At 56.9% G+C, this 55795-nt stretch carries 61 protein-coding genes and 4 tRNA genes (2 of these 65 only partly in view); 49 read left to right on the forward strand and 16 right to left on the reverse strand.

Features of this window, described 5'->3' with window-relative positions:
- On the forward strand, positions 1-55 hold the 3' end of the coding sequence (locus DT594_RS00540; protein WP_149330906.1) for an HIT family protein. It extends 377 nt beyond the left edge of the window; only the last 55 of its 432 coding nucleotides appear in the window; the start codon falls outside the window, past its left edge; it ends in the stop codon at positions 53-55.
- A complete protein-coding gene (locus tag DT594_RS00545; protein WP_410402926.1) occupies positions 52-264 on the forward strand; it encodes a SlyX family protein in 213 nt (70 codons plus the stop codon). Before DT594_RS00540 ends, DT594_RS00545 begins: the two co-directional genes overlap by 4 nt.
- 14 nt (positions 265-278) lie before the next feature.
- On the opposite strand, the gene DT594_RS19170 is transcribed toward DT594_RS00545, so the two are convergent.
- Positions 279-893 (reverse strand): cold-shock protein, encoded by a 615-nt coding sequence (locus DT594_RS19170; RefSeq protein ID WP_342780272.1) that lies wholly within the window; start codon positions 891-893, stop codon positions 279-281.
- 194 nt (positions 894-1087) lie between these two features.
- Entirely contained in the window at positions 1088-1558 is a 471-nt protein-coding gene (locus tag DT594_RS00555) for a Dps family protein (RefSeq protein WP_096346239.1), read from the reverse strand.
- A gap of 304 nt (positions 1559-1862) precedes the next feature.
- Between DT594_RS00555 and aspS the strand changes: the two genes are divergently transcribed.
- From aspS to DT594_RS00635, 16 genes are all read left to right on the forward strand, one after another.
- Entirely contained in the window at positions 1863-3638 is a 1776-nt protein-coding gene (aspS, locus tag DT594_RS00560) for an aspartate--tRNA ligase (RefSeq protein WP_149330907.1), read from the forward strand.
- A 28-nt stretch (positions 3639-3666) separates the two neighbouring features.
- The gene (locus DT594_RS00565; RefSeq protein WP_149330908.1) at positions 3667-4413 is read left to right on the forward strand and encodes a YebC/PmpR family DNA-binding transcriptional regulator; all 747 of its coding nucleotides are present in this window, start codon (positions 3667-3669) and stop codon (positions 4411-4413) included.
- A 129-nt stretch (positions 4414-4542) separates the two neighbouring features.
- Complete coding sequence (gene ruvC, locus DT594_RS00570; protein WP_096346236.1) at positions 4543-5070, forward strand: crossover junction endodeoxyribonuclease RuvC; 528 nt, start codon at positions 4543-4545, stop codon at positions 5068-5070.
- A gap of 31 nt (positions 5071-5101) precedes the next feature.
- A complete protein-coding gene (ruvA, locus tag DT594_RS00575; RefSeq protein ID WP_149330909.1) occupies positions 5102-5707 on the forward strand; it encodes a Holliday junction branch migration protein RuvA in 606 nt (201 codons plus the stop codon).
- A gap of 26 nt (positions 5708-5733) precedes the next feature.
- Complete coding sequence (ruvB, locus tag DT594_RS00580) at positions 5734-6792, forward strand: Holliday junction branch migration DNA helicase RuvB (RefSeq protein WP_149330910.1); 1059 nt, start codon at positions 5734-5736, stop codon at positions 6790-6792.
- 64 nt (positions 6793-6856) lie between these two features.
- Positions 6857-7321, forward strand: a complete 465-nt coding sequence (ybgC, locus tag DT594_RS00585; RefSeq protein ID WP_149330911.1) for a tol-pal system-associated acyl-CoA thioesterase — start codon at positions 6857-6859, stop codon at positions 7319-7321.
- A gap of 4 nt (positions 7322-7325) precedes the next feature.
- Positions 7326-8000 carry a protein TolQ gene (gene tolQ / locus DT594_RS00590; protein WP_149331894.1) on the forward strand — a complete coding sequence of 225 codons (675 nt, stop codon included), beginning with the start codon at positions 7326-7328 and terminating at the stop codon, positions 7998-8000.
- Between the two features lie 12 nt (positions 8001-8012).
- Entirely contained in the window at positions 8013-8462 is a 450-nt protein-coding gene (gene tolR / locus DT594_RS00595; protein WP_149330912.1) for a protein TolR, read from the forward strand.
- Positions 8459-9496 carry a cell envelope integrity protein TolA gene (gene tolA, locus DT594_RS00600; RefSeq protein WP_281290865.1) on the forward strand — a complete coding sequence of 346 codons (1038 nt, stop codon included), beginning with the start codon at positions 8459-8461 and terminating at the stop codon, positions 9494-9496. Before tolR ends, tolA begins: the two co-directional genes overlap by 4 nt.
- Positions 9497-9504: 8 nt before the next feature.
- Entirely contained in the window at positions 9505-10800 is a 1296-nt protein-coding gene (tolB, locus tag DT594_RS00605; protein ID WP_425460496.1) for a Tol-Pal system beta propeller repeat protein TolB, read from the forward strand.
- Between the two features lie 46 nt (positions 10801-10846).
- Positions 10847-11350: a peptidoglycan-associated lipoprotein Pal gene (gene pal, locus DT594_RS00610; RefSeq protein ID WP_096346230.1), complete on the forward strand. Its 504-nt coding sequence runs from the start codon at positions 10847-10849 to the stop codon at positions 11348-11350.
- A gap of 8 nt (positions 11351-11358) precedes the next feature.
- A complete protein-coding gene (gene ybgF, locus DT594_RS00615) occupies positions 11359-12180 on the forward strand; it encodes a tol-pal system protein YbgF (RefSeq protein WP_149330914.1) in 822 nt (273 codons plus the stop codon).
- 240 nt (positions 12181-12420) lie between these two features.
- On the forward strand, positions 12421-13068 hold the full coding sequence (gene queE / locus DT594_RS00620) for a 7-carboxy-7-deazaguanine synthase QueE (RefSeq protein WP_149331896.1): 648 nt from the start codon (positions 12421-12423) through the stop codon (positions 13066-13068).
- A gap of 1 nt (position 13069) precedes the next feature.
- On the forward strand, positions 13070-13771 hold the full coding sequence (queC, locus tag DT594_RS00625) for a 7-cyano-7-deazaguanine synthase QueC (RefSeq protein WP_246164518.1): 702 nt from the start codon (positions 13070-13072) through the stop codon (positions 13769-13771).
- A 58-nt stretch (positions 13772-13829) separates the two neighbouring features.
- Positions 13830-13905: transfer RNA gene (locus DT594_RS00630), tRNA-Lys, on the forward strand.
- A gap of 249 nt (positions 13906-14154) precedes the next feature.
- A complete protein-coding gene (locus DT594_RS00635) occupies positions 14155-14616 on the forward strand; it encodes a PA2169 family four-helix-bundle protein (protein ID WP_178091362.1) in 462 nt (153 codons plus the stop codon).
- A 160-nt stretch (positions 14617-14776) separates the two neighbouring features.
- Here DT594_RS00635 and DT594_RS00640 read toward each other — a convergent pair whose 3' ends face one another.
- A complete protein-coding gene (locus DT594_RS00640) occupies positions 14777-15403 on the reverse strand; it encodes a Yip1 family protein (protein ID WP_149330917.1) in 627 nt (208 codons plus the stop codon).
- A gap of 125 nt (positions 15404-15528) precedes the next feature.
- On the opposite strand from DT594_RS00640, the gene nadA reads away from it, so the two are divergent.
- Complete coding sequence (gene nadA, locus DT594_RS00645; RefSeq protein ID WP_149330918.1) at positions 15529-16587, forward strand: quinolinate synthase NadA; 1059 nt, start codon at positions 15529-15531, stop codon at positions 16585-16587.
- Here the strand turns inward: nadA and DT594_RS00650 are convergent, their stop codons facing one another.
- On the reverse strand, positions 16588-18054 hold the full coding sequence (locus DT594_RS00650; protein WP_425460497.1) for a M48 family metalloprotease: 1467 nt from the start codon (positions 18052-18054) through the stop codon (positions 16588-16590). It lies immediately after the preceding gene.
- A gap of 87 nt (positions 18055-18141) precedes the next feature.
- On the opposite strand from DT594_RS00650, the gene DT594_RS00655 reads away from it, so the two are divergent.
- Together DT594_RS00655 and DT594_RS00660 are read left to right on the forward strand one after the other, a co-directional pair.
- On the forward strand, positions 18142-18402 hold the full coding sequence (locus tag DT594_RS00655; RefSeq protein WP_149330919.1) for a sulfurtransferase TusA family protein: 261 nt from the start codon (positions 18142-18144) through the stop codon (positions 18400-18402).
- 11 nt (positions 18403-18413) lie between these two features.
- Positions 18414-19520, forward strand: a complete 1107-nt coding sequence (locus DT594_RS00660; protein ID WP_149330920.1) for an AI-2E family transporter — start codon at positions 18414-18416, stop codon at positions 19518-19520.
- Here the strand turns inward: DT594_RS00660 and DT594_RS00665 are convergent, their stop codons facing one another.
- Positions 19521-19991 carry a peroxiredoxin gene (locus DT594_RS00665; protein ID WP_149330921.1) on the reverse strand — a complete coding sequence of 157 codons (471 nt, stop codon included), beginning with the start codon at positions 19989-19991 and terminating at the stop codon, positions 19521-19523.
- Between the two features lie 27 nt (positions 19992-20018).
- The gene (locus DT594_RS00670; protein ID WP_149330922.1) at positions 20019-20576 is read right to left on the reverse strand and encodes a glycine cleavage system transcriptional repressor; all 558 of its coding nucleotides are present in this window, start codon (positions 20574-20576) and stop codon (positions 20019-20021) included.
- A gap of 246 nt (positions 20577-20822) precedes the next feature.
- Between DT594_RS00670 and dapA the strand changes: the two genes are divergently transcribed.
- The 8 genes from dapA to DT594_RS00710 all read left to right on the forward strand — a co-directional run bounded on the left by dapA (position 20823) and on the right by DT594_RS00710 (position 27514).
- Positions 20823-21698, forward strand: a complete 876-nt coding sequence (dapA, locus tag DT594_RS00675; RefSeq protein ID WP_096346219.1) for a 4-hydroxy-tetrahydrodipicolinate synthase — start codon at positions 20823-20825, stop codon at positions 21696-21698.
- A gap of 38 nt (positions 21699-21736) precedes the next feature.
- Positions 21737-22843, forward strand: coding sequence for an outer membrane protein assembly factor BamC (bamC, locus tag DT594_RS00680; protein WP_178091364.1), 1107 nt, complete (start codon positions 21737-21739; stop codon positions 22841-22843).
- 16 nt (positions 22844-22859) lie between these two features.
- Positions 22860-23642 (forward strand): MBL fold metallo-hydrolase, encoded by a 783-nt coding sequence (locus DT594_RS00685; RefSeq protein WP_149330924.1) that lies wholly within the window; start codon positions 22860-22862, stop codon positions 23640-23642.
- 12 nt (positions 23643-23654) lie between these two features.
- Positions 23655-24368, forward strand: a complete 714-nt coding sequence (purC, locus tag DT594_RS00690; RefSeq protein WP_149330925.1) for a phosphoribosylaminoimidazolesuccinocarboxamide synthase — start codon at positions 23655-23657, stop codon at positions 24366-24368.
- Positions 24369-24423: 55 nt separating this feature from the next.
- A tRNA-Ser gene (locus tag DT594_RS00695) sits at positions 24424-24513 on the forward strand.
- 347 nt (positions 24514-24860) lie between these two features.
- Positions 24861-26909, forward strand: a complete 2049-nt coding sequence (locus tag DT594_RS00700) for a PhoX family protein (protein WP_149330926.1) — start codon at positions 24861-24863, stop codon at positions 26907-26909.
- Between the two features lie 92 nt (positions 26910-27001).
- The gene (tatA, locus tag DT594_RS19120) at positions 27002-27229 is read left to right on the forward strand and encodes a twin-arginine translocase TatA/TatE family subunit (RefSeq protein WP_096346214.1); all 228 of its coding nucleotides are present in this window, start codon (positions 27002-27004) and stop codon (positions 27227-27229) included.
- 15 nt (positions 27230-27244) lie between these two features.
- A complete protein-coding gene (locus tag DT594_RS00710) occupies positions 27245-27514 on the forward strand; it encodes a twin-arginine translocase TatA/TatE family subunit (RefSeq protein ID WP_149330927.1) in 270 nt (89 codons plus the stop codon).
- Between the two features lie 51 nt (positions 27515-27565).
- On the opposite strand, the gene DT594_RS00715 is transcribed toward DT594_RS00710, so the two are convergent.
- On the reverse strand, positions 27566-29065 hold the full coding sequence (locus tag DT594_RS00715) for an alpha/beta hydrolase family protein (RefSeq protein WP_149330928.1): 1500 nt from the start codon (positions 29063-29065) through the stop codon (positions 27566-27568).
- Between the two features lie 454 nt (positions 29066-29519).
- Between DT594_RS00715 and gspC the strand changes: the two genes are divergently transcribed.
- From gspC to bamD, 13 genes are all read left to right on the forward strand, one after another.
- Positions 29520-30347, forward strand: a complete 828-nt coding sequence (gspC, locus tag DT594_RS00720) for a type II secretion system protein GspC (RefSeq protein ID WP_178091366.1) — start codon at positions 29520-29522, stop codon at positions 30345-30347.
- A gap of 66 nt (positions 30348-30413) precedes the next feature.
- Positions 30414-32399 carry a type II secretion system secretin GspD gene (gene gspD / locus DT594_RS00725; protein ID WP_218574455.1) on the forward strand — a complete coding sequence of 662 codons (1986 nt, stop codon included), beginning with the start codon at positions 30414-30416 and terminating at the stop codon, positions 32397-32399.
- A gap of 12 nt (positions 32400-32411) precedes the next feature.
- Positions 32412-33923 carry a type II secretion system ATPase GspE gene (gene gspE, locus DT594_RS00730; protein WP_149330930.1) on the forward strand — a complete coding sequence of 504 codons (1512 nt, stop codon included), beginning with the start codon at positions 32412-32414 and terminating at the stop codon, positions 33921-33923.
- A 2-nt stretch (positions 33924-33925) separates the two neighbouring features.
- Positions 33926-35137: a type II secretion system inner membrane protein GspF gene (gspF, locus tag DT594_RS00735; protein ID WP_149330931.1), complete on the forward strand. Its 1212-nt coding sequence runs from the start codon at positions 33926-33928 to the stop codon at positions 35135-35137.
- A 2-nt stretch (positions 35138-35139) separates the two neighbouring features.
- On the forward strand, positions 35140-35607 hold the full coding sequence (gene gspG / locus DT594_RS00740; RefSeq protein WP_149330932.1) for a type II secretion system major pseudopilin GspG: 468 nt from the start codon (positions 35140-35142) through the stop codon (positions 35605-35607).
- 2 nt (positions 35608-35609) lie between these two features.
- Positions 35610-36146 (forward strand): prepilin-type N-terminal cleavage/methylation domain-containing protein, encoded by a 537-nt coding sequence (locus DT594_RS00745; protein ID WP_149330933.1) that lies wholly within the window; start codon positions 35610-35612, stop codon positions 36144-36146.
- Positions 36130-36516 carry a type II secretion system minor pseudopilin GspI gene (gene gspI, locus DT594_RS00750; protein ID WP_096346206.1) on the forward strand — a complete coding sequence of 129 codons (387 nt, stop codon included), beginning with the start codon at positions 36130-36132 and terminating at the stop codon, positions 36514-36516. Before DT594_RS00745 ends, gspI begins: the two co-directional genes overlap by 17 nt.
- The gene (gene gspJ / locus DT594_RS00755) at positions 36513-37142 is read left to right on the forward strand and encodes a type II secretion system minor pseudopilin GspJ (protein WP_149330934.1); all 630 of its coding nucleotides are present in this window, start codon (positions 36513-36515) and stop codon (positions 37140-37142) included. The genes gspI and gspJ overlap by 4 nt, the downstream gene beginning before the upstream one ends.
- A complete protein-coding gene (locus DT594_RS00760; protein WP_218574457.1) occupies positions 37139-37942 on the forward strand; it encodes a type II secretion system protein GspK in 804 nt (267 codons plus the stop codon). The genes gspJ and DT594_RS00760 overlap by 4 nt, the downstream gene beginning before the upstream one ends.
- 17 nt (positions 37943-37959) lie before the next feature.
- On the forward strand, positions 37960-39198 hold the full coding sequence (gspL, locus tag DT594_RS00765; RefSeq protein WP_149330935.1) for a type II secretion system protein GspL: 1239 nt from the start codon (positions 37960-37962) through the stop codon (positions 39196-39198).
- Positions 39195-39680, forward strand: coding sequence for a type II secretion system protein GspM (gene gspM / locus DT594_RS00770; protein ID WP_149330936.1), 486 nt, complete (start codon positions 39195-39197; stop codon positions 39678-39680). The genes gspL and gspM overlap by 4 nt, the downstream gene beginning before the upstream one ends.
- Positions 39680-40432, forward strand: a complete 753-nt coding sequence (locus tag DT594_RS00775; RefSeq protein ID WP_149330937.1) for a type II secretion system protein N — start codon at positions 39680-39682, stop codon at positions 40430-40432. Before gspM ends, DT594_RS00775 begins: the two co-directional genes overlap by 1 nt.
- Entirely contained in the window at positions 40429-41094 is a 666-nt protein-coding gene (gene bamD, locus DT594_RS00780) for an outer membrane protein assembly factor BamD (protein ID WP_178091369.1), read from the forward strand. The genes DT594_RS00775 and bamD overlap by 4 nt, the downstream gene beginning before the upstream one ends.
- A gap of 316 nt (positions 41095-41410) precedes the next feature.
- Here bamD and rdgC read toward each other — a convergent pair whose 3' ends face one another.
- On the reverse strand, positions 41411-42328 hold the full coding sequence (gene rdgC / locus DT594_RS00785; RefSeq protein WP_149330939.1) for a recombination-associated protein RdgC: 918 nt from the start codon (positions 42326-42328) through the stop codon (positions 41411-41413).
- Positions 42329-42505: 177 nt separating this feature from the next.
- On the opposite strand from rdgC, the gene DT594_RS00790 reads away from it, so the two are divergent.
- Together DT594_RS00790 and DT594_RS00795 are read left to right on the forward strand one after the other, a co-directional pair.
- Positions 42506-42581, forward strand: a tRNA-Val gene (locus DT594_RS00790).
- A 13-nt stretch (positions 42582-42594) separates the two neighbouring features.
- A tRNA-Asp gene (locus tag DT594_RS00795) sits at positions 42595-42671 on the forward strand.
- 129 nt (positions 42672-42800) lie between these two features.
- On the opposite strand, the gene DT594_RS00800 is transcribed toward DT594_RS00795, so the two are convergent.
- The 3 genes from DT594_RS00800 to DT594_RS00810 form a co-directional block, all read right to left on the reverse strand.
- On the reverse strand, positions 42801-43160 hold the full coding sequence (locus tag DT594_RS00800; protein ID WP_149330940.1) for a hypothetical protein: 360 nt from the start codon (positions 43158-43160) through the stop codon (positions 42801-42803).
- Positions 43161-43367: 207 nt separating this feature from the next.
- A complete protein-coding gene (locus DT594_RS00805) occupies positions 43368-43865 on the reverse strand; it encodes a DUF4142 domain-containing protein (RefSeq protein ID WP_149331900.1) in 498 nt (165 codons plus the stop codon).
- Between the two features lie 179 nt (positions 43866-44044).
- Positions 44045-44368 carry a hypothetical protein gene (locus DT594_RS00810; protein WP_149330941.1) on the reverse strand — a complete coding sequence of 108 codons (324 nt, stop codon included), beginning with the start codon at positions 44366-44368 and terminating at the stop codon, positions 44045-44047.
- Positions 44369-44575: 207 nt separating this feature from the next.
- Here DT594_RS00810 and ku point away from each other — a divergent pair, with 207 nt between their 5' ends.
- Complete coding sequence (gene ku / locus DT594_RS00815) at positions 44576-45484, forward strand: non-homologous end joining protein Ku (protein ID WP_149330942.1); 909 nt, start codon at positions 44576-44578, stop codon at positions 45482-45484.
- Between the two features lie 27 nt (positions 45485-45511).
- On the forward strand, positions 45512-48151 hold the full coding sequence (gene ligD, locus DT594_RS00820; protein WP_149330943.1) for a DNA ligase D: 2640 nt from the start codon (positions 45512-45514) through the stop codon (positions 48149-48151).
- Positions 48152-48170: 19 nt separating this feature from the next.
- Here the strand turns inward: ligD and DT594_RS00825 are convergent, their stop codons facing one another.
- From DT594_RS00825 to DT594_RS00840, 4 genes are all read right to left on the reverse strand, one after another.
- Complete coding sequence (locus DT594_RS00825) at positions 48171-49274, reverse strand: mechanosensitive ion channel family protein (RefSeq protein ID WP_425460498.1); 1104 nt, start codon at positions 49272-49274, stop codon at positions 48171-48173.
- Between the two features lie 140 nt (positions 49275-49414).
- The gene (locus tag DT594_RS00830; RefSeq protein WP_149330944.1) at positions 49415-49744 is read right to left on the reverse strand and encodes a hypothetical protein; all 330 of its coding nucleotides are present in this window, start codon (positions 49742-49744) and stop codon (positions 49415-49417) included.
- A 141-nt stretch (positions 49745-49885) separates the two neighbouring features.
- Positions 49886-50863, reverse strand: a complete 978-nt coding sequence (locus tag DT594_RS00835) for a methyltransferase (protein ID WP_149330945.1) — start codon at positions 50861-50863, stop codon at positions 49886-49888.
- A 25-nt stretch (positions 50864-50888) separates the two neighbouring features.
- Positions 50889-52349, reverse strand: a complete 1461-nt coding sequence (locus DT594_RS00840; protein WP_246164520.1) for an iron-containing redox enzyme family protein — start codon at positions 52347-52349, stop codon at positions 50889-50891.
- A 335-nt stretch (positions 52350-52684) separates the two neighbouring features.
- Between DT594_RS00840 and DT594_RS00845 the strand changes: the two genes are divergently transcribed.
- Positions 52685-53860 carry a hypothetical protein gene (locus DT594_RS00845; RefSeq protein ID WP_149330946.1) on the forward strand — a complete coding sequence of 392 codons (1176 nt, stop codon included), beginning with the start codon at positions 52685-52687 and terminating at the stop codon, positions 53858-53860.
- 2 nt (positions 53861-53862) lie between these two features.
- On the forward strand, positions 53863-54582 hold the full coding sequence (locus tag DT594_RS00850) for a demethoxyubiquinone hydroxylase family protein (RefSeq protein WP_149330947.1): 720 nt from the start codon (positions 53863-53865) through the stop codon (positions 54580-54582).
- Between the two features lie 55 nt (positions 54583-54637).
- Here DT594_RS00850 and DT594_RS00855 read toward each other — a convergent pair whose 3' ends face one another.
- Complete coding sequence (locus DT594_RS00855) at positions 54638-54874, reverse strand: hypothetical protein (protein ID WP_149330948.1); 237 nt, start codon at positions 54872-54874, stop codon at positions 54638-54640.
- 214 nt (positions 54875-55088) lie between these two features.
- Between DT594_RS00855 and DT594_RS00860 the strand changes: the two genes are divergently transcribed.
- Positions 55089-55795, forward strand: partial view of an SDR family oxidoreductase gene (locus DT594_RS00860; protein WP_149330949.1) — the 5' portion only. Its footprint extends 151 nt past the window's final position; the window shows 707 of its 858 coding nt (coding positions 1-707); it begins with the start codon at positions 55089-55091; its stop codon lies beyond the right edge, outside the window.

Below are 55795 nucleotides of genomic sequence, written 5' to 3' on the forward strand. Positions count from 1 at the left end.
GAAGCTGAGGGCGGTCTTGACCGGTGGGTTTACCTTTGCGGAGTCATTTCGATGAGTGAATTGGAAAGCAGGATTGCTGATCTTGAGGTGCGTCTGGTGTTTCAGGACGATACCTTGCAGGCTTTAAACGACGTGGTAGCCGCTCAGCAGATGGAGCTTGAAAAGCTCAGGCGATCGCTGGAAGTGTTGGCGCGGAGGCAGGCCGATCTGGCTGCCTCCATGCCTGGAGAAGCCAGCGACGACGCGCCGCCTCCCCATTATTGACCCAAGCGCGGTGACTAGAGAATCACCACGTCTTCGGCCTGCAGGCCTTTGTCGCGGTTGGCTACCACGAACTCTACGCGTTGGCCTTCTGCCAATGCACGGTGGCCTTCGCCACGAATAGCACGAAAGTGGACAAAAACGTCATCGCCCTGGTCTCTGGAAATAAAACCAAAACCTTTATTCGTGTTGAACCATTTCACAGTGCCCGCTTCGCGGTCGGAGGATTTGTTCAGCATGGATTTGCCCGGCATGGACGGCATGCTGAACGACACCTTGGATAGCTTCCCGGTCAGGGTCAGAATAGTCAGTAGGCACACTCCGCCGATAGCGAGCCCGATAGCATGTATGCCGAAGGCTGCGAGCGCGGGACTGAACAGTGTCGCGAACAAGGGGATAAGGGCAGCTAGCAGGATCAATACCGACGCGACCATGCTGGCGGCGCGTTTTGGTGCTGAGTGGAACTCGCTGTTGCTATTGAACTGCTGGAGATTGAGCAGGCCGGTCAGCAGAAGCAGAATGCCCATGAGGTCGATAGGACCTTGCTGGGTAAAGAAGGGTAATGCGTTGACGAGTCCGATGATCAGGGCTGTCAGGCCGACAATAAAATGCAGGTAATGAAAGAGTTTCAAGTAGTTCACCTTGGATACATTAACAATGAGATTAGTGGCTGTCCGACTGTAAGGGTCATGGTCGGGGCGCGCACTGTAACCTGAATGTGCCAATGTCTCAAAGCGGCAAGCTTGAAGGAGTGGGGTATGAAGAGTGGAGCGGGGAGACCGCTCCACGGTAGATGCAGCTCAACTACGAGCGTGCTTCAGCCAGCTTAACTCTCCAGCAGGCTGCGTAGCATCCAGGCCGTTTTTTCATGGACCTGCATGCGTTGAGTCAACAGATCTGCAGTCGGCTCGTCGTGGGTTTCGTCGCAGATAGGGAAAACGGTACGCGCAGTGCGTACACAGGCTTCCTGACCTTCAACCAGCAGGCGAATCATCTCCTTGGCTTCAGGAACCCCTTCTTCTTCCTTAATACTGCTCAGCTCCACAAACTGCTTGTAGGTTCCTGGCGCAGGGAAACCCAGAGTGCGGATGCGCTCGGCAATATCGTCGACTGCCAAAGCCAGCTCGTTGTACTGGGTTTCAAACATCAGATGCAGTGTCTGGAACATCGGGCCTTTGACGTTCCAATGGAAATTGTGGGTTTTCAGATACAGGGTGTAGGTGTCGGCAAGCAAATGCGACAGGCCTTCAGCGATCTTTTCCCGATCCTTTTCTTTAATACCAATATCAATTTTCATCATCACTCCTGTTGAGTTATGTACGTCAAAAATGGCTGCACTGCTGTATTGACAGCATAGCATCGGGCTTGTTCAGAAATCGCCAGCTCAGGGCCAGGGATACCGATGCAAAATGTGTTTGTCACTTATCGGACTGTGAGTTTAGCAACGGTCTGCGTCGGGTTAGTGGCGACAATAGATCCGCCAGGTTCTCCCCGCGTGGACCAATTTTCGGGTATATTATGGCGCTTTTATCCGTGCGCCCTATGCCGCAGGCAGTATTTCACTGCGCAAGCGGCCCGACTCAATACAGGAACACCACACCATGATGCGTAGCCACTATTGCGGCCAGTTGAACGAGACACTGGCGGACCAGGAAATCACTCTCTGCGGCTGGGTCCACCGTCGCCGTGATCATGGCGGGGTGATTTTCCTGGATATCCGTGACCGTGAAGGTCTGGCGCAGGTAGTGTTTGATCCGGATCGCGAAGAGACCTTCGCGCTGGCCGATCGTGTGCGCAGCGAGTACGTAGTCAAAGTTACCGGCAAGGTGCGCCCGCGTCCGGCTGGTGCAGTGAATCCGAACATGGCTTCTGGCGCGATTGAAGTGCTGGGTTACGAGCTGGAAGTGCTGAACCAGGCCGAAACACCGCCGTTCCCGTTGGATGAGTATTCCGATGTAGGCGAAGAAACCCGCCTGCGTTATCGTTTCATTGACCTGCGTCGTCCGGAAATGGCCGCCAAGCTGAAGTTGCGTTCGCGCATTACCAGCAGCGTGCGCCGTTACCTGGACGAGAATGGTTTCCTGGACGTGGAGACGCCGATCCTGACTCGCGCCACACCTGAGGGTGCGCGAGATTATCTGGTGCCCAGCCGCACCCATCCCGGCACTTTCTTCGCGTTGCCGCAGTCGCCGCAGTTGTTCAAACAGCTGCTGATGGTGTCCGGCTTTGACCGCTACTACCAGATCGCCAAGTGCTTCCGTGACGAGGATTTGCGGGCTGACCGCCAGCCGGAATTCACCCAGATCGATATCGAAACCAGCTTTATGGAGGAGAAGGACATCATCGGTCTGACCGAAGGCATGATCCGCCAACTGTTCAAGGAAGTGCTGGACGTCGACCTGGGCGACTTCCCGCACATGACGTTCGAGGAAGCGATGCGTCGCTATGGCTCCGACAAGCCGGATCTGCGTAACCCGCTTGAGCTGGTAGACGTGGCTGACCAGTTGACCGAAGTCGATTTCAAGGTGTTCAGTGGTCCGGCCAATGATGCCAAGGGCCGTGTTGCTGCGCTGCGGGTGCCCGGCGGCGCAAGCATGCCGCGCAAACAGATCGACGATTACACCAAGTACGTGGGCATCTACGGTGCCAAGGGCCTGGCCTATATCAAGGTCAACGAGCGTGCCAAGGGTGTCGAAGGCCTGCAGTCGCCTATCGTTAAATTCATCCCCGAATCCAATCTGGAAGTGATTCTGGACCGGGTCGGTGCGGTAGATGGCGATCTGGTGTTCTTCGGCGCTGACCGCGCCAAGGTAGTGTCCGAGGCGCTGGGTGCACTGCGCATCAAGCTGGGTCATGACCTTGAGCTGCTGACCTGTGAATGGGCGCCGATGTGGGTAGTCGACTTCCCGATGTTCGAGGAAAGCGATGACGGTAGCCTGAGCGCGCTGCATCACCCGTTCACTGCGCCCAAATGCAGCCCGGAAGAGCTGGCAGCAAACCCGGCGACGGCTTTGTCCCGTGCCTATGACATGGTGCTGAACGGCACTGAGCTGGGTGGCGGCTCGATCCGTATCCACCGCAAGGAAATGCAGCAAGCAGTGTTCAACATCCTCGGCATCAGCGCCGAAGAGCAGCAGGAGAAGTTCGGCTTTCTGCTCGATGCGCTGAAATACGGTGCGCCGCCGCACGGTGGCCTGGCCTTTGGTCTGGACCGTCTGGTGATGCTGATTACCGGTGCCCAGTCGATCCGTGAAGTCATTGCCTTCCCGAAAACCCAGAGCGCTGCCTGTGTAATGACTCAGGCGCCGGGAGCGGTCGACAGTAAAGCCCTGCGCGAGCTGCATATTCGCCTGCGCGAGCAACCCAAGGCCGAGTAATTCAGTTTTCAGATAGACGGAGGCGATGATGGCCGGACATTCCAAATGGGCCAATATCAAGCACCGCAAGGCGGCTCAGGATGCCAAACGCGGCAAGGTATTCAACAAGCTGATCCGCGAGCTGACTGTGGCTGCCAAGTTGGGCGGTCCTGAGCCGGCAGATAATCCGCGGCTGCGCTCGGCGGTGGACAAGTCGCTGACCGCCAACATGACCCGCGATACCATTGACCGCGCCATCGCGCGCGGGGCTGGCAGTAACGACGCCGACAATATGGAAGAGCTGACCTATGAAGGTTATGGCGCTGGCGGTGTGGCGATTCTGGTCGAAGTGATGACCGATAATCGCAATCGCACTGTGAGTGAGGTGCGTCACGCGTTTAATAAATGCGGCGGCAATCTGGGTACGGATGGATCGGTTGCCTATCTGTTTACTCGCCGTGGTCAGATCAGCTACGCCCCAGGTGTGGATGAAGATGCATTGATGGAAGCATCGCTGGAAGCGGGTGCCGAAGACGTGTTGAGCAACGACGATGGCTCTATCGAGGTATTCACCACCTTCGAGGAATTCGGTGCGGTCAAAGACAGCCTTGATGCGGGTGGGTTCGAGGCAGATGCTGCGGACGTCAGCATGATCCCCGCGACCACGACCGAACTGGATCTGGATACCGCGGAGAAAGTCATCCGGCTGATCGATATGCTGGAAGATCTGGACGACGTGCAGAACGTTTACAGCAATGCGGAGATTCCCGATGCGGTGCTGGAGCAGATGAGCTAGTGATCCCGGTTAGTGAAAGAGGGAGGCGAATGCCTCCCTTTTTTATGCCCTGATCAGTTGAAGTTTTGATTCTGGCCCAAGCCAATGTGGCACACTGTGCCGCAGGTAAAATGAGAGTGGCAACAGCGTATGGCATTGATTCTGGGCATAGATCCCGGCTCGCGCACCACCGGCTACGGGATAGTCAGTGAGCGCGCGGGCAAGTGTGAATATGTGACCTCTGGCTGCATTCGCCTGGGCGGGGGACCCTTCCCGGAACGACTGAAGCTGATCTTTGAAGGCTTGACCGAGCTGATAGGCCAATACAAGCCAGAAATACTCAGTATTGAGCAGGTGTTTCTGGCGCGTAATCCGGATTCGGCGCTGAAGCTGGGGCAGGCCCGCGGCGCCGCCATAGTGGCCGCCGTTCATGCTGATATGCAGGTGCATGAGTATACTGCCAGGCAAATCAAGCAATCGGTGGTGGGTACCGGCGCGGCGGATAAATCGCAGGTGCAGCACATGGTCACTCAGTTGCTTGGCCTCTCTGGCACGCCCCAGGCCGATGCTGCCGATGCCTTGGCTGCCGCGCTCTGCCACGCCCACTCCGCCGCGTTGAACCTGCAGTTGGGTGGCGGTTTGCTTGGCTTGCGTAATGGCCGGGTGCGCAGGCGATGAGAAAAAACAATATTGAAAGAGGAGCCGCTGCGTGATTGGACGCCTGAAGGGCATTCTGCTGGAAAAACAACCGCCGCATATTCTGCTGGATGTGCAGGGGGTAGGCTATGAGCTGGACGCGCCCATGAGCACTTTTTACAAGCTCCCGACATTGGGTGAAACGGCCACCCTGCATACCCATATGGTAGTGCGTGAAGACGCGCAATTGCTTTATGCTTTCGCCGAGAAGCGCGAACGGGAATTGTTCCGTGAACTGATACGGCTCAACGGTGTGGGTCCTAAATTGGCGCTGGCGCTGATGTCTGGTCTGGAAGTGGACGAGTTGATTCGAGCGGTCCAGGCTCAGGATACCAGTGCGCTGGTGCGCGTGCCGGGTGTGGGCAAGAAGACCGCGGAGCGCTTGCTGATCGAATTGCGTGACCGCTTTAAAGCCTGGGAAACACTGCCTGGCTCGTTCAAGCCATTGGCGGCTGGAACCGCCGCTGCGGCGCCGGCGTCACACAGTGCTGATGCGGTGAGCGCCTTGATTTCGCTTGGCTACAAGCCGCAAGAGGCAAGCCGGGCGATAGCATCGGTGGAAGAAGACGGTTTGAGCAGTGAAGAGTTGATACGTCGCGCCCTCAAGGGCATCGTTTAAGCAGATTCAAAACGCACGGGTAAGTCATGCTGGAAGAAGATCGCCTGATTGCTGCGAGTCCGCGGCAACAGGAAGAAGTCATAGACCGGGCCATCCGCCCCTACCGCCTGGCTGATTACATTGGCCAGCCGACAGTGCGCGAGCAGATGGAGCTGTTTATCAAGGCGGCGAAGGGCCGAGGTGAGGCCCTGGATCATGTGCTGATCTTTGGCCCGCCCGGCCTGGGCAAAACCACGCTGGCGAATATCATTGCCCAGGAGATGGGCGTCAAGATCAAGAGTACCTCCGGTCCGGTATTGGAGCGTGCCGGGGATCTGGCGGCGATGCTGACCAATCTGGAAGCAGGCGATGTGCTCTTTGTTGACGAGATACATCGGCTATCGCCGGTAGTGGAAGAAATTCTGTATCCGGCAATGGAGGATTATCAGCTCGACATCATGATCGGCGAGGGGCCCGCCGCCCGTTCCATCAAGCTGGATCTGCCACCCTTCACGCTGGTGGGCGCAACTACTCGCGCCGGCATGCTGACCAATCCACTACGAGACCGCTTCGGTATCGTGCAGCGCCTGGAGTTCTATGGCGTGGATGACCTGGCTACCATCGTCCGACGCTCCGCCGGCATCCTGGGTCTGGATCTGGCAGCGGAGGGCGCGCTTGAAGTCGCCCGCCGCTCCCGTGGTACGCCGCGTATTGCCAATCGCCTGCTGCGACGTGTGCGCGACTTCGCCGAGGTGCGCAGCAGTGGCAGCATTACCCGAGAGGTAGCCGATCAGGCATTGAACTTGCTTGATATCGATGAGAAAGGTTTTGACCATATGGATCGGCGCCTGTTGCTGGCCATGATCGACAAATTCGATGGCGGACCAGTGGGGATCGATAGCCTGGCCGCTGCAATCAGCGAAGAACGCCACACCATAGAAGACGTGCTGGAGCCGTTTCTGATCCAGCAGGGGTTCATCACTCGTACACCTAGAGGGCGCATGCTGACGCGTCATGCCTATGCGCATTTTGGTCTCAATCTGCCGGCGCGCATGACGCAGCCGGTCGGGGACCTTTTTCTGGATGGTGGTGGTCTGAGCGAATAATAAAAAATATATTTTCGATTTTACCGGGGAAGCACTATGCAAAGGTTACCGTTGGCTCTACATTATGCGCGCTGACAATTCCGGGCCGCCATTCGCGCTGAGAGCCCGTGTCTACTTTGAAGATACCGATGCCGGCGGCATTGTCTATTACGTCAATTACCTCAAGTTCATGGAACGTGCGCGAACCGAGTTGGTGCGTTCTCTGGGGTTTGACCAAAGTGTCTTGCAAGTTGAAAACATTATTTTTGTGGTTCATTCGGTAGCGGCTCGTTATCACGCACCTGCGCGTCTGGATGATGAACTTGTGGTCGGTGTTGAGGTCTTGGAACTCAGGCGCGCGAGTATCCGCTTCCGTCAGCAGATAACCCATGTCGACGGAAAATTGTTATGTGAGGGTGAAGTGCTGGTCGCCTGTGTCAGTGCCGATCAATACAAACCAAGAGCCATTCCGGCGGCCCTGAGTGATGCATTCAGAGCTGCTCAAGCAATTAGTAGTCAGATCGAAGGAGATGCAACGCGTGCAAGCTGATCAAATGTCCATGTGGCACCTGATTTCCACCGCCAGTGTGCTGGTGCAACTGGTGATGTTGACCCTGGTGCTCGCATCGGTTGTGTCCTGGGTAATGATTTTCCAGCGCAGCAGCTTCTTGCGTTCGGCAAAGACGGCGCTGGACGACTTCGAAGACCGTTTCTGGTCAGGCATTGATCTGTCCAAGCTGTATCGCCAGATCACCGGTAGCCCGGACACCAATTCCGGCCTGGAGCAGATCTTTCGTGCGGGCTTCAAAGAGTTTTCACGCATGCGTCAGCAGCCGGGTGTGGATCCGGATGCGGTGATGGATGCGGTACAGCGCTCCATGCGCGTAGCGATTTCCAAGGAAGAGGAGCGTCTGGAACAACATTTGCCGTTCCTCGCCACAGTCGGTTCCACCAGCCCGTATATCGGTCTGTTCGGTACGGTGTGGGGCATCATGAACTCGTTTCGTGGCCTGGCCAGTGCGCAGCAGGCTACTCTGGCGACAGTTGCTCCGGGTATTGCCGAGGCGCTTATCGCGACGGCGATCGGCCTGTTTGCGGCGATCCCGGCGGTCATTGCCTACAACCGCTTCGCTGCTCGCTCGGAAATGCTCATCAGCCGCTATTACACGTTTGCGGATGAGTTCTCGAGCATCCTGCATCGCCGCGTTCACGCCAGCAACGACGAATAATCGGGAGTTTACATGCAGGTTCGCCACGGTAGACGGCAGAAACGCAAACCGGTCGCAGAGATGAACGTCGTTCCCTATATCGACGTGATGCTGGTGCTGCTGGTTATTTTCATGGTGACCGCGCCGATGCTGAATCAGGGCGTTAACGTTGATCTTCCGCAGGTTTCCAGTGACGTGCTGCCTTCGGACAGTAACCAGCAAGTGCTGACACTGTCAGTGTTGGCGGACGGTACCTATTACTGGAACCTCGGTGAAACCGTGGATACCGAAAACCAGACCGACAGCGCGATCAGCCTGGAACAAATGTCGGACGGTGTGACCAAGATAATCAGCGCTCGTCCCGATACCGTTGTGTATATACGTGGCGACCAGGAAGCCAATTATGGTCTGGTTGTTACTGCGATGGCCACGCTGCAGCAAGCTGGCGTTCCCAACGTCGGATTGATTACCGAGGCGCCGTGAATACTCGCGAAGATCAGCCGCAGGCGTCTTCAAATTCGCTTGCTGCGCCAGTTTTAAAAGCGCTTGCGGTGCATTTGGGCGTAGCTATGATGCTGTTCGTGTCATTCAGCAGTGCGCCGGAATTTGAGCCGGCCAAGCCCATTGTGCAAGCGACCTTGGTGCAGCTGAACTCGAAGAGTCCTGCGACCACGCAGACGGATCAGAGTATCGCAGGTGAAGCGCAGAAGACCGCGGCACCACAGCATGAAGCGGAAGAGTTGAAGCAGGAGCAGCAAAAGCAGGAAGAACAGGCTGCCGAAGCGCGCGAAGAGCGTGCTGCCGAGGCTGCCGCCGCTGCGGCCGCAGCGCGAGAGCAACAGCAGGAAGAGGCAGAGGCGCAGAAGCAGGAACAGGCAGAGGCGCAGAAAGAAGCGGAAGCTGAAAAAGCCGCGGAAGCTGCTGAAGCGCGTAAAGCCGATGCGGCGAAAAAGCTTGCTGCGGAAGAGGCGGCCAAGAAAAAAGCAGCGGATGAGGCAGCTAAGAAGCAGGCCGCCGCAGAAGCCGCGAAGAAGAAGGCCGCAGACGAGGCGAAGAAGAAAGCAGCTGCGGATGCGGCCAAGAAAGCCGAGGCCGACAAGGCCGCGCAGCAACGCCGTGACGCCGAAGAGGCCAAGGCCCGTGCTCTGGCAGAGCTGCTGGCTGACGAGACGCAATATCAGCAGGCGCAGGCTGATGAGATTGGCGACGAGGTCGCAGCCAGCTTTGACGATCTGATCCGCCGCTACGTCAGTGAACAATGGCGCCGCCCACCGACTGCGCGTAATGGTATGGTGGTAGAAGTGGTGGTCAGCATGTTGCCAACCGGTCAGATTACCGATGCGGTGGTAGCTCGCTCCAGTGGCGATGCTGGTTTTGATCAATCCGCCGTTCAGGCAGTAAGAAACGTCGGACGCATCCCCGAGATGCAACAGCTATCCCGTGACAACCCCGCGACTTTTGATCGCATGTATCGCAAGCGCACATTGCGTTTCAAACCAGAGGATCTGTCATTTTGATGAATGTCATGAAACGTTGGCTGGCCACCGCAGTTTTGCTGCTGATGGCGCAGAGCCTGGTTGCCCAGGAGGCAATCGAGATTACCCGTGGTACTGACAAGGCCACTCCGATTGCCGTAGTGCCCTTTGGCTGGCAGGGTGGCTCGCCTTTGCCGGAAGATTTGGCTCAGATCGCATCGAATAATTTGCGCAATACGGGCATGTTTGCGCCCTTTGATCGCAGCAATATGCTCAGCAACCCCACCCAGCCGAGTGAGATTTTTCCGCGCGACTGGACCATGCTGGGTGTGGAGTATGTCGTCGCTGGCAGGGTTACAAAAGATCCTGCCGGGGATCGCTTCGAGGTGACCTACAGCCTTTACAGTGTGGTGCGCGAAGAAGTGCTGATGTCGAAGACGGTGAGCGGTACGCAAGGTCAGCTGCGCGACATGGCTCACCATCTCAGTGACGAGGTGTTCGAGGAAATAACCGGCATTCGCGGCGCCTTCAATACCAAGCTACTCTACGTTTCGGCGGAACGTTTTTCCGCAGGGAATACTCGGTACACGTTGCAGCGTTCGGATTACGATGGTGCTCGCGCTACTACCTTATTGCAGTCTCGTGAACCGATTCTGACGCCCTCTTACGCGCCCGATGGTCAGCGTATTGCTTATGTGTCGTTTGAATCGCGTCGCCCGGAAATTTTTATTCATTACGTGCAAACCGGTCGCCGCGAGCGGATCACCAGTTTCGAAGGGCTTAACGGGGCGCCGGCCTGGTCGCCAGATGGGCAGAGACTGGCTTTCGTATTGTCACGTGACGGGAACCCGGAGATCTATGTAATGGAACTGGCTTCCAAACAGATGCGCCGGGTGACCAATCATTTCGGGATTGATACCGAGCCGACCTGGATGGACAACAGTACTATCGCGTTCACATCCGATAGGGGCGGGCGTCCACAGATTTACAAAACCAATATAAACTCGGGTAGTGCCGAGCGGCTGACCTTTGTCGGCAACTATAATGCCAATGCGAAAATGTCGGCGGACGGCAGCACCATGGTCATGGTCCACCGCCAGGATGGCAACAGTAATTTTCATATTGCCGCACAAGACCTCAAGCGCGGCAATCTGAGGGTTTTAACACAGACATCGTTAGATGAGTCACCTACTGTCGCACCTAACGGTACTATGTTAATTTATGCAACCCGTCAACAGGGACGGGGCGTTCTCATGCTGGTATCTACCAATGGTCGTGCTAGGTCGGAGATTCCGACTCAATTCACTGACCTGCGCGTGCCATCATGGTCCCCATACCTGCCTTAAGGGTGTAACAACACTAAACCATATGGGGTTTTCCAGGAGTTCTATGATGCAAGTATCTAAAATTGGCAAGTTTGCGGCACTGGTTGTGGCTTTCGGCGTAATCGTTGGTTGTTCCTCTAAGGGCGGCGATACCGCTGGTACTGGCGCGGTTGATCCGAATGCCGGTTACACCAGCCCTTCCTCTTCCTCCAGCGATAACGGCATGAGCAGCGAAGAAGCCGCTCTGCGTGCTATCACTACCTTCTACTTCGAGTACGACAGTGCTGATCTGAAGCCAGAAGCCATGCGCGCCCTTGACGTTCACGCCAAGGACCTGAAGGCTGCTGGTAACCGTGTAGTGCTGGAAGGCCACACTGACGAGCGCGGTACCCGTGAATACAACATGGCACTGGGCGAGCGTCGTGCTGCTGCTGTTCAGCGCTATCTGGTTCTGCAGGGTGTTTCTGCCGGTCAGTTGGAACTGGTTTCCTACGGTGAAGAAAATGCGGCTGCTACTGGTTCCAGCGAAGAAGCTTGGGCCCAGAATCGTCGCGTAGAACTGCGTAAGTAAGAGGTCTTATGAAAGGGTTCAGAGGATTTACAGCAGCCTGTTTGTTATTGCCGTTCGCGGCTGTGGCGCAGGTACCCGTAACCGACGGTAGCGTGGGCGGTGCCCGCGGCAATCAGTCGGTGTCCTCTGCACCCGGACAGGCCCAGGCTGGCCTTTCCATGGAAGGCCAGCTTATGCAGCAGTTGTATCAGCTGCAACAGGAAGTATCCATGCTGCGTGGCTTGGTAGAAGAGCAGGAATACAAGCTCAAGCAGATGGAGCAGGATCAGCTGGATCGTTATGAAGATCTTGACCGCAGGGTGTCTTCGGGCATGAACGGTGGAGCTCCGAGCAACGCGCAGGGCCCGCTGGACGGACCTCTTCCGACCGGTAGCAATAACGGCACATCCGCAGCGGATGGCCAAACTAACTCTCCTGCTCAAAACGGCGCAGCCAGCACGGCTGAGGCTGATCCCGAGCGAGAAAAATTGATTTATGACGCGGCTTTTGACCTGGTCAAGGCGCGTGATTTTGACAAAGCCATTCAAGCTTTCACTGCGTTCGTTCGTCGTTACCCGCGCAGCGAGTATGCGGGTAACGCGCAGTATTGGTTGGGTGAGATTCATCTGGTGGAATCCGATCTGGAATCTGCCGGACGCGCTTTTGCGCTGGTGGTCAGCGAATATCCTGGGCATCGCAAAGAAGCTGACGCACTTTACAAGCTGGCTGAGGTAGAACGCCGCTTGGGTAACCAGGACAAAGCCGCAGCGCTGTATCGTGAAGTGCTATCCAAGCATCCGAACTCATCGGCCGCTCAGCTAGCACGCCGTGATCTCGACGCGCAGAGCTAGTAGCACTTCTTCCCCCAATATTTTCGAACAACAGGACGTGCCTAAACGTCCTGCTGGCTGCGTTTCCCCAGACTGACCTTTCCGCTACACTACGCGCCTTCACTCTTCAGACCCTTTCACGCTACAGACAATTTTTGCTTCAGCCGAGCGTGCTGCGTTCAAACTGACTGTTGAATGATTGTATTTGGGCCTCTGCCTGTTTAGCAGTCCAGCCCGGGGAAACCAAGCATGACCATTGATTTGTCCGCGACTCTGCGCATGACAGAGATTTTCTATTCCATCCAGGGTGAAAGTCGCAGCCTGGGCCTGCCCACGGTTTTTGTGCGCCTGACCGGTTGCCCGCTGCGCTGCCAATATTGTGATACGGCATATGCCTTCAGTGGTGGCGAGCTGATGAGCCTGAAACAGATTCTCCTGCAGGTTGCTTCCTATAAGCCGCGCTACGTGTGCGTTACAGGTGGTGAGCCGCTGGCCCAGCCAAATGCCATTCCGTTGCTGCAGGCGCTCTGTGAAGCCGGTTACAAGGTGTCGCTGGAGACCAGCGGCGCGCTGGATGTCAGCACGGTGGACGAGCGGGTGAGCAGGGTGGTGGACGTTAAAACCCCCGATTCCGCTGAGGTGGGACGCAACCTCTACAGCAATCTGGCATTGCTGGGGCAGCACGATCAGGTCAAATTTGTGATCTGCAGCCGTAGTGATTATGAGTGGGCGCGCTTCAAGCTGGATGAATACGCCTTGGCGGATAGCGTGGGTGAGGTGCTGTTCTCCCCGAGTCACGCGCAACTAACTCCCCGGCAGTTGGCCGAATGGATTGTCGAAGACAATTTACCCGTACGCTTTCAGATGCAGTTGCATAAATACCTGTGGAATGACGAGCCAGGACATTGATATGACTGATGCAGTGAAGAAAAAAGCCGTGGTATTGCTATCGGGCGGTCTGGACTCCGCTACGGTATTGGCGATGGCCCAGGCTAACGGCTATTCGTGCTACACCCTGAGTTTCGATTACGGTCAAAGACATCGCGCTGAGCTTGACGCTGCGAAACGCCTGGCTGCCAGTGCTGGCGTGGTCGAGCACAAGGTCATCGGTCTGGATCTGGATGGCATGGGTGGCTCGGCGTTAACAGATGATTCGCTGGCAGTGCCTGAGTCGCTCCAGCAGGGCATACCGATAACCTATGTGCCGGCGCGCAATACGGTATTTCTAGCGCTTGCTTTGGGTTGGGCTGAGGTGCTCGAAGCCCAGGATATTTTCATCGGCGTCAATGCGGTGGATTATTCGGGCTACCCGGATTGTCGCCCGGCGTTTATTGAAGCCTTTGAGCGGGTTGCTAATCTGGCGACCAAAGCCGGGGTTGAAGGCAAGGGCTTTCGGATCCTGGCTCCCCTGCAAGATATGACCAAAGGCGAAATCGTTGCTGAAGGCAGCCGCTTGGGTATCGACTACGCATTGACAGTGTCTTGTTATCAGGCTGATGCCCTGGGGCGCGCGTGCGGGCGTTGCGATAGTTGTCGTTTGCGCGCTGCTGGATTTTCCGCCGCGGGGGTGGCAGATGCTACTGTCTACCAGCCATCAAGTAACGCCGACTGATTCATTGCTAATTTCTGCTTGATTTTATCTGATAAATCAGTACTATAGCGCGCGTTCCGGGTCGTTAGCTCAGTTGGTAGAGCAGTTGGCTTTTAACCAATTGGTCGTAGGTTCGAATCCTACACGACCCACCATTTTATTCCGCGTCACCCCCCCCGTCCCGTATTCCCTACCGGTATTAATACAGCTGGCGCTTTCTTATTGTGTTCGGCCATTCGCTCATCTGCCTGCTATAAAAATGTTGAACCCCGTGCTTGGCGGCGAGTCACATTTCCTGAAGGCGATAAAGCCTGGTAAAGCTGCTCATTTAAGTAGCTACTTTCATACTCAGGTATGCAAAACACCCAATGTGTTTTATGTATGCGCAGAGAAGGATGGATGCAATGACCACTACTAATTCGAAAGATGTAATTGAAGTTCTCAACGACCTGATTGAAACCAGCAAAGATGGTGAGGCGGGTTTCAAGGTCTGTGCCGAAGACGTCAAACGCCCCGACCTGAAAGCCTTGTTTTCAGACCGTGCCGTTGAGTGTGGGAAAGCAGCCAGCGAACTGCAGGCGATTGTATTCCAGCTGGGCGGCGACCCAGAGAACAGCACCAGTCTGGCAGGCGACATGCATCGTCGCTGGGTTGACCTCAAGTCGGCCATTACTGGCAAGAGTGACGAAGCCGTGCTGAATGAGTGTGAGCGTGGCGAAGATGTTGCCAAGAAGAGCTACAAAGAAGCGCTTGAAAAGGATCTGCCCGCCGATGTGCGTGCAGTGGTAGAACGTCAGTACCAGGGTGTGCTGCGTAACCACGACCAGATCAAGGCTTTACGCGACTCCGAGCGTGCGAAAAGCTGATAGTGCCGGTTCTCGAGTGCAGCGGAAGCTGCGCTCGAGAACCTTGTTTTGTTAAGACTGTATCTTCATCTTCGCTCTGCTTACTCTTCCTGAATCCTCTCTCGTTACCAGCTCATCTCCTTGCGATTCAAATCCTATTAAACCGATTGCTGCCGATCCGTTATTCCCCGGGATCAGCTACATTTTCGTATGAGCCGCCTTCCAGGGGCTGCCACCACATTTCCATGAAGACAAAACCGATGGTCACCAGTGTCAGCAGACCGACGCCTATAATGCAGGCTGCGAAGAAACGGGTGTGGTCGTTTCTCGGCATTTTCATATAGGACGGCAGGCCGAAGAACAGCAAGATGCAGGACAGAGCTGCACCCAGGGCGCCAACGATCAGAAGTACCGGTCGATAGGGGAGCATGGCCGCCAAGGCTGCCAGCATCATCGGAATTGATGTCACCGTCATGAACGTCAAGCTGATTGGCAGCGAGGGTCTTTGGGGGACGCGAAACAGCACCCATCGGGTCATGAAGCTCATCACCAGCAACCCCACTAGAAACCCCAGGTAGCACATCAGCCCCAGCATGGCTGCACTACCGGGGGTCAAGTACTGCGTTTCCTCGCCGCCGTAAAAGCTCCATCCGGTGTGGGCCGCACCGATATAGCAGGCCACAGCGGGAATCAGTGGCCCGAGCAGCATCAGGGGGAGGAACCCCCACGGTTGCTGATCGGCATCCTTGCGGATATTGGTCCAGGCGTCAGCCGGGGTGGTGAGTAGCGCGGGTATGTGAGCCAGCATGGCAATCTCCTCTTGCTTGGTTTTATGCCCTTACTTTCTCGACTGGTGCGCCGGGGGTTAAGTTCAAGTTACACAAGGGTGCCGCGTGGTAATATGGGCCATGCTATTCAACACAGGATCAACTCATGTCACAGATTCCCGAACGGGTCCTGGTGCAGGCGCACCTCGCGGCCAAGCAGGTTGCGCCGCTGACCGACGCCGAGCAGGCTGACTACAAGCGCCGCATTGCCGAAGAGCTCAAGGCTCAGAATGCAGTGCTGGTGGCGCATTACTACACCGATCCGCTGCTGCAGTCGTTGGCGGAAGAGACCGGTGGCTGCGTATCGGATTCGCTGGAAATGGCGCGTTTTGGCCGTGACCACCCGGCCACCACGCTGGTGGTTGCCGGTGTGCGCTTCATGGGCGAGACTTCGAAGATTCTCAGCCCGGAAAAGCGCGTGCTCATGCCGACCCTGGATGCCACATGTTCGCTGGATATTGGCTGCCCAATCGATGAGTTTTCCGCGTTTTGCGACCAGCATCCGGATCGCACCGTGGTGGTGTATGCCAATACCTCTGCGGCGGTGAAGGCACGAGCCGATTGGGTCGTTACTTCCAGCTGCGCCTTGCAGATCGTCGAGCACCTGATGGACCAGGGGCAAAAGATTCTGTGGGCACCGGATCAGCATCTGGGTAATTACATTCAGCGTGAAACCGGTGCGGATATGCTGTTATGGGAAGGCTCCTGCATCGTGCATGAGGAGTTCAAGGCCAAGGCGTTATTGGATCTGAAAGCGGTGTACCCGGAGGCGGCGATTCTGGTTCATCCCGAGTCGCCGATGTCGGTGATCGAGTTGGCTGACGCGGTAGGTTCGACCAGTCAGTTGATCAAGGCAACGCAGACGCTGCCCAACCCGACCTTTATCGTCGCCACTGATCGCGGCATTTTCTACAAGATGCAGCAAGGCGCGCCGGATAAACAACTGATTGAAGCACCTACTGCCGGCAATGGCGCCACCTGCCGCAGTTGCGCACATTGCCCCTGGATGGCGATGAACACGCTGCCCCGTCTGCTGGAGAGCCTGCAGCAGGGCAGTAATGAGATTCACGTGGCGGCCGAGCTGATACCGCGCGCGGTGCAGCCGTTGGAGCGGATGCTCAACTTCACCCGTCAGGCTAATCTGGCCGCCAAGGGTAATGCCTGATCAGAAGCTTTTGAGGATTTCGCGCTGATTGGCGAGATCCTGCTGCCGGGCGTCAATGCGCGCGCTCATGACGTAGCTGTCACCAGCGCGTCTGGCCGCCAGATCCAGTTGTTCGCCAGCCTGATCCAGGTCGCCGGCCAGCATGAAATATTCCGCGCGGGCCAAGTGCACGCCAAGAATATTGCCCGCCAAGCCACGGATTTCGGCGGCGAGATACCAGACGTCCGGATCATTGCTGCGCTGGCTGGCGAGTCTGTCGATAGCCTGCTCTGCCTCCTGATAACGTTCGGCGCGCAACAGCATGTCGGCCCTGGCTTCGAGCAAGGGATAGTTGCCGGGATTGATCTGCAGCAGGCGGTCGACACGGCTCAATGCCTGATCCAGGTGGTTCTGGCTGGCGTCGAGTTCCACCGCGGCGAGATTCACCGTCACATTGTCCGGATACTTGCTGAGCAGCGGCTCCATTGCTTCGGCGGCTTCCGCGTACTGTGCGCTGCGGGTCAATGCCAGTACCAGTCCGTAGCGCGCCGCGGCGTGGTCACCCTCATGCTCATCCAGCAGAATGCGAAAACGCTGCACTGCCAGGCCAGGATTGCGTTCGTGGTGCAGTTGCACGCGCGCGCGCATCATTTGATATTCCACGCTGTCACGCCGACCATCGCCAGGTAATTGCTCGGCGCGGTTACGCGAGTCGGCAATCCGCGACTGGTTGACCGGGTGAGTCAGCAAAAATTCGGGTGGAGTGCGACTGAAACGGCTCAGCCGGGCCAGGCGCTCGAACATATCCGGCATGGCGGTGGGATCGTACCCGGCGTTGTCGAGATTGAGCAGGCCGATACGATCGGCCTCCTGCTCATTCTGGCGGGAGAAGCGACGCTGCTCCTGGATAGCGGCTGCCTGAGTCGACGCCAGGGCAGCAAAGCCGGCGTCACCGCCACCGGCCGCCGCCAGTATCACGCTGGCCAGCATCGCGGTCATGACCGGTACGCGCATTCGCTGCTGTTGTTCAAGGCCGCGGGAAAAATGCCGCTGCGAGAGGTGAGCCAGTTCATGCGCCATCACCGAGGCGAACTCTGCCTCGGTATGGGCGTTGAGAAACAGCCCGCCATTGACGCCAACGACTCCGCCGGGAGCGGCAAAAGCGTTCAGCTGCGGGCTTTCTATCAGGACAAAGGTCAGGCGCGGATCACTTAACTGACTGGTCTCGGCCAGACTGAAAACGTGCCGTTCAATGAAGTCCTTCAGCAACGGATCATCCATGGTCGCCACGGAGCCACGCAGCATGGAAAGCCAGGCCCGGCCGAGTTGGTATTCCTGCTCGCGGGACATGAGCGATGAACTGGTGTCGCCCAGAGAGGGCAGGTTGAACTCATCCGCCTGCGCCGCTTGAGGCACAGCGATGGAGGTCAGTACGCAAAACGCCAGCGTCTTGACCATTGCCAAGGTTACAAACGGGTTGAATTGCATGATTACCTTTGCGCCTGTCCGGATTGGGGTGTCTGCGTGAGTCTATGCAGAGCTATACTGTAACACTTGCTACTGAGGAGTTTACGCATGGCGCCTGATCCAACAGCGCTGAAAATCGATCACGATGTGTCCCGCACTCTGGATGCTCGAGGTTTGTCCTGTCCGCTGCCGCTGCTCAAGACCAAGCTGGAGCTGAATACCATGAAGGCGGATGAGATTCTGCATGTGCTGGCGACCGACGCTGGTTCGCAACGTGATCTTCAGCGCTTCTCTGAACTGTCTGGCAACGAACTGATTGCAGCTGAGATATTGGACGACGAGTTTCATTATTGGTTGCGCAAGAGGTGAGATCAACAGGTATGTTGAAGGTTTTCCAGGGGTGGATGCACCGCTATTTCTCCGACGAAGAAGCGGTAGTGCTGGCGGTGGTGTTGGCGTTGGGTTTTGCCATCATCATCAGCTTCGGCGGCAAGCTGGCACCGTTGCTCACCGGTCTCGTACTGGCTTACCTGTTGCAAGGTCTGGTCACTCAGCTGCGCCGGTGGCATGTTCCGCACGCACTATCGGTATGGCTGGTGTTTCTGCTCTTTCTCGGCGCGCTGTCTGCATTGCTTGGTGTTGTGGTGCCGCTGGTTTGGAGGCAGATCACCAATCTTTTCAACGAGCTGCCGCGCATGTTAGTGCAGTGGCAAGCTCAGCTTGAACACTTGCCCGAGCAATATCCGGCACTCATCTCCCAAGGACAGATTGAGCGATTGATCGGCTCTATAAATGGTGAACTGGGCCAGTTCGGGCAATGGGTGCTTTCTCAATCTCTTGCCAGCCTGCCGATGCTGGTGACCATTCTGGTCTATCTGGTACTGGTACCGATTCTGGTGTTTTTCTTTCTGATGGATAACCAGAAGATCAGCAGCTGGATGGTCAGCCAGTTGCCCCGTGAGCGCCGACTGATGACCCAGGTGTGGACGGAGATGAATCAGCAGATCGCCAATTATATCCGTGGCAAGGTGGTCGAGATTCTGATCGTTGGCGCGGTGAGCTACATCTGTTTTGCGGTGCTCAAGGTTAACTACGCAGCACTGCTGGCTGTGGTGGTGGGGCTCTCGGTATTGGTCCCTTATATCGGCGCTACGGTGGCTACCATACCGGTAGCACTCATTGGCCTGTTCCAGTGGGGGCTAGGCAATGAGTTCATGGTGCTGATGATCGTCTATGCGGTTATTCAGGCGCTGGATGGCAATGTGCTGGTGCCAATCCTGTTCTCTGAAGCGGTCAATCTGCATCCAGTGGCGATCATCGCGGCGATATTGATTTTTGGTGGCTTATGGGGGTTCTGGGGAATATTTTTTGCCATCCCCTTGGCGACGCTGTTCAAGGCGGTGCTGTACGCTTGGCCGCGAGGTGTCGGAGCGGCCCATGAAGCCGCCCCGGTTGACCACCCGGGAACGGCGGAGCAACTCGACTGATCAGCCGTTCAATTCCTGAGCGGCTTGCAGTACTTCGGCGACATGCCCTTTGACTTTGACCTTGCGCCACTCGCGACGCAGCACGCCCTGTTTGTCGATCAGGAAGGTGCTGCGTTCGATCCCTTCGTATTCCTTGCCATACATCTGCTTCAACTTGATCACATCAAACAGTCGGCACAGGCTCTCATCGCTGTCGCTGATCAGTTCGAAGGGAAAGCTTTGCTTGGACTTGAAGTTCTCATGGGTGCGCAGGCTGTCTTTGGATACGCCAAGAATCAGCGTGTGAGCCGCGACGAAGTCGGCGTGCATATCGCGGAAGTCCTGGCCCTGGGTGGTGCAGCCAGGGGTATTGTCCTTGGGGTAGAAATAGATCACCAGTTGAGTGCCAGCGAGGGTCGCAAGATTGATCTCCTGCCCGCTGGTCGCCTGTGCGCTGAAGTCGGGAACGGGTTTGTCCAGGGTGACGCTCATAGTGATACCTCTAGCCGGGTATGGGAATTAATGAATAGGTCGCCAGGGTTCAATCACGGCGTCCAGGTTCAGCTCATCGCAAAAATCGAGAAACTGTTCGCGCAACCAGCTGAGCTGGGTCTTGGCCGGGATGGCGATAGTCAGGGTCATGTTCAGCATGGCGGTGCCGGTGTGCTGGGCCATGTAGGTAAAGCTGAACAACTCCTCGATCTCGATCTCGATCTGCTGGAAGAAAGTGCAGAGCTCCGCGCACAACTCAGGACGCTGGGCGGCGGTTACAAACACATTGTAGGGAAGAGCCTGCGGGCGCTCCTCCAGGCTACGGCTGCGGTTCATCGACAACGTCAGATGCTCGCGCTTGGCAATGGTCAACATCAGGTTTTCCAGTCGCGCCAAGGCGTCCCAGTTGCCGCTGACCTGCAGCAGCAGGGAAGTGCAGGTGCCGTGGCGGCTCATACGGCTGCTGACGATCAGGCAGCGCTGCTCAAGACACAGTCGCGTCAGAGTGGTGACCATGCTGGTGGTCTGCGAGCCCATGGCGTTGATCACCAAAAACTGATCACGTTGGCTATTGGCGGTAGACATGATGCTCCTTGACGTGAGGGCGAGCCTGATCCGAAGGGTCGGCATCGGGCTATCAGGGCTGCTATTGTCGCCGCCCACGTCAACCGGTTCAACATTCTATTCGGGCAGGATAGCGATGACAGTCAGCCCAGCACCCTGAAAGGTGTTCGCGGCCTTGATTGCCGGGGGAATTCTTCCCGGCTTCCCTTGTGCTGGCTGCACGGCGAAAGTACCATTGCGGGTCAATGTTTCAACTGGAGCAGTTGCATGATCGCAGGCAGCCTGGTGGCGCTGGTTACACCCATGGATTCACGTGGAGGCCTGGATTGGCTGGCCCTTGAGCGGCTTATCGACTTTCATCTGGAAAATGGTACTGATGGCATTGTCGCTGTCGGCACTACCGGTGAGTCGGCTACCTTGAGCATGAGCGAGCATAAGGAAGCCATTCGTCGCGTGGTTGATCAGGTGGCTGGCCGCGTTCCGGTGATTGCCGGCACAGGCGCCAACTCCACGCGCGAGGCCGTCGAACTGACGGAATCGGCGCGTAGCGTCAATGCTGATGCCTGTTTGCTGGTAACGCCCTATTACAACAAGCCAACCCAGGAAGGGCTGTATCAGCACTATCGCTTTATTGCCGAAGCAGTCGATATTCCGCAGATTCTTTATAACGTGCCCGGCCGTACGGCCTGCGACATGTTGCCGGAGACAGTAGAACGTCTGGCCGATACGCCGAATATCATCGGTATCAAGGAAGCCACGGGCGATCTGCAGCGTGCTCGCGAGCTGATCGACCGGGTAGGGGATCGCATGGCGGTGTATTCCGGCGATGACCCGACCGCGGTGGAATTGATCCTGATGGGCGGCAAAGGCAACATTTCAGTGACCTCCAATGTCGCTCCCAAGGCGATGCACGACCTTTGCGCGGCTGCATTGAGGGGCGATGTCGACACGGCAAGGCGGATCAATGAGTCGCTGATGCCACTGCACAAGGCACTCTTTATCGAGTCCAATCCCATACCGGTGAAATGGGCGCTGCATGAGATGGGTCTGATGGGCGATGGCTTGCGCCTGCCCCTTACGCCCCTGAGCGACCGTTGCCATGAGACGGTTCGCAACGCCCTGCGTGAATGCGGTGTGTTGTGAGCGGTACTCGACGACTTAATTTCAGCAAGGAAATCATTATGAAGCCTGTACTGGGTGCTCTATCGGTCGTGCTGCTGGGCAGCCTTAGCGGTTGTGGGTACATCTATGGTGAGGATGGCTACTTCCGTGACCGCGGCTCCGATTATCAGGCGGCGCAGATCAAGCCCAGAATGGAGGTTCCAGATGGCATCGAAAGTAAGCCGATTGGCGATCTGCTGCCGGTGCCCGGCCAGGTAACTGGCAACCAGGAGTTTGACGAATTCGAGATGCCACGGCCGCAGGCCATGCTGGTCAGCGCAGAAGCCTCTGAATTTTCCTTGCAGCAGGATGACGCCAGACGCTGGGTTCATGCACAGCGCAGCCCCGCAGACACCTGGCCGCTGGTCAGACAGTTCTGGAATGATTACCAGATAGGTATCGCATCTGAATCAGCCAGTCTTGGCGAAGTGGAAACTGACTGGCTTGCCTTTGACGTGCAAGCAGATAACCCGCTGGTACGGCGTATTTCTCCGGCGTTGGGTGAGGGGCGCAGCGAAGAAGATGAGCACCGCTTCCGCATGCGCGTTGAACCTGGCGTCCAGTCGGGCAGCAGCGAGATCTTCATATTGCACACCCACCGCAGCCAGGGCGGCAATCGAGATGAATGGCCGGAAAACTCCGATAACCTCAATCTTGAACGCGCGGTGCTGGCCGAGCTGGAAAGTTATCTGAGCCAGTCGCGTGCCGATGGCAGCACCTCACTGGTCGCCTCGCAGGAAGGTCTGATCGCCCAACGCGCAACCCTGGACGAGGATGGCGCAGGTAACGCAGTGCTGAATATTCAGTCTGACTTCAATCGCACCTGGGCTGCCGTCGGTGATGCATTGGGCCAAGCCGACATCCTGGTAACGGATCTGGACCGCAGCAGCGGCGTCTATTATGTCGATCTGGATCAGACAGCCAGCAGTCAGCAGGAAAAGCCGGGCTTTTTTGGCCGCCTGTTTGGTCGTGATGAAGATGAAGAGGTAACCGCTCGTCCATTGCAGGTTCGCCTTACGCAGGTCAGCAATGGCGTTCAGGTCACCGTTGAGCGGAGTATTGAAACGGCAGCTGAGGGCGATGAAGCCCAGGCGCTGCTGACCCGTATTCGCGATAACTTGAATTGAGGGCAATAGGCTAGCCGTGCGTTATTGTTCTCTCGGCAGTGGCAGCAAAGGTAACGCAACTGTCGTCGAGTACGGCCGGACCCGCGTGCTGGTGGATTGCGGGTTCAGCTTGCGTGCCACGGAGCAACGCCTGGCCGCTGCCGGGCTGAATGCGCGGCAGCTCAGCGCGATTCTGGTGACTCACGAACATAGCGATCATATCAACGGTGTCCAGCGCTTGGCTCGGCGGTATCAGTTGCCGGTATATATGACCGCAGGAACCGGGCGCGCTATTGCCGATGCCGATTTAGCCTATGAGCGGATCCAGCTGGACTGCGGTTTCGCGATTGGAGATCTGCAGGTATTGCCCGTTGCTGTGCCGCATGACGCCCGAGAGCCTTGCCAGTTCATATTCGATAACGGCCAACATCGATTCGGCATCCTGACTGATGTTGGCACCATCACTCCATGGATAATCGAGCGTTACAGTGGTCTGGACGGCCTGTTTCTGGAGGCCAATTATGATCCTCAGATGCTCGCCGAAGGCCCTTATCCGCCCAGTTTGCGAGCGCGGGTCGCGGGTGATCTGGGGCATCTGAGCAATCAGCAGGCGGCGGGATTGTTGCAGGCGATTGATCGAACAAAGCTCAAACATGTCGCCATCGCGCACATCAGCGAGAAGAATAACCGGCCCGACCTGGCCATGGGTGAGCTTAGCCGCGCACTGCAGGGGTGGTCGGGTGATTTGCATCTGGCGGAACAGAATCAGGGCTTGCCCTGGCAAGATATTACGGGGCAACCCCTCACGTTATGCGTCTAGCAGGAGCCGATAATGGAAAAACGCACTGAACTCTATCGTGGCAAGGCCAAATCGGTTTACACCACCGATGATGCGGATCGTTTGATCCTGCTGTTTCGCAATGACACCTCTGCTTTCGACGGCAAGAAGATCGAGCAGTTGGATCGCAAGGGCATGGTCAACAACCGCTTTAACGCCTTTATCATGGAAAAGCTCGAGGCGGCCGGGGTGCCGACTCAGTTCGACGCGCTGCTCTCCGATACCGAAGTGCTGGTCAAGAAGCTGGATATGATTCCGGTCGAATGCGTCGTGCGCAACTACGCCGCCGGCAGTCTGGTCAAGCGCCTAGGCATTGAAGAGGGCACCGCTCTGGTCCCGCCGACATTTGAGCTGTTTTTGAAAGACGACGCCAAAGGCGACCCCTTTATCAACGCTTCACATGTGGTCACTTTTGGTTGGGCCACCGCAGCGCAACTGGAGCGCATGGAGGAGCTGACCCTGATGGTTAACGCGATCCTCACCCAGTTGTTTGATCAAGCTGGCCTGATGCTGGTTGACTTCAAACTGGAATTTGGCCTGTTCAAGGGCGAGATCGTGTTGGGCGATGAGTTCAGCCCGGACGGCTGCCGCCTTTGGGACAAGGAAACCGGCAAGAAGATGGACAAGGACCGCTTCCGTCAGGGGCTTGGAGGCGTCATCGAAGCCTACGAAGAAGTCGCCCAGCGTCTGGGTGTTTCTCTACCCTAGCCAGCGCCGAACCGCTTCCGTCCACAGGGCCGCATCTGCTAAGATGCGCGCCACTGGAGAGTTGCCGGAGTGGTCGAACGGGACGGATTCGAAATCCGTTGAACTGGCAACAGTTCCCAGGGTTCGAATCCCTGACTCTCCGCCAATAAAACAAAAAGCCCAGCTCAGCTGGGCTTTTTGCTTTATCAGACGAGCTCTCGGTGAGAACCCTCGTTCGACCGAGCCAGCAAAGCAGGCGAAGGCGGCCCCCGCTAGGGGGTGAGGCGCAAAGCGCCGAATAATCCCTGACGAAGATCCAGCTTGCGCGGTGCCAATCCCAGGTGGGCTTTTTGCTTTATCAGACTAGTACTTGATAAGTGTCGCCACTGTCACATAACTCCCACCTATCCGTCTTCAAATCTACGCATAAGCTTCATCTTTTTGCTGTCTGCCTGTCACCTGTGTTTCCCATCATGTTTCGGTCAAAACCAATAACCTGATGAGGAAAACCGGATGTCCACAGATACGCAACAACTGACCATCATCGATCACGGCGAGGGTGACGAGCCCGTGGCCGAGCGCCAGATGAATACCTTGTTTTCAAGTATCCTCGAGGCGCGCCTGGGTCGACGCCAGATTCTTAAAGGTAGCGCTGGGGCTGCTGCTATCGGCTTCATGGGCCTTGGGTTGGCTGGTTGTAACAGCAGCTCTTCAGATGACGATGATGAGGACAACGGTGAAGGCGAGGCGCCTGCGGCTCTGCTAGGTTTCACCGCCGTGCCTGTGAGTAGTGCAGATGTCATATCGGTACCTGAGGGTTACAGCACTCAGGTGTTGGTGCCTTACGGTACGCCGATTGCCGGTGATTTTCCTTCCTACTCAATCAACAGCACCGGTGAAGATCAGGCCTTTCAGATGGGCAACCATCATGACGGGATGCATTTCTTTGCGATTGACGGCAGCTCCGAGGATGGCCTGCTGGTGATGAACCATGAATATATCGAACCACGCTTCATGCACGCCCGTGCGGCAGGGGTTGCGCTGGGCAGTGGCGGTGTCCCCCCGCTGATCGACGGCGCTCGTCCAGCGGACGAAGTGCTGAAGGAAATGAACGCTCACGGCGTCAGTGTGGTGCGGATTGTCAAAGGCGTAAACAATGAGTGGCAGGTGCAGCCAGATATGCGCAACCGCCGGATCACCGCATTGACCCCGATGACCCTCCAGGGACCGGTCCGCGGAACTGATTTCGTCAAGACGCTCTACAGCCCCAACGGCACCATGACCCGCGGCACCTTGAACAACTGCGGTAACGGCGTGACACCATGGAACACCTACATGGCGGCAGAGGAAAACTGGGCGGGTTACTTCCGCACTGACGATGTCGACCGCCGTGAATTTGATCGCTACGGTATTCGCCCCGGCGGCACCGGCCGTTATGGCTGGGAGCTGGCAGATTCAGCTGCGGATCAGTACGTGCGGTTTGACGCCAGTAGCACGGGCGCCAGCGCCGAAGAGGATTATCGCAACGAGCCGGTTTGCTTCGGCTGGATGGTTGAGATTGATCCTACTGATCCTGATAGCGTGCCAGTCAAGCGCACTGCCCTGGGCCGGTTCGGGCATGAGGGCGTGGTGTTTGCTCCGGCTGTGGAAGGTCGCCCGGTTGTGTGCTATTCCGGCGATGATTCGCAGTTCGAATATATCTACAAGTTTGTCAGTGCTGGCAACTTTAACGCCAATACTGCGTCTGGCTCTCTGCTGGATAGCGGTGTTCTCTATGTTGCCAAGTTCAACGATGACGGCAGTGGCGAGTGGTTGCCGCTGGTGTTCGGCATGAATGGGCTGACGCCGGCCAATGGTTTCGTCAGCCAGGCGGACGTGCTGGTAAACACGCGTTTGGCCGCAGATATGATGGGTGCTACGCCAATGGATCGCCCGGAGTGGGGCGCAGTGGATCCGGCCAATGGTGATGTGTATTTCACGCTGACCAACAACAGCAGCCGCAGCGAAGATCAAACCAATGGTGCCAACCCGCGTGCCACCAACCGTCATGGTCATATCATCCGCTGGGCGGAAGAGGGTGGCGATCACGCGGCACTGACGTTTAACTGGGATATTTTCCTGTTTGGCGGTGACAGTGGTGAAAGCGGGGTAGAGACCAATATCGGTTTTGATCCGAATGGCGACCGGCTCACTGCCGATAACATTCTCAGCTCTCCTGACGGGATGTGGATTGACCCTGACAGCCGCGTCTGGATCCAGATGGATAGCGGCGCAACAGACCCTTTCGGCAACTGTGCGATGCTTGCAGCGGACCCCAACACCGGCGAGCTCAAGCGCTTTCTGGTCGGGCCTGTTGGCAATGAGATTACCGGTGTTATCACTACCCCCGATCAGAAAACCATGTTCATCAACGTTCAGCACCCTGGTGGAACGACCTCGTCAGCAAATTTTGCCGCGGGTAACTACACCAGTAGCTGGCCGGATAACAATCCTGCGCAGTTCCCGCCGCGCTCTTCTACGGTGGTTATCTGGAAGGATGACGGTGGTGTGATCGGTAGTTGAGTAGTTGATTGCTGCCCGGCGGCGTCATTTGACGCCGCCGGGTTTCCTTTTATTCAACTGCGCGCAGGCTGCGCGGTTTTTGGAGAATTCCCATGGGTATTGGTGGCGTAAGTATCGGCTCTCTGCTGATCGTGTTGGTCATTGTCATGTTGCTGTTTGGTACCAAGCGCCTGCGTAGCATTGGAGGTGATTTGGGTGGGGCGCTTAGCGGTTTCAAAAAGGCAGTGCGTGAAGAGGAAGAGTCTCCAAGCGCGTTGACACTGGATGCCGGCAGCGTTGCACAGAAGCGTCAGGTGGAAAAAGAAGAGCTGGTATCCTGACCGGGAGGCCGCAACATGTTCGATAATGGCATGAGCGAGTGGGTGGTCGTTTTAACTGTCGCCCTGCTGGTATTGGGGCCACAGCGGGCGTTGGCTATTACCAGGTTTGCAGGCGTGATGTTGGGTAAGGCCAAGGCTGCTCTGGCGGATGTGCAAGCCCAGGTGGAAAAGGAGTTGCCGCAGGAAGAGCTTCAGGTGTTAAAAGACAATGTGGTCGCTCTGAAGCGTTCGAATGTGAAGCGCAAGGTGCAGGAAGTGCTCGCGCCATTGGAAAAAAAGGGCTGACATGAAATTTGTCAGCCCTTTGTTTACCACGACAGTATCAGAGGCCCCTGTTTACGGGGTACAGGCACCAATGAATGGTGCTATGGCAGTCCGAGTCGCAGTTTGCGGCACACCATCGCGGGTGAACTGGCAGCCAAACTGCGGATCAGCCACCGTTACTGGATCCAGTAGGTCGTCACCAGCAGGTACCGTGCCGTTCTGTTCCCATTGCAGCATGGCGTCCAGCGTTTGTTCGAACTCTTCAAAGGAAAAGTCGCAGTGGCCTGGCGCCCGCACCGCGCGTTGAACCAGGTTGTCACCCCAGCTATTCGCTTCCATGCGTGTGCGATAGATCTGTTGCATGCTGATTGGCACGAACAAATCTCCCAAAGTGTGCACAGTCACTACCGGTATATCGGCATAAAGGTCGCCATTAACCTTGGGAATGAATCTTAGGCCGTCGTCCCGCAGCCCGTTGGCGCCTGCCGTTGCCACCGCCTGCACAATATTGGCGTTAAAAGGAACTTCCAGCCCGACCAGAGGTTCACCGGGCGCGCTCAAGAAGCGATAAGTCACATCGGTGGTGTCTACTACGCTCTCGTTGAGTATCCCGGTAATAGTGCCGTCCGCGCCGGCAAAGCCCTGGAGTAGGTTCTGGAACCCGCCAAAAGCCACGTTATAAACCGGCCGCTCGCCACCAGTCAGGTTTTGCAGTATGGGGAACAGCGGCTGACCTGCGGCTGTTAATGTAGTGGCGTCTTGGGTTGCCGCATAATTCTGCCAAAGCACGTCACGAGCGACAGCTACTTTTTCTGCCGCATCCGCTTCTGAAACAGGGAAGCTGTCAGCGCCGACACCAGCCAGTTCATACAGCGCCAAACCGTAAGCGGTGAAATAATCGAACAGCTCGGTGTCGCCCATTACGCCGCACATGGGTGCAGCACCATCATAGGGGACGAAATTGTTTGCGGTCTCTTGGGTTTCACGCTCAATTGCTGCGCCTGCAACGTGCCCGCCCATGGATACGCCAGTGATATAGCGTTTTGTAGGTGCGTCCAGGGTCAGGCCATTGGCGGCAGTAATGTCATTGAATGCCAGTGCCAACGCATTGGTATCTTCAACGCCAGCGCGGACATCATAGAAGTTGGTGCTATAGGATGATGCGGCCCAGGCGTAGCCGTTCTGTAACAGGTAGGCGCGCATGGGCGGATTATCTACTGTCAGGTCTGGGCCTTCGCCACGGAAACCGTGCGCGTACATGACCAACATACCATTCCAGTTATCGGGTACTTCTATCCGGTAGCCCGCTGTCTGGCCGCCGCCGACATCGTATTCACCGGAAAAGCGCGTGGCAGGTAAGCCGGTAACAGGTCCAAACGCTGTGGGGTCATTTACCTGGTTCAGATTAACCACGAAAAAACCGTCGTTGATGCGTTCCTGCTGGGGCGTCAGCGGCTCCGGCGTTACTACTTCATCGTCATCACTTCCGCCACCGCCGCCGCCGAAACAGCCTGTTAATACAATAGCGCTGATCGCAACGCCTAAATAAGCCGTTCTTTTTAAAGCATTCATTTTTATTCTCCTGACAGGCAAAGCCAAAATTGTTTTTGTTGGGGCAGACCTGGGCTGGCATTGCTGAATTAGAGTAAAGCCTCAAAAAGCAGGCACGGCAAGAGAGGTGGAGGTTTTTTGCCGCAGCTTCGCGGCCATGGATAGGCCAGCATTGATTAAATGGATGAACATGTCTGCGAACTCACCCAAATGGGTGACCTTTTGCATTGAACAGGAGGCCAAAGGTCCGCAGAATAAGCGAAAAGAATTTCATTAACCCTTTCAGGGGGTTGTCGAGACAAGTCAATTTCGTGACAATCAGTTCGTCTGTTGCGCTTGTTTCAGACCTATAACAATAATTTTGCAAAGAAAGGTCAGTAGGATGTCAGTCGCTGACCTGACTGCTGTGTACAGTCCCTGTCTTTGCCCCGGAGAAAGCATGCCTTTGGACTCCCGATTTTCAATCGAGCCTCTTATGAGACTGATCACCCTGGTGTTGGTTGCCGTGGTGGTGATTCTGCTCGGGCGTCTTACCTGGATGATCATCGAACCTTCCAGCATATTGCCTGCGGCGGACGGCAGCCGTCTTGATCCGATAGCCAGTGGCCCAGCCTCAGCGGCGATGCGTGGTTATGATGATGTAGCCGCGTTATCGGTATTTGGCGCCGCGCCGAAAAGTGCCGCTAATGTAATCAATGCGCCAGAAACCTCGCTCAGCTGGGTGCTCAAGGGTGTGCTCGCCGATCCTGATCCGGAGCGCAGTGGCGCCATTCTCGCGCCGCAGGGTCAGCCGGAAAAATACTACCGAGTAGGCGATGACCTGCCAGGCAGCGTCCGGCTTGATCAGGTCCTGGCTGACCGGGTGATACTTGCGCGTGATGGCAAGCTTGAAACGCTAAGACTGCAACGTCGCCCGCTGTCCTCCGGTGCGGCGCCTGCAAGGCGCACCGCCGATCTGCCGCAAGTGGATTCCAACGTCACGCTGGCAGCAGACGGTGGGGTGGCGCGGATCGATCGTGAGGCCTGGATGAATGACCCGCAACGCTTCCTCGAGGTCGTGTCGGCCAGCCCGGTGATGGTCGACGGCGCCATGTACGGGCTGGAAGTCAGCCCTGCGCGCAATGCCCGCGAATTTGAAGCTGCTGGCCTGCAGGCTGGCGATGTCGTGACTTCAGTCGAAGGCACTCCGATTTCAGAAATCAATGATTACCGCGACATTCTTGAGGGGCTAACTGGCGATAGCGTCAGCCTGACCCTGGAGAGAGGCGGTGAACCCATGACCATAACGATAACGATGGATTGAGACACAATGCCGATGTTGTCCCAGATTGCCCGCTGTACCCTCCCGTTGCTCCTGGGACTCAGTCTTTTGAGTACAGCAGTTCATGCGCAGACTCAGCTCGCCGGGGATCCGGAAGAAGAGCTGGTGCTGAACCTGCGTGATGCCGAGATCAATGGCCTGATCGAGATTGTCAGCCAGGAAACCGGGATCAATTTCATCGTGGACCCGCGCGTTCGTGGTCAGGTCAATGTGGTCTCGGGCACGCCGGTCAAGCGTGGCGAGCTATATGATCTGTTTCTGGGTGTGCTGAAATCCTATGGGTTTGCCGCCGTCGAAGGAGAGCAGGGCACCGTTCGCATCTTGCCGGAAGTGCAGGCAAAGGAAAACGAAGTGGGGTCGTTGGCTGGCAGCAGCCGCGGTGACGAGGTAATCACCCACGTAATCGGGGTGAAGCACATCAACGCCGGCCAGTTGGTCCGTATTTTGCGCCCGCTGGTGCCCAAGGGCGGCCACCTGGCTGCCGCCGCGGAATCCAATAGCCTGGTCATCGCCGATACCGCTGCCAACGTGCGCCGTATACAAGGTCTGATCGAGCGTATTGATCTGGAGTCCATGGAAGATTTCGAGCTGATCCCTCTGGAGCACGCTTCGGCATTGGACGTGGTGCGCATTGTTGATTCGCTGGATGCACCGACCGCGGGTGAAGACTTTACCAAACGCGCGCGAGCGATCGCTGATCAGCGCACCAATACGGTGATTTTGCGCGGTGACCCGTCCAATAGAAGCTCGCTCCGGGACATCATCCGGCAACTGGATATGCCGGCCAGCGGCGGTGCTACCCAGGTACATTATCTGCGGTACGCCAACGCCGAGGACGTGGCAGAGGTTCTGCGCGGCATAGCCGAAGGCCGCGAGGTCGAGGAAAACATGACCCAAAGTCCGGATGGCAGCACCAGCTCCGGCGGCAGCATGATGGGCAGCCGGCAATCTGCGGTACGTATTCAGGCACATGAAAGCACCAACTCGGTGGTGATCTTCGGCCCCGCCGAGCTATCCCGCGATATGGCCTCCATCATTACCCAGCTGGATATCCGCCGTGCGCAGGTTCTGGTAGAGGCGGTGATCGCTGAGGTGTCCTATGACCGGGCCAAGGAACTGGGCGTGCAATGGGGTATTGGTAGCGATGCAGGGGTGGGCATTATCAACTTCAACCGTGGTGGTGGCGGTATCCTCGATTTGGGGGCGGCGGGCGATGCCTTTCTGGATGGCAGTGTAACCACGCCGCCGTCGTTGAATGACGGTCTTACCTTTGGCGGTATTGGCAGTATCGGCAGCACTCAGATCGCGTTACTGATCAATGCGCTACAGGCGGATAGCTCTAGCAACATTCTGTCGACCCCGAGTTTGATGACGCTTGATAACGAGGAAGCAGAAATCGTCGTTGGTCAGAATGTACCCTTTATCGTGGGCCGTTCCGTGGAATCGTCAGGGCAGGCGTTCGATACCATTCAGCGTGAGGATGTGGGCATCATGCTGAAGATCAAACCGCAGATTAACGAAGGCAACGCGGTACGCCTGGAAATCGAGCAGGAAGTGTCGCAGATCGCCCAGAGCGTCACCGGCGCGGCTGACTTGATTACCAATACCCGGACACTCAAAACCCACGTCATGGTGGATGACAACGACCTGATTGTGCTGGGCGGGCTGATCGATGACCAATTGGTCGAAACGCGCGACAAGGTACCTGGTTTGGGTGATATACCTGGTCTGGGTCGGCTCTTTCGGTATGACACTGCGCGCATGGAGAAGCGCAATCTGATGGTTTTCCTGCGGCCGGTGATTATTCGCGACAGCGCGCTTTCCCAGGATATGACGCATTCAAAATACAGCTATATCCGCGATCAGCAAGTGCGTGAGCAAAATCGTGAAGGCGGCCTGCTGCCGCCGGACAGCCGGCCGGTTCTGCCTGACTGGAATTATTTGTTGAGCCTGCCACCGCCGTTTGAGAATGCCTACAGCGGCGCTGTGCCAGCCAGAACCAGCATTCCTGCACCACCACCAGCAGCGCAATAAAGGGGCGGGGCGATGACCGATAGCGACATAGGCGGCCTTATTCCTGATCAAGGTCCGCAGGCAGAAACCGGTTACCGGTTTGCCCGGCGTTTCGGCGTGGTGCCCGGGCATCTGCAGGATGGGCATCTGGATGTCTACGTGCGTGCCGACTGTGATCCGCAGGCATTACTCGAATTGCGCCGCCGGGCCGGTCACCCGTTAAAGCCGCATGTATTGGATGACGACGCATTCGCCGCGCGCCTGCGTGATCGTTACGAGCGTTCGGCGAATGACGCCATGCAGTTTGTGGAAGGCTTGAGTGAGGATGCTGACCTGATGTCGGTAGCCCAATCCTTGTCCGAGCCCGAGGATCTGCTGGAGTCCCAGGACGAGGCGCCGATTATCCGCCTGATCAATGCGCTGCTGTCCGAGGCGGTCAAGGAGAACGCCTCGGATATTCACATCGAACCCTTTGAAAATCGCCTGTCGATTCGCCTGCGCGTAGACGGCGTATTGCGCGAGATCCTGGAACCACCGCGCGCCCTGGCGCCGGTGATTGTGTCGCGGATCAAGGTCATGGCCAAGCTCGACATTGCGGAAAAGCGTCTTCCCCAGGATGGCCGGATTGGCTTGAAGCTGGTTGGCCGTGCGGTCGATGTGCGGGTGTCGACGCTGCCTTCAGGCCATGGCGAGCGGGTGGTATTGCGTCTGCTCGACAAGCAGGCCGGGCGGCTGGAGCTGCGCCAGTTGGGCATGGGTAAAGACCATTACGAGGCCATGGAGCGGGTGATCGCCCGCCCGCACGGGATTGTGTTGGTTACCGGGCCAACCGGCTCGGGTAAAACCACTACGCTGTACTCGGCCTTGATGCAGCTCAATGACCGCAGCCGCAATATTCTGACGGTGGAAGACCCCATCGAGTACTACCTGGACGGCATCGGTCAGACGCAGATCAATACCAAGGTGGACATGACCTTTGCCCGGGGTCTGAGGGCGATTTTGCGTCAGGATCCGGACGTGGTGATGGTCGGCGAAATTCGAGACGTGGAAACCGTCCAGATTGCCATCCAGGCCAGTCTTACCGGCCACCTGGTGTTTTCCACATTGCACACCAATACCGCGGTCGGGGCGATTACCCGTCTGCGCGATATGGGCATCGAGCCTTTCCTGCTGTCATCCACGCTGAACGGGGTTCTGGCCCAACGTCTGGTCCGTACCTTGTGCCCCGCTTGCCGCAAGCCCCACCAGGCATCCGCCAGTGAGTGTCGGCTGATGGGCATCAGCGAACAGCAAGCGCCGACTCTTTACAGCGCCGTCGGTTGTGAAGAATGTAATAACAACGGCTATAAAGGTCGTACCGGCATTTATGAATTGATTGAAGTGGATGACACCTTGCGCGGGTTGATCCACGACGGTGCCAGTGAGCAGGCCATGATTCGCCACGCGCGCTTGGCGCAAACGGGGATTCGGCATGATGGTGTGCGTCGCGTGCTGGCCGGGCAGACTACCCTGGAAGAAGTGCTGCGCGTGACCCGGGAGGACTGACCATGCCCGCCTATGAATACGTCGCGCTGGATAACAGCGGCCGCACCCGCAAAGGCGTAGAGGAGGGCGACTCCTCGCGCCAGGTGCGCAGCCGCCTGCGTGACAAAGGCCTGATGCCGATGTCGGTCAATCAGGTCGCCGAGCGCAAGTCGGTTATGCGCATGCCGGTGCTGCAACAGCGGATAAAACCTTTGGAGCTGGCGTTGGCTACCCGGCAAATGGCAACGCTTGCGCGTGCCGGCATGCCGATAGAAGAAGTACTGGGTACCGTCGCCCGGCAGAGCGAAACGCAGAAGGTCAAATCGACCTTGTCTGCGGTCCGCACGCGGGTGATGGAAGGTTTGCCACTGGCGCATGCGTTGGGTGAATTCCCTTCGGTTTTCCCGGCGATTTACCGCACTACACTGGCGGCGGGCGAGCAGGCCGGGCGCCTGGATCTGGTACTGGAGCGGCTGGCGGATAACGTTGAGGCGCAGAACGCGATGCGTCAGAAGATTCAGCTGGCGATGTTCTATCCGGCGATTCTGACGGTGATCGCGTTGTTGGTCACGGTGGCGCTGCTGACCTACGTGGTACCTGAGGTGGTACAGGTGTTCGCCGGCATGAACCAGCAATTGCCATGGCTGACCCGGGCCCTGATTGCCACCAGCGACGCCTTGCGATCCTGGGGATTATTGATGCTCGCTGCGCTGATCGGCGGCATATTTGCGTTCAAGCAGATGCTGAAAAAGCCCAGCTTTCGCTATAAATGGGATGCCTGGCTATTGCGCGTGCCGCTATTGGGGCGGCTGATCCGCGGGCTGAATACCGCCCGCTTTGCGCGTACGCTGAATATTCTCGCTGGCAGCGGCGTACCGTTATTGGACGCCTTGAACATGAGCGCCAGCGTCATGACCAACGTACCCATGCGCGACGCGGTGACGGATGCAGCCAAGCGCGTGCGCGAAGGCTCCGGAGTCGGCCACGCGCTGGAGCGCAGTGGCTATTTTCCGCCAATGACATTAAGCCTGATCAAGAGCGGTGAGAGCAGCGGTACGCTTGATCACATGCTTGAACGGGCTGCTGAAACGCAGGAGCGGGAGCTGGAAGCGCGCATCGCGATCGTGATGGGCGTTTTCGAGCCGCTGCTGATCCTGGCAATGGGGGGCGTGGTACTGATTATTGTATTGGCCATCCTGCTGCCGATCTTTGAACTCAATCAACTGGTTAACTGATCATGCTCAAGACAAGACAACAGCCGGCCGGCAGACAGCGCGGCTTTACTCTGATCGAAGTGATGGTGGTGGTGGTGATCCTCGGGATTCTCGCCGCCGTGGTGGTGCCCCGGGTGATGGATCGCCCTGATCAGGCGCGGATAACGAAGGTACAGAATGATGTGCGGGCGCTGGAAAGCGCGCTGAACCTCTACCGGCTGGATAATTTCAATTACCCGACTACCGAACAGGGATTGTTTGCCCTGGTTGAAATCCCGACCAGTGGTGATGTGCCGCGCAACTACCGTTCTGGTGGTTACATCGACCGGCTGCAGAAGGATCCATGGGGGCAGGAGTATCAGTATCTACGCCCAGGCCGTGATGGCCGAGAGTATGACCTTTACAGCTTGGGCGCCGATGGCCGCCCCGGTGGTGAAGACGCCAATGCGGATATTGGTAACTGGAATGTGGATCAGGAAGAGAATCGCTGAGCATGCAACCCGCCACTCAGCACCGCTCATTGCAGTCAGGCTTTACCCTGATGGAGCTTCTGGTGGTGTTGGTATTGGTGGGTATTGTTGCCAGCCTGGCAACGCTGTCTATTGGCGATGGTGCCGAGCGGCAGTTGCGCACTGAAACGCAGCGACTGGCCGGAGTATTGCGCTTGGCGCGCGATGAGCTGTTGATTACCGGCAGCGCCGAACGCGCGCTGGGATTGCGCCGCGATAGTTATAGTTTTCTTGAGCTGGTGATCCTGGATGACGCTACCCGGGAATGGCAACCGCTGGTTGACCAGCAACTCGGCCCCTGGCAGTTGGAACCCGGCGTGATTGAGTTGGAGTATGAGCAGGAAGGCGAGCGCCAGCCGCTGCCGCAGACAAGCGGCTGGGAGCCGAATATACGCTTGGGTAATACCGGTGAGATGACGCCGTCGCTGATTACCTTGCGGGTGCCGGGTAAACCCTTCGAGCGGCATATTCAGATCAGCATGGAAGGCACGATCGAGGTGTTAGATGCGCTCCCGGAATAAGGGCTTCACGCTGCTGGAAGTGCTGGTCGCCATGACCATTCTGGCGGTGGCGCTGGCGGCGTTGATCAAAGGCGGCTCTGACCATTCGCGCAATACACTGTATTTGCAGGAGCGTACCCTGGCCCACTGGACTGGGCAAAATGTGCTGGCCGAATATGAATCCGGAATGCGACCGGTCAGCGAAGGTGACCGCACCGGCGAGGCCACCATGGGTCCGTTCCGCTACGGTTATAACGTCGAGATTTCTGACTACGTTCCGGAAGCGCCGATTGCGCTACCGCCGGTCAAGCGTATCGATGTGCGGCTCTGGTTGTTCGATCAGGGCGAGCAGGAGCAGCGCGCATCGGTCAGTGGGTTCGTGTTGCCATGAGGCATTTTCGTAGCCGGGCCAGGGGTTTCACCCTGTTGGAAATGCTCGTGGCGATGGCAGTTTTTGCGGTGATGAGCGTGGTTGCTTACGGCGGTTTGCGCGCGGTACTGAGTGCAGATCAGGTGACTCAGGAGCACGCACGTCGCCTGGCCGATTTGCAGGTCACGCTCAGCGTACTGGAGCGCGACCTGGCGCAGATAGTGGATATTTCAGTGCGTGACGAATTTGGGGACCGCATGCCGCCGCTGCGATTGCGCGCGGGCGGTGACAGCAAGCTGCTGGAGATCGTGCGCGCCGGAGCGGGCGGCGATCAGCGTCTGCGCAGAACCGCTTGGCTGATCAACGATCGTGGGCTGGAGCGGCAGTTATGGCCAGGCGTTGATATAGCCGACGCGGAAAGCGCACGGGTGCAGCCCTTCGGTTTCTTGGTTGACGAGGATGAGCTGCTTGGCATGCAGACTGGTTTCGCCTTGGTGGTGCGCACTCCCAGCGGACTTGAGAGGCTCGACGCCTGGCCTCCGGCGGACAGTGATCCCTCGGCCAGCCAGCTGCCATTGGCCGTGGAGGTGGTGTTGGACATACCCGGTTATGGCGAAATTCGCCGGCTGATGGCAGTAGGCTTATGAAGTCGATGCAGCGGCAGCAGGGAGTTGCCCTGGTCACCGCGCTGTTGGTGGTGGCGCTGGCGGTTGCGGCCGCTGTGGCGATGGCCATGCGCAGCCAGACCGATATACGTCGCACCAGCGCGGTGTTTGAGCGGGACCTTTCCAGGCAGATTGCTTTGGGCGGCGAAAAAATGATCCTGCAGTTGCTCGAGCGAGTCGAAGGGCCGGACGAGCTACTGTGGGACACCTGCCGGTCGCCAAGCCTGCCCTTCAGCGTTGACGGCGTGGAAATTCAGGCCACGGTCGAGAACATGCAATGTCGCTATAACCTGAATGCGCTGGCCGGTGCAGACGAAACCGAGCAAGGCTATTTTGCGCAACTGGTGGATAGGGTGGGTACGGAGTCGGGCGTGAGTATGCCCTCGGGTGCGCAATTGGCACTGGCGGTCAGTGACTGGATGAATCCGGAGACCGATGACCCCACGTACAGGCTTGAAGATCCGCCGCGTTTGTCCGGAAACCGTCCGATGCTGGTGGCCTCGGAACTTAACTCTGTGGTCGGTATGACCAGCGAGGCCTGGACTGCATTGGCTCCATACGTCACTGCTTACCCCGGGCAGGACAGCCCGATTGACCTGGAGCGCAGCTCGGAGCTGATGCAGGAGGTTTTCAGCGGGCGCGGGGCGACAGGTGATGCACCCTGGTTTATGCGCCTGGAGCTGGTGGCCGAGTTTGGCGAACGGCGCTTTTTCCAGTGCTCAATGCTGGATGCGCCCAATGGGGTGGTAGTACTGCGAGAACAAACGGCCTGCGAGCCCTGATAATAACGGACTGAATTATGCTGATAGTGCTATTGCCAGAAAATCCTCCGCTGCCAGATGGGGGCGCTATTGCGCTCGCGTGGTGGCAACTGGATCGCGAGGGGCAACTGCTCGGAGAGGGTCAGGATACGCTGGCTGACCTGCGCTCGCGCTTCGCCGGCGAGCGCCTGCGCGCGCTGGCACCGGCCATGGCAGTCGGACTCTATCGTCTGGATATGCCGGTCAAGCGTGCTGCATCCATTCGGGCTGCGCTGCCGTACGCATTGGAAGACCAGCTCAGTCAGGACCTTGAACTGCTGCACTGCGTTCCCGGACCCCGACGTCAGGACGGCCAGATCGCCGCAGCAGTCGTCGAGCAAGAGCATATGCACGCATGGCAGGCATTGTTCCAGGAACATGCCTGGCGTCTGGAAGCCATACTGCCACTGGCCGCCCTGCATGCTGAGGATGCACCGGAAGCGGGCTTGCTGGTCACGCCGTCGCTTTGGCCGTCTTCTGCGCCGCAGGCGCTGATAACGGCAGCAGATCAGGAGCCTGCGCTGATAGAGGAAGGCATGTTGACGCTGTGGCTGCGCCGCCGCCTTGCCGAGCTGCCCGAGGAGCAGCGTCAACTGCAATTGGCCGGCTATCAACCCGCGGCATTGGGGCTGGATGATGCCAAACACCTGACCGTCACTCCGGCACCTGCCGCTATTGATTTAACACAGGTGCTACGCAGGGCGACCGGACCAAATCCATCGTTGAATCTGCTCAGCGGTGCTTACACGGTAAGCATGGCCACCCCGCCATGGCGCAAAGCGCGCTCTGCAATGATTGCAGCGGGCGTGCTCCTGGCGGTGCTGCTGCTGCAGTTTGCTTTGGAGTGGGTAACGCTGACGCGCGAGCGTGATCGTCTGGTCGAATCAATCAATAGCGTGTTTGAGACCAGTTTGCCAAACAGTCGGCGCGTGGATGCACCTGAGCAATTCCGTCAGGTGATGCGTGGTAGTGGCGCTGAAACGGGTGGGCAAAGCAGTGGGGCGATATTGTATGACGTGTTGGCGGTGATCAATGAAAGTAAAGGGGCGCGGATACGGCAATTCCGCTCCACTGCGGATGAGCTGGAGGTCGAGCTGCAGATGAATTCCTTTGCCGACCTCGAGGCGCTGCGTACTTCGTTGTCGACCAAGCCGGGGCTCAGCGAATCGCTGCAAGGGGCGGATTCGGCGGACGAGGGCGTCACCGCGCGACTTAAAGTTACAAGGAGAGAGTCATGAACGCCTGGTGGGCAGGTCTGGCTTCGCGGGAGCGGGTCATTCTGATTGCCGGCATGCTGGTATTGGCTGTGCTGCTGATCTGGCTGGCCATTATTGAGCCGTTGGCGGACGGTCGAAATTCCTTGCGTAGGGAGGTAGCTGCATTAAGTGCAGACCATGATTGGATGCAGCAGGTTGCTCCTGAAGTGCGCCGCAGGGCTTCTTCGCAAGCAGGCGCTGGCGCCATTGGGGCAGGCAACGGCTCGGTGTTGACGCTGGTCGAGGTGTCCGCCAACGCGTCCGGCATGCGCAGTGCGATGACGCGCGTTCAACCTGAAGGGCAGGGCGCTCGTCTGTGGTTTGACAGTGTGTCTTTCGATGCACTGGTGCGCTGGTTGGCCGAGCTGGAGACCCGGCAGAATTTGCGTATCAGTCAGTTGGCTGTGGATGCAGGGGCAGCGCCGGGGTTGGTTTCGGCACGCGTTCTGGTGGAGCCGCGCTGATGAAAAAGGTTTTGAGTATCAAAGTTGTAGTCCTGCTGGTGCTGCTGTATCTGGGCAGTCTTATCTGGAACCTGCCCGCTTCATTTGTCTGGAGCCGGGTGCAGAACCAACTGCCGGCACAGGTCACGTTGCACGGTCTGACTGGCACGTTATGGTCCGGCCGCGTCAGCCGGATGCAGGTTGAAGGCGTAGATCAGGGCGCACTAAGCTGGGACTGGCAGGCTGCGGGCTTGCTCGGTGGCAAGGTCAGCCTGGATCTATTCTGGCAGCCGCGCAACGGTCATGTCACCGCGCGACTGGATGCCGGATTAAATTCCCTGCAATTGAAAAATGTCGTTGGGCGCCTGGACGCCGCAAGTATGGCGGCCGTTAACAAGGCGCCTTTTGTACTGGCCGGACAGTGGCTGCTGGATGTGCCGCTGCTGGAGCTCAATGAGCTGCAATATGTAGGCGAGGCCGAGGGACAACTGACCTGGGAGAATGCGGCTGGCGGCCTGCCCACGGCTCTGCCTCTAGGTCACCTGAGCGCAGATTTAAGCGGAGATGAGGGGTGGCTGGTGTTCGAGCTGGCTGATCAAGGCGGGCCGCTGGGACTGCGGGGGGATGCCCGTTGGCGCCCAGGTCAGGCGCTGGCTTTGAATACCCAGATGCAGGCCCGTGCAGACGCTGACGCCGCGCTGGTGGGTGGGCTGAGCCTGCTCGGCCGACCCGATGCGCAGGGCTGGGTCAAATGGCGCGCGAAGCTGCAATGACAATTTTCTTTACACTCACTCTGGAGCGTCACTTTATGCGGGTCATCCTGCTCATCATGCTGGCGGTAGGCATTGCTGGTTGTGCGACCACCGGCAATAACGCGCGAATGGATAAGGTGGACAATGCCGCACTGGTGGATGCGCGCGCCAAGCTTGGGCTGGGCCGTTGTGATCTGGAATTGGCCAACGAAATTCTCGCCCTTGGTTATCCAGGCCTGGAGCAAGAGGCCGCCTATACTTGTTTGGAGCAAGGCCAGGTGCAGGCGGTGGAGCGGCTACTGACCGACTTTCAAGCGCGACACCCAGCGGCAGCCAATCTTGACTATTCAGCTTACCTGCTGGCACTGGCCCAGTTCATTCGTTTTGAACTGGCTGAAGGAGACGACCAGGCCCGGCTGACAACAGGGCGCCGTGCGCACGATGGGTTGGTGGCATTTGTCCGTCAGTACCCGGAATCGAGCTATCGTCAGGAGGTGGCCCCTCGGCTCGAGGCTTTGCACGAGGGTATGGCCAGCGCAGAGTATGGTCTGGCCCTGGCGGACATAGAAGCAGGTCGCCGTGAGTTAGGCGCAAAACGACTGCGCTATGTCGTCCAGAACTATTCCCGCAGTGATGCAGCCGGCAGCGCTAAGCAGTGGCTGGAGCAACGCGCTACGCCCTAGCTTGATCGTCGGGGCGGCCACGATAATGCAGGCCGCCTGCCATCTTTCAGTGCATTTATCGACATCAAGTTGCGCCCTGCTGTTGACATTGTGCACAGTTTGCGCGCACTGCTGTCATCGAACTGTCAGATACGCTCGTAACTCATTGATATGTTGATGCGGGTCGTAACTCATTGTTTTAATTGAATAAAATATTGATCAAAATTTAACCATTTTGACCAGCAACCCCGCGGGCTATGGTTCTGACGTGGTTTTTTTCAGGCTATCCACAAAGTTGTCCACAGATATTGTGGATAGCTTTTTGTCGCGCCGCGCTTCAGATACCTTGCGGAATCTCCTCGCCGCCCAGCGCTGCGGTCAACGAGGGGATAAGTTCGGACAGCGTCTTGGCCATGATGGTGAAGCTCGCGTCCAACTGCGCAGCCATATCGTCCGCACCCTGGTCGTCGGCCTCTTCGCGGAGCAGGTCTTCGAATTTCAGGCGCTTCACGATCAGCTTGTCGTCCAGAGTGAAATTGAGCTTTTCCTGCCACTGCAGGCTTAACTGGCTGACCTGTTTACCCACTGTGAGGTGCTGTTGTATCTCGTCGCTGGCCAGATCCTGACGTTTGCAGCGAATCACGCCACCGTCTTCGCTGGTGTCACGCAGCTCGCATTCGTCACCAATTATCAGGCCCTCAGGCGCTTCACTGGTCTTGACCCAGTCGGTCATGCAGGCCGCTGGTGCGGTCTTAACATTAAGCGGGCGCAGAGGCAGGCTGCCGGTGCACTCGCGCAGCAGGCTCAGCAGATCCTCTGCACGCTTGCTGCTGGCGCTGTCGATAGCTATCCAGCCCTCTTGTGGCGCGACGCAGGCCAGGGTGGTCTGAGTGCGTGTGAAGGCGCGTGGCAGCAGGGACATGACCAGCTCGTCCTTGAGCGTATCGCGTTCCTTCTTGTAAACCTTGCGGCCGTCGCGCGCTTCGATCTCTTCGACCTTCTCTGCCAGGCCATCGCGAACCACACTGCCTGGCAGGATGCGTTCTTCCTTGCGCAGGGCTATCAACCAATATCCGTCCGCCACCTGAACGCGGTTTTCGGAGTGCCTGCCAAAAGGTGTTGTCCAGCCAAGGGTATGAGTTTCCTGGCTGCCACAAGCGCGCGATGGGCGCTCGTCGAGTGCCTTGATCAACTCAGCTTCGCTGAATGGAATGGTCTGACTGAAACGGTAGAGCAGAAGATTACGAAACCACATTAGGCTGTCCTTGTACGTCTGGCCACAAAAGCCAGCAATATTGCCTGACACCGGCAGCTTCGGCCAGCCAATACGGGGGCTTTGATTAACATATTGAAAATGGCAGAGATTTTTTTACGAAAGGTATTGCCAGACGGATAAAAGCTGCCTAGAATGCGCCCCACTTCGAGAGCAAATGGGTGATTAGCTCAGCTGGGAGAGCATCTGCCTTACAAGCAGAGGGTCGGCGGTTCGATCCCGTCATCACCCACCACTCGAGGTGGTACGCAGTGGTAGTTCAGTTGGTTAGAATACCGGCCTGTCACGCCGGGGGTCGCGGGTTCGAGTCCCGTCCACTGCGCCATAATTTGCACGCGATCGCTTCGGCGGTTGCATAAAAAAAGCGACCTGTTGGTCGCTTTTTTTATGCCTGGTTTTCAAGCTAGCGCATGGCGCCCTGTAGGGCTAAATGTGCGCTAAAACAGTTGCAGGATCAATTACCCCCGGCACTGCCTCCAGCTCCCGTGCCAGTTCCTGTCCCGGCACCAGTGCCAGCTCCGTCATTGCCCATGCCACCCGTACCTGTTCCGTTACCAGTACCTGAACCTGAAGTGCCGGTACCAGTTCCATCGGGGCCGGTATTCATCTCGTTCGGTGCGCCTGGGCTAGTGGCGCCTTCACGCTCGCGGCGCATTTCCTCTTCGCGATCCATTTGCTCGGACTGCTGGTCATCCATGCCCTGCTGATTGGAATCATAGTCCTTGTCGCCTGCGAGTGCGTAGGGGGCAGCCAACGCGACGGCCAGACTGAATACGGTGCTGGTAAGTATGCTAGGAAATTTGTAATCCTTCATGTTCGTCACCCTTTGCTATAAATTAATTAACTAATTACTGATGGCGATAGAAAATCAAAGTCGCCATTAAGCTCGAACTTGGTTAGCTGGCAAGTATCGCTCGCTATGCCTTGTTCGCTTCTTTATTCATAAGATAACAGTGCGCGGCATCTACACTTCTTTACTGCCTTTGACATAACGCGCATTTAACGTACCGGTGGCTCTCTTTCATTCATTGGCAGCTTCAGTCTCCGCCGCCAACTCACGCGCCATGCTCAAATGCTCTTCCAATTTCGGCAGCGTTTTTTGCGCAAATGCGCTGATCTCCGCATTATCGGATTTGCTGGCTCGTTGGAATAATTCGATAGTTTGCTCATGCGCATTAACTTGATTATTGGCGTAGGCTTCATCAAAAGATTCACCTTCACGAACCTGCAATGTCATGGCTTTGGCCTTATCCATCAAGGTGGCTTCATCTGACATTTCCAGATCATGTTTTTGTGCCAATTCTTTCAATTTTGCATTGGCCTTGCCATGATCATCGATCATGCGCTGGGCAAACTCTTTTACCGCGTCGGTACCACGCTCCAGAGCCATTTTTCCAGTTTCTATCTCAGCCATGCCTTTAGCTGAAGCTTCTTCAATAAAGTCCGCGTCGTCGATAGATTCATTCAGCCCCGGCTGCGTGCCTACATCCGCCGCGTCTGTTTGCCGAGGATCGCCCATGGTTTCGTTGCCGGCACCAGCAGCCGGTTGCTGGCTGGTGCTCTGAGCAAAGGCTGCAGGGGCACTCAGGCCCATTGCAACGACCAGCGCCGAGGCAAGCAAGCTGTACTTGTTCATAATATCTCCTGTCGAATGAAACCATTCGAGTGGGTGAAGTTATTCAATAGTTCGCGTGCCGATTAGTTCATGTCATCACCGGGTTCGGTAGCCGGATTAGTACCTTTTTCTGGTGCACCTGGAACACTGCGGGTGGCGTCAGTGCCAGCAGGGTCGGTATCGCCTTGCCCCGGCATATCATCGGTACCCGAGCGAGTGGTGCTCTCAAGGTCTGGGTCACGAGACATTTGCTCATCGTGTTGCTGCGAATGCTGTCCATCCATACGAGTGCCATCTTCGGCTTCATGTTTGGAGGTGTCGCCAGCTGTAGCGAAGCCACTGACCAAACCGAGTGTCAGGCTGAGTGCCGAGATATGAAGAATATTGGAGAGTTTGATAGTTTTCATGAAATACCTTTTATTTTGAGGGGTGTAGTTAAATAGAAGAGTTGTGAAAGTGAAAGTTCATACAATATTCATAAAATAATTAATATATATTGCGGAGTTTCTGCTTATTGCGATAAAGAATAAGGATCGAGCGACGACTGAAACTTTCCTCCTCCTGGAGCTGTCTTCTCTTAATAATCATGCGGTGTAAATTGGGAGTCCGGCATCATGGCAAGAGCAATATGGAAGGGGGCGATCAGTTTTGGCTTAGTCCACATTCCGGTAGCGTTGGTATCGGCAACATCGTCGAAGGGCATTGATTTCGATTGGTTGGATAAGCGCTCGATGGATCGTGTGGGTTACAAGCGCATCAACAAGACCACTGGCAAGGAGATCGCTTCCAAGCATGTGGTTAAAGGCATCGAGTATGAGAAAGACCGTTATGTGGTCCTCAGTGAGGACGAGATCGCCGGAGCGCATCCCAAGGCGACCCAGACTATCGATATTTTTGCCTTTGTTGATAGTGCTGATATACCGCTGATCAATATTCGCAAACCCTATTTCCTCAGCCCGGACCGCAAGGGCGAAAAAGTCTATGCATTGCTGCGTGAAACGCTGGTGAAGACCGGCAAGGTGGCATTGGCCAATGTGGTGGTGCGTACCCGGCAGAGTCTTGCCGCGCTGATGCCGATGGACTCGGCGCTGGTGGTGGTCATGCTGCGTTGGCCGGAGGAAGTGCGCAGTCTGGATGGGCTGAATCTAGGCGAAGATGTCAGCGACCCGACGCTCTCCAAACAGGAGCTGGATATGGCGCGCAAGCTGGTGGAGGACATGACTTCCGAGTGGAAGGAAGAGGAATACCGCGACACCTTTGGTGAAAAGATCATGAAAATGGTGGAAGAGAAGGCCAAGGCCGGCAAGATTGAAAGTGTCGAACAGGCTGACGAGGGGCAGGAGGAGCGCCGTAGCGCCGACGTGGTAGATCTGACCGAACTGCTCAAACGCAGTCTCGCAGGCAAAGGCAAAGCCAAGAAAGCGCCGGCCAAGACCCCAGCAAAGAAGCGTGCCGCTGGCAAGACTCAGTCCGACGAGGATGATGGCGAGGACAGCAAGCCAGCACGACGTTCCAGCAAATAATCCGATTGCAACAGCAGGCGTGCAGACATGGCCAGACCGGAGAGCGAATACAACCGCAAACGCAATTTTGCCCTCACTTCCGAGCCGGCAGAGGAGCGCAAAAGCGCACGTCGCAACAAGGCCGGGGCGTTGAGCTTTGTTGTGCAGAAACATGATGCGCGAAATCTGCATTACGATTTTCGTCTGGAGCTCGATGGCACCTTGAAGAGTTGGGCGGTGCCCAAAGGCCCCAGCCTGGACCCCTCGGTCAAACGCCTGGCGGTACACGTTGAGGATCATCCGCTCAGCTACGGTAATTTCGAGGGCAGTATCCCCAAAGGGCAGTATGGCGGTGGCGATGTCATCGTCTGGGATCGCGGCGTCTGGGAGCCTGAAGGTGATCCGGTTAAGGCCTACAAGGCGGGGAAGCTGGGCTTTCGTTTGCATGGGGAAAAGCTAGAAGGTCGCTGGAACCTGGTACGCACCCGGCTTAAGGGCAGTGGTAGCAAGGAGCAATGGCTACTGATCAAGGAGCAGGATGACGCCGCTCAACCTGCCAGTGAATTTGATCTGGTCAGTGCGCGACCCGAGAGCGTCATTACGGGCGAACGCCTGCAGCGCGATCAGCAGCCAGGCGCTGCCAATTCAAAAAAAGCCGCTAAGCCGAAAGTGGCGGCCAGCCGCGCGCCGGCGAAAGCCAAGAGCGCCACAGCCAGCAAAAAACAGAGCAGCGCATCTGAATCCAGGCAGTCGCGCGGCGCGGCTGGCTCCAAGGTATCAATTCCTGACCAGTTTGCGCCGCAGCTGGCAACGCTCGCCAGTGAACCGCCTGCTGGCAACTGGTTATATGAGATCAAGTTCGACGGATACCGTATTCTCGCGCGGGTCCGTGATGGCGAGGTGCGCTTGTTCACGCGTAACGGCCACGACTGGACCCACCGTTTACCCCAGCAAGCCAAGGCGATTGCGAGCCTGAATCTGGATGATTCCTGGCTGGATGGCGAAATGGTGGTGTTGAACGGCGACGGGCTTCCGGATTTTCAGGCTTTGCAGAACGCCTTTGACGCTGAGAGTACTCAGGACATCGTCTATTACCTGTTTGATGCCCCCTTTCTGAATGGCCATGATCTGCGCGAGCAGCCCCTGGAGCAGCGCCGAGCCGAGCTTGACGCGGTCATTGACCACGATAGTCCGCTGCTGCGTTTTTCCGAGGTACTGGACGCGGACTATGAGCATATTTACCAAAGCGCCTGCGCCATGGCGTTGGAGGGGGTGATCGGCAAACGCTCGGGCAGCGAATATGTTTCCAGCCGCAGTGCAGACTGGATCAAACTCAAATGCCGCTTGCGCCAGGAGTTTGTGATCGTTGGTTATACGCCGCCCAAAGGCAGCCGTAGCGGTTTCGGCGCCTTGTTGCTGGCCGTGCACGAGGCGCCAGGCAGTAAAGCCCTGCGTTACGCTGGCCGGGTGGGTACTGGCTTTAATGAGCGGCTACTCACGCAGCTTCACAAGCAGCTGCGCAAGCTGGAACGTAAGACCTCGCCTCTGGAAAGCACTCGTGGCTTATCCCGTCAGAGTGAGGTCCAGTGGGTGTCGCCCAAACTGGTATGCGAAGTGGAGTTCGCGCAGTGGACCCAGGAGCGGATCGTACGCCAGGCTGCTTTTATCGCGCTGCGTGAAGACAAGCCTGCGGTTGATATCATTGAAGAGCAGCCACAGGCGCCGGACGATATTCAGGCCGCAGCAGGTCAGCCGCACAAGCGCGTGACCCGGAAGCGAAAGACGAACTTCGGCGATAAATTGAGCGGCGTCACCATCAGCCACCCAGAACGCGTGATCGACAAGCAAAGCGGCGCGACCAAGCACGATCTGGCCGCGTTCTACGACAGCATCCAAGATTGGATAATCCCGCAGCTAAGTGGCCGACCTGTATCGCTGCTGCGTGCACCGGAAGGGGTGGACGGCGAACAGTTCTTCCAGAAACATGCCGAGCATTTGTCCATTCCGGATATCCGCCATCTGGATAAATCACTGGATCCGGGGCATGCGCCGTTAATGCAGATCGATTCGGTGAAGGCGCTGGTAGGCGCGGTACAAATGGGCTGTATCGAGTTGCACACCTGGGGGGCGTTGAGTACCAGCATCGAGAAACCAGACAGTATTGTGCTGGACCTGGACCCGGATCCCAAACTGCCGTGGAAGTCCATGGTCGAAGCGACTCAGCTATTACTCTCAGTGCTCGATGAAATCGGGCTGCAAGCCTGGCTGAAAACCAGCGGCGGCAAGGGTATGCATGTGATTATTCCCATCGCGCGGCATCTGGACTGGGCCAGCGTAAAAGCATTCTCAAAGGCCATTTCGGAGTTTATGGCGCAGGAGCTTCCCGAGCGTTTTGTCAGCAAGATGGGCCCTAAGAATCGCATTGGCAAAATATTCATCGACTATCTGCGCAATAGTCGTGGGGCCAGCACCGTAGCGGCTTATTCAGTGCGGGCGCGACCCGGATTGCCGGTTTCGGTGCCTATCGCTCGTGATGAGCTGGCCGGGTTACGCAGCGCGCAGCAATGGACGCTGCTGAACCTGTCAGAGCGGCTGCAGCAGCTGCAGAAAGACCCTTGGGCAGACTTGCATTACCGCCAGCGTATCGGCAAGGCCATGTGGAAGCAGCTTGGGGCTAAAGCGCCATAAAACGGTCGTTAGCTCATTCTCACGCGCCAGGCGACTGCTCCGGTGGCGTTGCTGTTACTTCGCCGCCTGCGGGGCTTTCCAGTGTGGCTCTGAGTTGCGGCAAGCACTCCGGATACTCGCGGCTGATAAAGCCAATCAGATGTTCTCGAAGGTAGCAGCGCAGATCCCAATTGGAACCTGAGTCACCCGAGCTGGCCAGTACGCGCAGCTGCATGACCTTGTCGGTGGTATCGGTGACTTGCAGCACTTTTACTCGGCCGTCCCAGAGCTCCGGCACCTGGTCCAGCAAGCGATCCATCTCCTCGCGCAGCGGTTTCAGTGGAATGGTGTAATCCGCCCAGAAAAACACTGAGCCGGTGATTGAGGCATTGTGCCGCGTCCAGTTCTGGAAAGGCTGTTCGATAAAGTATTGCAGCGGCACAACCAAGCGGCGGTCATCCCAGATGCGGATCACGACATAGGTCCCGGTGATCTCTTCCACTCGACCCCATTCGTTTTCGACAATGACCACATCGTCAATGCGGATAGGTTGGGTGATAGCAATCTGCAAACCAGCAATGATGTTGCCCAGTACCGGCTTGGCGGCAAAGCCGACGGCCAAGCCTGCAAGTCCTGCAGAAGCCATCAGGCCGGTGCCTACCTGGCGCACCGCTGGAAAGGTGGTGAGCATGCTGGCAATGCCGAACAAGAGCACGAAGAAGCTCATGGTGCGCACCAGCAGGCGGGTCTGCGTCTGGATCTGCCGAGCTTTCAGATTATCGGCGACGTCTACCGGGTTGTGCGCAATGATGGTCTGCTGTACCGACTGGACCGCGCGGATACCGATCCAGGTAATCACTGCGATCGTGGCCAGGGATGTCAGATGCTGAATGCCGCGCATGAAGGGTATGCCCTCCGGCGCGCCCAGCCAGGTTGCCTGCAAGCCCAGTAGCGGTAACAGGTACACAAGAGGCTGGGACAGGTTCTCAACGAGCTGATGGAGATAGGAGAAACGCGATGTTACGCGGAACAATATTGTGCCTACTATTTTCGCGGCCAAACCCAATACCAGTACAGCGATACAGGCACGCAGCAGGAGCTGAAGCTCCGGCGTGAACGACATAGCGGACCATTCGGTAGGCATGCATCCCCCCTTGAAAGTCGATCAGATGTTGGCTGGCCACAAGGCAGCCATATGGCAGCTAGAAGACAAGGGAGGCACAATAATTCGTAAATAATTAATTGTAATAAGGCGCCACCCTTATCGTGAAATGGCGGTGGTAATCAGGATTTGGATTTGAGTTTGCGATCTTCCCACAGGCGCGCATAGCGAGTGGTTTCCAGCGGCCCCTGCATATAGGTCGGCAAGGTATCTCTGTCCACTGCCTTGAGGATGTCCTTGCGCGGAAGATGCCCCTGATCGATGAGCATATCCAGTTTGAACCTGTGCACAAAGCCGGCCACATCCTTGAGATTTTTTGGCACCACCCGTTTGTACAGCTTGCTATCGGGGCACTCCAACACCACCATCAAATCACCGTTGGGGGTGGTTTCAGTGGAGACCTTGTATCCGGCTAACAGTCGGCTGGTGTCGTTCATATCGCGTTCATGCATGGGGTATTACTCCGTTGTTACATGAAGTAACTGACGGCTGATCAATGATTAGATTCAAGTACTCCGATGAACGGTAGTGAAAATAACTGCAAAATGAGTTAACCCCGGTCAATTGCTTGAATTGCGGCCTAATTGAGGCGATCAATTTAGCGTCAGTGTCAGCAGGACTGCTGCAATGCGCTCAACCGATGCGTACTCAGGGCGGCGCAGTTCTTCAGAAAATACATCGGGGTCCAGTTCCTGATACTCCCAGGTGCTTTCGCTGCCATCCAGTAAGCGCTGCAGCTGTGCATGGAAGGGATCTTGGCCTTGAACCATGGCCACACCGGTATAGAGCAGCAACGTGCCCCCAGGAGCGAGCTTGCCCAACGCCTGTTCAACGATCTGGATCGACAATCCGGCCCCCAGTTCACCGCCGCCGTGACGGTAGGCGCGTTCCTGGGCATCCATCATATAAGGGGGGTTGGCAATGATCAGATCCAGACCCCCTTCCACGTTGTCAAGCAGGCTGCTGAGTTTAGGACTGACGTTCTTCACCCGCTCAACCCGCGCGTTGACGCAGGTCATCTGCAGGGCCTGAGGATTGATGTCCACTGCCAGCACCTGACAGTCCGGTTGAGCACGAGCCAATGCGATCGCACCCGCTCCCGAGCCACAGCCGATATCCGCTGCTCGAGCGAGGCTCGGCTGGTTGAAAGTCAGCCAGCGTTCTACGGCATTGACGAATCTGTAAGTATCCGGCCCAAAAAAAACTGCTTCGGTATTGCTGGTCGGGTAAGCCGAATGGCTGAGCAGCAGATCTCCCAGGCTCGACCAACGAATACTGCTGCGCCAACCTTCAGCCCAGGGCCGTAATATGCCGGCCTGGAGCATCAGATCGAAATCGTCCGGAGCGACCAATTCACGCAGGAAGGGCCGGCTCCAACCGAATACATCGCGAAGATCCTGGGCCCATTTGCCGCTTTGGCGCTCGTTGTTGTAAGCATGGGTAAGCGGCGTCACCGTGGTGAAGTGATAGCCGTATGAACGCAGCTTGTCCGCCAGCTCAACCAATGCCTGAGAGCGCCTTTCTGAAGGGGCTGCGCCCGATGTGTCATGAGCGCTGATTGCTGCCTGCATAAGAACCTTTGCCTTTTTCAACGATTCAATACATTTGTGATGAGAACATCCGTGTCGCCAGCAAACCCTCGGGTGTGCCGTGCAGAGACGGGTTCATCATGCTGATCAGCGTCGCCATGCGCTCGGCGCGAGGCATGCTTTCGAGCTGTTGTCGAAGCGCTTCTAGTGGCTCCGACAGCGGCTCCATGGCGAGCTGAGTGCGGTCCGCCGGGCAAACAGCTGTGTCGCTGGCGGCTTTACGCCGACTGCCGCGTGCTGGCTTGAATGGGCGTTGGCGTGCACCGCTGGTTGCTTGGTCCTGCGCCAGCCAGCCATCCGCTATCCACTCATAAATCAGGCGCTGCTCGTACTCGGTAAACACGCCGAACATCAGCGCGTCCGGGCCGGAAATCAGGTGCCAGAAGCGGCTTTGACCCGGATCGACTCCGCGCTGTATCCAGCCGCGTGCTTCCAAGGCATCAAGGAAAGCGAGCATCTGTCCAGGCTCGGACAACCACTCGTTCACCGTTTTGCCTTCGAGTTTGCAATAGTCGGAATGCATCTGCTGACCGAAGGTGCGCTTGCGATCCAACATCCGCAGCAGCTCATCCTGCAGGTCAAAGTGGCGAATGATGTCGCCGCTGCCAACCCCCAGGTCGTTCAACTGATAACCCGCGCGAACCCGTTGATAAAATTGCGGATCGGTGCCGCCAGCACATTGCTGCAGTAACGCCTGGACCGCCTGGTGAGCGTGACCACTGTGGGCGTTATCAATGGTGATATGCAGGGTGAAGTAATACGGATCAATATCCAGTTCGTGCAATTCAAAAGCACTGATCAGCAAGTGCAGCGGCAACTGTTCATAACCCAGGTTGTAGCCGATGACCTCTGGCAGAAACTCCTGCGCCTCATAGCCAAGCGCTAGCTGCAGGGTTCCCTGCACATAGTACTCATCGGGCAGTGATAACGGCCCGTCACAACCGTGCTTAGCCAGCAGCTGGCGATACATCAACACATGATTCATCTGTGCGACGCCGTCGCCTAGCTCTTCCAGATAAGTGCGGATAAGCGGATGAAAACGCGGATCCTGCCAGTTATCCAATGTGCCGTATAACCATGCGCCATCGACCAATTTGGAAGGCGCGACAGCTTGTAAAAAATGCAGCGCATGGGCTTTGCTGGTGAAGAATCGTCTCGGCTTGCCAGCCTTGCGTTCTTCAAGATAAGCGGCATATTGCTTGCCTACCTTGACGGTTTTCGCTGCTACCCAATCCTCCAGCGCATTGACGTCCGCCGGTAGCTCACAATCCATTTCCGCAGCAATACCCAAATGCTCCTGCAGGAACAGCCGGGCTGCAGAGCGCGTGCTTTCGTCCTGAGGCTCCGAAAGCAACTGGTCGTAGAGCGTTTTGGTTGTCGAGAAAATTCCGCTCAGAGGAGTGGGGCTCTGGCTCAGTGAATTTCGGGTGTCTTGTAGCAGCATCTTGTTCTCCGCGGTACTGATCATGCGAGACGGGCACATTGCCTGTACTTATCTGAGCCCTTCTAGCGCAATAAATTCAACTGTTTTTGCGACCATGACCACTCGTCTTCCGACCTGAACTTATCTGCAGGATGTCGATTCGATTGATGAGGCGGCAAGCAGTGGAGCGGAGTGTTTTCGGTATGCCTGGAGAGTCGTGAGATAGCGGCTGCAGATCTGGGCTTTCTACCTGGATGTCATGCTCAGTGTTCTTTTGCCAGCTAAAGAACCCCCGGAGTGGGGTGAAAGGCGGTTCCGTAGTGTTCTGTAGCATCGCGGATGTCCGTCGGACCTTTTTAGCCTTAAGCGCAGGAGATACCATGCACGGACTAACCGGAATACTCGACAACAAAGGCTGCTCGTTGGATAAGCAGCAATTTACCTGGAAGGAAATGGCCAGCCGGCCGATCAGCAAACTCGATGATGACGCCTTTACCCGCGTCAGAGTCATTCTCATGAACGGTGTTGAAACTGATTCCCTGAGGCTCAAGCACTTTGGGGCACGTTTCAATCGCGATCTGCAACTGCCTCTAGCGCAGATTCGTCGGGTTGAACAGCATCAGGCGACGGCCATCAATTGGCTGTTGTCCGCTGATCATTCTCCCTTGGAAACTACCGTGGCCTATGAGCAGGTGGCGATTGAAGTCACTGCGGCGGTGGCTCAGAACGAGCCCGATCCCTATCAAGCGCAAACTTATCGATTTGGGCTCCTGGAGGATTTCGATCATCTGTATCGCTATTCGGCAATGCTTGATCGGCTGGAAGGCAAGGACGCTAACAACATTCTTCAAGGTTATACCGATATCGTCCCAGGCCGCGTGACCACTGATCATCATCGGGCCCCCGAGGATGATCTGCGGGACAGTTACGACAAAACCCAGGCTGCTCTGATCACCAAGATCCATGCCGCGTTGATCACCGGGGCTGAGTACCAGACCCATGACTACTATATGGCCATCGGACCCACCTTCGCTGACCCCGTAGCACGCCAGCTCTACGCTGAAATCGCTTCGGTGGAAGAGCAGCATGTGACGCAATACGGGTCGCTTCAGGATCCCGATGAGACCTTTATGGAAAAGTGGTTGGTACATGAAGCGATGGAGGTATACGCCTACTCCAGCTGCGCAGAGCAGGAAGAAAATCCGCGTATCAAGGCGCTTTGGGAGCGATTCATGGAATACGAGCTGGGCCACTTGAATCTTGCTTGTGATCTATTCAAAAAGTTGGAAAAACGTGATCCCGCCGAAGTGCTCGGCGGCAAGCTGCCGAAAATGATCCAGTTCAAGAGTCAGCGCGAGTTTGTTCGCAAGGTGCTGGACGAAGAAGTGGATCTGCGCACTAGCGGCGCCAATTACGTGCCGAAGGCGAAGGAAAACAAGGCGTCGAAAACCTACCGCAAACAACTTCATTCAGACGGCGTACCCGCCGAGATCGTGTCTGCCGGTTATCAATGGGCCCCCGGCACTGAGCTGAACAACAAGCGTTCTAGGAGGTAGTTATGGAAAAGGCAGCTGAACTTGGACACAACGTTACCGGGGCACAAATGTCGCCCGAGGATACAAAGGCGCAGCTCAAAGCGGTGGAGAAGTATCCGCCAGATATCAAGGGCGACGCCTCCAAACTGGCCTTGGCGCGTAAGGCAATGCGCCAGGAAGCGGATCCGATAGGGTCTGTCCCCATTCCTGGTTCCGTCAAAGGAGTGCTTAAAAGTGGTTTCGACAAGATGCTGGGTAAACAGCCGGAACTGTTGGTCGACAAGCTCGGTGAACGCCTGGCCTACGAGCGCACGGGTGTACGGTTGTATGAAGCAGTACTGGCGAAATTTGAAGGTACGGAGACCGATGACAAGGAGTTGATTCCGACTCTACGCAGAATTCGGGATGACGAAGCTGCGCATATGAAGATCGTCAAGGAAGCAATCGAAACGCTCGGGGCTGATCCCACCGCCATGACGCCTTGTGCCGATGTGGCGGGGGTGATGGCTATGGGTATTATGCAGGTCTTGACAGATCCGCGGACTAACCTGTCTCAGGCGTTAAATGCCTTGCTCACCCTGGAGTTGGCGGATAACGCTGCCTGGGAACTGCTGGTGGAGCTGACTAACAAGGCGGGCCATCCGAAGATTGCAGCCAGCTTTGAAAATGCGCTTGAAGAAGAAGGGCGACATGTCAGCACCATCAAGGCGCTGTTGCAGCAGCAGCTGGAAGCTCAGGTTTGATAGCCTGCGAGCTGGCTCGACTACGGGCCAGCTCGCCTTTTCCGCGTTGTGACCGTCAGGGTGAGTTCTTGATGCTGCCACGTAAGTTCATGGCCGCAAGCCCTACCTGCAGAACAATAAGCGCATATGCTTCAGCATAAAGCCCCCAGATTATCCACAGTAGGTTACTAGCCAGAAAAACCCAGAAGCCCAGTTTTCGTCGGTGCTCAATTTTCGATCCGACCAGCCAGGCAGCGGCAATAGTGACCAGCATGGCCGGCCATTGAATCCAATTCAGAAAACCCCAATCCATAACACTCCCCGTTGATGTTGAGCATGGCCCCTTATTTGTTTGGGAGCTGCCAGCGATTGACCCGCCAGGCCGGCAAAAATTCCTGGTGCTAAGCGGGGCCTTGCGCTGGCATGAAATCACCCGTGCCAAATGGCTTGAGCGCAAATTCTTCTTGAACTAGCGCCTGAGCGCTCAGTCCTGAATCTATAGGTAAATAATTCAGGAGAGCTAGGCGATGACTGAAGATAGAACCCCTCCAGCGCAACATCAGGACCAGCAGCCAGGGTCTGAGCAACAAATGCGGCCCCACCCCGTTTACATCACTGATCGTTATCGCGGCGCAGGCAAGCTCAAGGGCAAAGTAGCCATCATCACCGGGGCGGATAGCGGCATTGGCCGCGCAGTGGCGGTGCACTTCGCCAGAGAAGGCGCCAATGTGCTGGTCAGCTACCTGAATGAGGAGGAGGACGCGCGCGTCACCTGCGCGGCGATTGAAGCCGAGGGTTCCGAGGTGATCAGCCATGCCGGTGACATTGCCGAGCGTGCCAACTGTCAGGCGCTGGTCGACAAGGCAATCGAGGCCTGGGGCCGCATCGACATTCTGGTGAACAACGCGGGTGAACAGCACCCTCAGGACAATCTTGAAGATATCAGCGAAGAGCAATGGGAGAAAACCTTCCGTACCAACATCTTCGCCATGTTCCAGTTGACCAAAGCAACCCTGCCGCATCTGAAAGAGGGTGCGAGCATTATCAATACCACCTCGATAACCGCCTACAAGGGTAATCCTGTGCTGCTGGATTATTCCTCCACCAAAGGCGCGATCACCAGCTTCACGCGCTCGCTCTCGATCAATCTCGCCAAGCGTGGCATTCGGGTCAATGCGGTGGCCCCAGGACCGATCTGGACGCCGCTGATTCCTTCCACGTTCGGCGCTGACAC

This window comes from Halopseudomonas laoshanensis, from assembly GCF_008365385.1.
Taxonomy (GTDB): Bacteria; Pseudomonadota; Gammaproteobacteria; order Pseudomonadales; family Pseudomonadaceae; genus Halopseudomonas; species Halopseudomonas laoshanensis.

Coding starts and splice junctions, on each gene's coding strand:
- DT594_RS00545 (WP_410402926.1), top strand. CDS start 52: ATGAGTGAATTGGAAAGCAGGATTGCTGATCTTGAGGTGCGTCTGGTG.
- DT594_RS00555 (WP_096346239.1), bottom strand. CDS start 1,558: ATGAAAATTGATATTGGTATTAAAGAAAAGGATCGGGAAAAGATCGCT.
- aspS (WP_149330907.1), top strand. CDS start 1,863: ATGATGCGTAGCCACTATTGCGGCCAGTTGAACGAGACACTGGCGGAC.
- DT594_RS00565 (WP_149330908.1), top strand. CDS start 3,667: ATGGCCGGACATTCCAAATGGGCCAATATCAAGCACCGCAAGGCGGCT.
- ruvC (WP_096346236.1), top strand. CDS start 4,543: ATGGCATTGATTCTGGGCATAGATCCCGGCTCGCGCACCACCGGCTAC.
- ruvB (WP_149330910.1), top strand. CDS start 5,734: ATGCTGGAAGAAGATCGCCTGATTGCTGCGAGTCCGCGGCAACAGGAA.
- ybgC (WP_149330911.1), top strand. CDS start 6,857: ATGCGCGCTGACAATTCCGGGCCGCCATTCGCGCTGAGAGCCCGTGTC.
- tolQ (WP_149331894.1), top strand. CDS start 7,326: ATGTCCATGTGGCACCTGATTTCCACCGCCAGTGTGCTGGTGCAACTG.
- tolR (WP_149330912.1), top strand. CDS start 8,013: ATGCAGGTTCGCCACGGTAGACGGCAGAAACGCAAACCGGTCGCAGAG.
- tolB (WP_425460496.1), top strand. CDS start 9,505: ATGAAACGTTGGCTGGCCACCGCAGTTTTGCTGCTGATGGCGCAGAGC.
- pal (WP_096346230.1), top strand. CDS start 10,847: ATGCAAGTATCTAAAATTGGCAAGTTTGCGGCACTGGTTGTGGCTTTC.
- ybgF (WP_149330914.1), top strand. CDS start 11,359: ATGAAAGGGTTCAGAGGATTTACAGCAGCCTGTTTGTTATTGCCGTTC.
- queC (WP_246164518.1), top strand. CDS start 13,070: ATGACTGATGCAGTGAAGAAAAAAGCCGTGGTATTGCTATCGGGCGGT.
- DT594_RS00635 (WP_178091362.1), top strand. CDS start 14,155: ATGACCACTACTAATTCGAAAGATGTAATTGAAGTTCTCAACGACCTG.
- DT594_RS00640 (WP_149330917.1), bottom strand. CDS start 15,403: ATGCTGGCTCACATACCCGCGCTACTCACCACCCCGGCTGACGCCTGG.
- nadA (WP_149330918.1), top strand. CDS start 15,529: ATGTCACAGATTCCCGAACGGGTCCTGGTGCAGGCGCACCTCGCGGCC.
- DT594_RS00650 (WP_425460497.1), bottom strand. CDS start 18,054: ATGCAATTCAACCCGTTTGTAACCTTGGCAATGGTCAAGACGCTGGCG.
- DT594_RS00655 (WP_149330919.1), top strand. CDS start 18,142: ATGGCGCCTGATCCAACAGCGCTGAAAATCGATCACGATGTGTCCCGC.
- DT594_RS00660 (WP_149330920.1), top strand. CDS start 18,414: ATGTTGAAGGTTTTCCAGGGGTGGATGCACCGCTATTTCTCCGACGAA.
- DT594_RS00665 (WP_149330921.1), bottom strand. CDS start 19,991: ATGAGCGTCACCCTGGACAAACCCGTTCCCGACTTCAGCGCACAGGCG.
- DT594_RS00670 (WP_149330922.1), bottom strand. CDS start 20,576: ATGTCTACCGCCAATAGCCAACGTGATCAGTTTTTGGTGATCAACGCC.
- dapA (WP_096346219.1), top strand. CDS start 20,823: ATGATCGCAGGCAGCCTGGTGGCGCTGGTTACACCCATGGATTCACGT.
- bamC (WP_178091364.1), top strand. CDS start 21,737: ATGAAGCCTGTACTGGGTGCTCTATCGGTCGTGCTGCTGGGCAGCCTT.
- purC (WP_149330925.1), top strand. CDS start 23,655: ATGGAAAAACGCACTGAACTCTATCGTGGCAAGGCCAAATCGGTTTAC.
- DT594_RS00700 (WP_149330926.1), top strand. CDS start 24,861: ATGTCCACAGATACGCAACAACTGACCATCATCGATCACGGCGAGGGT.
- tatA (WP_096346214.1), top strand. CDS start 27,002: ATGGGTATTGGTGGCGTAAGTATCGGCTCTCTGCTGATCGTGTTGGTC.
- DT594_RS00710 (WP_149330927.1), top strand. CDS start 27,245: ATGTTCGATAATGGCATGAGCGAGTGGGTGGTCGTTTTAACTGTCGCC.
- DT594_RS00715 (WP_149330928.1), bottom strand. CDS start 29,065: ATGAATGCTTTAAAAAGAACGGCTTATTTAGGCGTTGCGATCAGCGCT.
- gspC (WP_178091366.1), top strand. CDS start 29,520: ATGAGACTGATCACCCTGGTGTTGGTTGCCGTGGTGGTGATTCTGCTC.
- gspE (WP_149330930.1), top strand. CDS start 32,412: ATGACCGATAGCGACATAGGCGGCCTTATTCCTGATCAAGGTCCGCAG.
- gspF (WP_149330931.1), top strand. CDS start 33,926: ATGCCCGCCTATGAATACGTCGCGCTGGATAACAGCGGCCGCACCCGC.
- gspG (WP_149330932.1), top strand. CDS start 35,140: ATGCTCAAGACAAGACAACAGCCGGCCGGCAGACAGCGCGGCTTTACT.
- DT594_RS00745 (WP_149330933.1), top strand. CDS start 35,610: ATGCAACCCGCCACTCAGCACCGCTCATTGCAGTCAGGCTTTACCCTG.
- gspI (WP_096346206.1), top strand. CDS start 36,130: ATGCGCTCCCGGAATAAGGGCTTCACGCTGCTGGAAGTGCTGGTCGCC.
- gspJ (WP_149330934.1), top strand. CDS start 36,513: ATGAGGCATTTTCGTAGCCGGGCCAGGGGTTTCACCCTGTTGGAAATG.
- DT594_RS00760 (WP_218574457.1), top strand. CDS start 37,139: ATGAAGTCGATGCAGCGGCAGCAGGGAGTTGCCCTGGTCACCGCGCTG.
- gspL (WP_149330935.1), top strand. CDS start 37,960: ATGCTGATAGTGCTATTGCCAGAAAATCCTCCGCTGCCAGATGGGGGC.
- gspM (WP_149330936.1), top strand. CDS start 39,195: ATGAACGCCTGGTGGGCAGGTCTGGCTTCGCGGGAGCGGGTCATTCTG.
- DT594_RS00775 (WP_149330937.1), top strand. CDS start 39,680: ATGAAAAAGGTTTTGAGTATCAAAGTTGTAGTCCTGCTGGTGCTGCTG.
- bamD (WP_178091369.1), top strand. CDS start 40,429: ATGACAATTTTCTTTACACTCACTCTGGAGCGTCACTTTATGCGGGTC.
- rdgC (WP_149330939.1), bottom strand. CDS start 42,328: ATGTGGTTTCGTAATCTTCTGCTCTACCGTTTCAGTCAGACCATTCCA.
- DT594_RS00800 (WP_149330940.1), bottom strand. CDS start 43,160: ATGAAGGATTACAAATTTCCTAGCATACTTACCAGCACCGTATTCAGT.
- DT594_RS00805 (WP_149331900.1), bottom strand. CDS start 43,865: ATGGGCGATCCTCGGCAAACAGACGCGGCGGATGTAGGCACGCAGCCG.
- DT594_RS00810 (WP_149330941.1), bottom strand. CDS start 44,368: ATGAAAACTATCAAACTCTCCAATATTCTTCATATCTCGGCACTCAGC.
- ku (WP_149330942.1), top strand. CDS start 44,576: ATGGCAAGAGCAATATGGAAGGGGGCGATCAGTTTTGGCTTAGTCCAC.
- ligD (WP_149330943.1), top strand. CDS start 45,512: ATGGCCAGACCGGAGAGCGAATACAACCGCAAACGCAATTTTGCCCTC.
- DT594_RS00825 (WP_425460498.1), bottom strand. CDS start 49,274: ATGCCTACCGAATGGTCCGCTATGTCGTTCACGCCGGAGCTTCAGCTC.
- DT594_RS00830 (WP_149330944.1), bottom strand. CDS start 49,744: ATGCATGAACGCGATATGAACGACACCAGCCGACTGTTAGCCGGATAC.
- DT594_RS00835 (WP_149330945.1), bottom strand. CDS start 50,863: ATGCAGGCAGCAATCAGCGCTCATGACACATCGGGCGCAGCCCCTTCA.
- DT594_RS00840 (WP_246164520.1), bottom strand. CDS start 52,349: ATGATCAGTACCGCGGAGAACAAGATGCTGCTACAAGACACCCGAAAT.
- DT594_RS00845 (WP_149330946.1), top strand. CDS start 52,685: ATGCACGGACTAACCGGAATACTCGACAACAAAGGCTGCTCGTTGGAT.
- DT594_RS00850 (WP_149330947.1), top strand. CDS start 53,863: ATGGAAAAGGCAGCTGAACTTGGACACAACGTTACCGGGGCACAAATG.
- DT594_RS00855 (WP_149330948.1), bottom strand. CDS start 54,874: ATGGATTGGGGTTTTCTGAATTGGATTCAATGGCCGGCCATGCTGGTC.